Raw genomic sequence first — 56,569 nt, forward strand, 5'->3', positions numbered from 1 at the left:
CAGACTAAGGTTGATTGGCAGTTTAGAACAGATGATGCGCGAATAAAACTAAAACGGCTTTATCCGAAACTTTAACATATACAATGTACTAGGTGAGCTGGGTACAAACAGTGGAGGTGTAATTATGAAGAAACATAATTATCACCACCTAGTCCGAGAGTCGATTAAGACTGGTTCAGCCGTCGCGAAGCTGCTCTATTATGGGCTAAAGGTGGTTGAAATAGTAATGAAACTTTCGGACTTGGTTTCATTCTACTTGATAATACCGAGAAACATGCATGCCTCCCCTCTCTTACCCTCTATGGATAGAAAAATACGAACTGAAGCCAGACCTGTGGATTTTTAAACCCTCGAAAGAGTCTGTGAAGCTTGGGAAAGAGGTCAAAGCGGCAATAGAAAAGAAATGGTCGCCACCTTGTTATTATTTTCACTTGCTGCCTGGAGGTCATGTGGCAGCCCTGTATACTCACAAACCGAATCGTTTCTTCACACATCTTGATATTTCAAAATTCTTTAATTCGATTAATAGAAGCAGGGTGACGCGTAGTGTCTCGTCAACTATTAAGTGTCGGGTAGAGACGTGCCAGCTTTATCCGTGCATCCTTGGCGGTAAACTGCCAATTTACTTTAGCGTCTCTATTGTTTCGCGTTTCTTGCCATGCCCGCACTTCTTTCCTGACGACCTCGATATCGTCAATCCTTCTGTCCAGACATTGGCCAGTGAGCACGTTCAACTCTATTTCTGCCATATTCAGCCAGCTCCCGTGTTTCGGGGTATAAACAAATTCAAAGCGATCCCATAATGCTTTTGCCTTTTCCGGCGCGAACGTTTCATACAGGGAGCCGGGTTCGTGCGTATTCAAATTGTCCATCACCAGCGTTATTTTTTCAGCATTGTTGTATTGGCTGGCAATCTCTTCCAGGAAAAGCGCCCAGTCCGGTTTGGTTTTCCTTTCGGTGATTGTCACCATGCGCTTTCCCGCCAGCGGCTCGCAAGCAAGAAAAATATTGCATACACCCCGGCGGCAGTATTCATAATCGTGCCTTGCCGGCTGACCGGGTGATGCTGGAATTGGGCACCTTGTCTCCCCGATCAACTGCTTTGGAGATTCGTCCATACAGACAACAGGATGGAGAGGATCAAGTGGCCGCCTGTAAACATCCAGCACCTTTTCCATGTTTGCGACAAAACTGCCATTGTGTTCCGGTGGAATCACCCATCCTTTTTGCCGCCAAGGCTTGAGTTCGTTTTTTTTAAAATGCGCCGAACAGCCTCATGGGAGATATTCTCAATATAATTGAGCTCGACTGCTTTGTCCGCCAGCAACCGCAAAGACCACCTGGAAAAACCTTCTGGCGGACTACTGCAGCTCAGTGCAACCAAATGCGCCTCAAAATCCCCGTCTGCTTTTTTGATGTAAACACGATCTCCTTTCCTCTTCTCAAGGGCAAAATCAAACCCTTCTTCGACGAACCGTTTCTTGACCCTGTCAATTTTTCTCATGCTTATGTTCAGGACGCGGGCAATCTCTTCGTTGGTTGAACGGTTAGTTTGAAATTCGCCAACGAACAAGGTTAGATTGTGCAAGCGCAGCGAGCCACAATCTGAACCGGTGGTTGGACAAGCCCGGTGGACGTATATAGAAAAGAGCTTTTGGGTTCCGGAGGGATCGGATCAGGCGAAGGAAGACGGGAGTGGCCCCCGCAATGTTCTTTGAAAAGGATTTTGGTGCTGTATCATGCTGCTTTACGCTGATTTCCGGCGTTTTTCGGGCGCAGGAGTCCCGTCCCGGTGCAATCCGGCTTGTGTCCTCGGCAAGTTCACGGCTTTCGTTTACATACCCGATGCCTCCGGCTCGTCTATTGCCGTAACGGAGCGGCCATGGCCGGTGGCCGGGCGATCATTGTCGCGGCGATCACCATGGCGGCCCCGCAGGCCGGGCAGATGATAGCCGGCCGTTGCTTCAGGTTGCGGACAAGGGCGCGCCATGGCGCGACCCGCAGCACCAGCTGCAGGAAGCGGAGCAGCTTTTTGCTGCATGCATGGAGAAAACCATACGACCTTGCCCGTCGAAACCCTCGGGGCAGCACATGGAGCATAAGCAGGTAGAGGAAGTACTCGCCCTTGACGGTTCGGGTCCGGTCTTCTCCGCTTTTGGCATGGCGATACCGGAAGGTGACCATGCCGTCCCGGCAGTGCAGGATGTCTTTTTCCCGGATAACACCCCGGTACAGATAACGGCCAAGATAGATAAGGGCCTTCTCGCCGTTGCCCGCGTCCTTGCAGTCAACCACCCACTGATCGGGGCAATCATGGGGAACCGGCAGCTTGTTTTCGACCAGGGTCTGGAGCAGCTTCGCCCGAAAGACCTTGGCCATGGCCTTGTGGCTGAAGAGATATTTCCCGGATTTTTCCTTCCACAGCCCGGTTTGCGGGTTGATGCTTGCTCCGGGCATGACAACGTGGATGTGCGGATGATAGTCCAGGGTTCTGGAATGGGTGTGGAGGATGGCGGTGAATCCCGCTGATCCGCCGAGTTTTTTGTCGTTATTGGTGAAGGATTTCAGGAGGTCCTGTACTGCCCTGAACATCAGGGCGTAAACGGTTTTCTGGTGTTTCCACGCCAGATCCCGCATCTGCCCGGGCAGCGTGAAGGTGATCAGGTAGTATTGACACGGCAGTCGTTTGTCAAGCTGGCTTTCCAGCCACTGCCGGCTCTCATGGTTCTGGCAATGGGGGCAGTTTCTGTGGCCGCAGGAATGGGGAATATAGATCCGTTCGCCGCACCGGTGGTCCGAACAACGGGCCAGCATGTGCGGTCCATGCTCGTATCTGCATCGGGCCATGGACTCCAGAGCCTTGATGTGGCCTGACAGGAGATTTTTGTTGTAGGTGCGGAAGAAGCTGTCCCTGAACTTGTTGATGATCGTGGAGAGCAGCATTATTTACGCCCTCCCCATCTGATGTCCAGGGAGTTGACCAGGGAATTGACGGCCAGTCTCGCATTGTTGGCCGTGGTGGAGGTCAGGTGGGTGTATCTGGCGGTGGTCAGGATGCTGACATGGCCAAGGATCTGCTGCAGCTCAAGCAGATCAACCCCGGCCTCCAGCATGTGGGTGGCATAGCTGTGACGCAGGGAGTGGCATGAGATTTTTTTTTATGCCGAGTTGCCGGACAACGGTCTGCATGGTGGTTTGAATGCCGCCCCTGTCCAGGGGCAAATCAACCAGGTGGGCATTTTTCAGACCTCTTTTCCTGCTGGGGAAGAGGAACCGGGGATGCTTGTGCATGGCCCAGAACTCCCGCAGCACCCGCAAGGTCTTGTCTGGCAGCGGCACCAGCCGGTCCTTGTTACCCTTGGCATCACGAATATGGACCCGCATGTTGCCTGCGTCGATGTCGCCGACTGTGAGTCGAATGCCTTCGCCAAGGCGCAGGCCCATGCTGTAGCAGGTAAAAAAGAAGACCTTGTAGCTCAAGGTTTTGGTTGCGGCAAATAGTTGCTCCGTCTGCTCGACGGACAGGATGTCAGGGATTCTGGATGTCTTGGGAGGCTTGATCAGGGGGATATCTTCCCAGGGTTTGTTCAGTACCCCGGAATAGAAGAACTTCAGGCCGTAGAGGTCGAGCTTGACCGCGCTCCAGGAATGCGTGTCCAGGAGTTCCGTGAAATAGTCGAGCAACTGGCCGGAGTTGAGGTTGTCAATCCTGCAATCGAAATAGTTGCCGATACGCCGGATCGCCCTGGCGTAGGCGTCGATGGTCTTGGGCTGCAGACCGCCCAGTTTGAGGCATTTCAGGTGTTTCTGATACTGCTTGTTGAAGAGGGAATCTTGTGGCATGGTGGTGTTCATTGTAACCTCCTTGGTAATAGTTGATGCGGCGGCCTCGCCTTTGCTCCGCCACTCTCTACTTATTACCGTATGCCGTGAGATTACAACATGTTAATGATGGATAAACAAGCTCGCTCGTGACTCGTCTGCCGCGTAGCGGCTTCGTCCAACAAGCTGTTAAACACCCCCGGCAAAAGCAGCTTCCTCGCCATTCCTTGAATATATGCCCGGGCCACCAACCCTCCCATGGAATGGGCAATAACGTTTACATGGGCAGCACCGGTATCTGCCTTTATCTTCTTCACAGCATCAGCAAGAGTAGCCGCCGTCAGAGTTATATCAATCGAGGTGTCGTAGTTTAACGTATATACGTTAGGTCCGTTATCCAAGTCGTACAAACCACGGACTGCGCTACCAAAAGTGCTGTATGAATCCCCCACAAAGGCATTCTTATTTAAACCCAATAAACCGACCCCGAGATTTATGCCATGAACAAAAAGGACTGGGGCATAATGCGAACTCCTTTTATCGCCATGCCTAAACAAGGTGTTAGCTATGAGGCAGAAATGTGAGAAATGATTGGTTTGCCCAATGACAACATTATGTTCGGTATCAACCACAGCCCCTTCTAGCGCCAGCCAAAGGCCAGAGGCGGCATCAAAAGTATAGAGGCGGAGTGATGATTCATCGACAATGTTGTTCTGGGCAAGCTGTGCCTCGTCATATGACACCTTGATTGTTACCGGCTGGGAAAATTGTCCACTTGGCCGCAGGTCGAACGTTGGTCCGAAAGTCGGTGAAGAAGGGGGTGATGGTGGAGGGGAAGTGGTGTCAATGGTAACCGTGCTGGGTGCTGTCAGAGCCCCGGCTGGAAATTCGACTGTAATTCCCATCGCGGGATTGGCCGGGTCGATAGTTGTAACACTGCCACCTGACACACCAACGTCTTCCGCGGCATCAGGAAGTTCGGCCAACACTTTCGTCGTATAGGTAAACCTTGCAGCGACAGGATTACTAAATGATAACCTTTTTGCTGCTATCGTGGCGCCAGAGAGAAGTTGCCCCGTAGCTGTTGTGAATAAAAGGAAAGGCTTGCCGTCATCCGTCACGCCGTCGGCATTGGCGACGGTGACGGTGGTGGTGCTGATGGAGTCGATCACCACCTTGACCGGGGTGAGCAGCACCTCAGTGGAGATGTTGGTGACCGAGACATCGAGGTAGCTCTGCTTGGTCAGCCGGTCATACATCAGCAGGCCCTTGTTCAAGCGCACCATGGCGGTGACATCCGTTTCCGCCCAGGCGGCGGAAGACAATACCAGGAACCAGACAAAAACCATGGCGCGAGCCAGCCAGTGCGGGCTTTTTTCTCTCTTCATTTTCCTCTCTCCCTTTTTTTGATGAATGGCAAAAAGTCTTTTTTAACCACGGAGCGCACTGAGGACACAGAGAAAACATTTTGAATTACAAGCAGTTATCTCCGTGGTCTCCGTGGTTCATTTTTAGTTTTTACGAGACCATCTTTTTTTGATGAATGGCAAAAAGTCTTTTTAACCACGGAGCACACAGAGGACACGGAGAAAACATTTTGAATTACAAGCAGTTATCTCCGTGAGCTCCGTGGTCTCCGTGGTTCATTGATGGTTATTGGTCAACATGCCGACGACGGCGCGCCGCGCCGTACAACCCGGCAAGGCCCGTGCCCATGAGCAGCATGGTGGCCGGTTCCGGCACCGGCGTGTTGTTGCCGGCAGCGGAGACGATATCGATATTAAAGACCCGGGCCGTGCTGCCGGCGTCCCAATCACCGCCCCAGATCAGCCCCCAGTCGAGGGAAATAGTATCGCCCTGATAGGAAGTCAAGTCAAAGCTGACCTGGCCCGCGCCGCTGGCGTCGGCATACCACGCCACATCGTTGCCGTAATTGATGGTGAATTGCAGATAGTCGCCGTAGTCGTCATCACTCATCGTGAATTCATAATCAAAAGAGAGGGTGATGGCGTCCGCCGCGACGGCAAAGGCATCGTTGTAGAAATAAAGGGCGGCGTCCGCCATGCTCTCGGTGAAACTCACCACTCCGCCGCTTTCCATGACGCTGCCCGGCTCATTTTCCATGACGCTGAAACCGCTCAAATCCATGGGCACGGCCTGGGCCGCGCCGCTGAGCAACACAAATGACAATCCGCCGACAAAACTTGCGATACGCTTTTTCATTTTTTTCCCTCAATGCGCCTTATGCGCAAATCCGTGTGCCTGCCAAACTCCAGCGCCATGGCATGGAGAACCAAAGTACCTGTTATTCCGGGCAGGGGCAGTCTTTCCCCCATTGCCGAACACAAACTCCCAAAGCAATTTGCAAATTCCATGCCTGGCAAGAAGAGAGGAGAGGAGAGGAGAGGATTCAACATATTGAAATTACTATATTTTTTAAATGAAGCCTTCTGGGGCAACGGCGCGGCGCAACCGCGCCAAGCACCATTATTCCTGAAAAACGGAAAAAGCCAAGAAAGCACGTAAACCAAACCGCGCGCGCCTGGCAAGGATCTGAGGGAGAAAACGGAGTGGGAAAACGGGCGAAAAATCCGTTTTTCCGTTAAAGTGGAAATATCGGCAAGGCAACGAAGGCCTCGGACAGGGGCATTATTTTTTTTGCGGGTATCAAGATGGCCTCGCAAAAACTGAAAATCAACCACGGAGCACGCGGAGATAACTGACTGTAATTCAAAACGTTTTCTCTGTGCCCTCTGCGCTCTCCGTGGTAAAGATAGACTTTTTCCGATTTCATCAATCAACCGCCGCTGATCAGGTTACCGAGAAAAATTTCCAGCAAACTCCGCGCTTTTTCAAAAAGAAAAGCGACAAGAGCCTGCAAAGGGACAATGATCTTCCCCCATATCCCCTGCCGCGGTTCATCAGCGGCAGCTTCACCCCGCAGGGCCCGCTCCAGCCGATCCGCCCTGACTCCCGGCGCCGGATGGCTGGCCAGGAAGGAATGGGTATCCCCCAGGGTGGCAAGCTTACGCAGGGCCGACACCGCGGCTGCGGGCCGGTAACCGTTTTTTTCCAGAAAGGCCAGTCCGTAATCGTCCGCCTCCCTCTCCTCCTGCTGGGAGAACTGGGCGCCGGTGAGTTTCTCGGTAAACCAGCCGATCTCCGACCGGGCAAGAACGCCGGCCACGTTGTTCTGGGAGGCGATTCCCTTGCGCACGGCACTGCCGGCATAGGCCAGCTGCAATTTTTTGCGGATATGCTCTTTCACCACATGGCCCATTTCGTGGCCCACGACAAAACGCAGCTCATCATCGTCCATCATATCCATCAGACCGCTGTAAATGCGGATGGTGCCGTCCGCCATGGCAAAGGCATTGACCTCCGGGGCGAGATAAACCTTGTATTCGAATCGGAAATCCCCCTCCCGGCCATGGGCGCCGACCAGCCGCTGCAATCGCTCGCCATAACTGTTGCCGGCAGGGGCGATACTGTTTCCGGCATCGCTGACAAGGGCGGCTTCCCGTGCCAGGCTCCGCACCGCTTCATCCGACAGGGTAACGGCCTTTACCGCATCAAGACCGGCTTCCGCGGCAAGCCGGACATCCGTTTCCTCGCACCCTGTCAGCAGATGACAACAGACGAGAAAGGCCACCAAGATACCCGGTAATTTCAGAGAAAAATCGACTGACATGTTTATTTTCCAAGCTCCTCTCTTTGGTGAACTCGTAAAAAGTCTGTTTTCACCACTGAGCACACAGAGATCACAGACAAAATATTTTTAATTACAATTAGTTATCTCTGTGGCCCCTGTGCTCTCCGTGGTTAATTTTCAGTTTTTACGAAATCATCCTCTTTTAGTGTCTTGCATTTCCCGCCAAATCCTTCCGGGAATTGCCGCGCGCTTCACCCCGCCCAATCGCTGACGAGGTAACTCGTTTATTATAATCAGACAAAAAGCAAAAGCCGCATTTTTATTCCGCAACTCCCGCAACCCGGCAAAAAAACAGGACAATCCGGACTATTTTTATATTTTTTCTCATTGTTCTGTTTCTTTTCTTCCTCTCTGCTACTATCATATTATGAATTGTTATATTGCAAGAACGGCTTTCCAACCGCACGTTATTCGCCAAAACACGCCGAGGGGGTGACCATGATAAAAAAACTGTTAGCTCCGCTTCTTTCATTCCTGCTGCTTTTCGCCCTTGCTTCCTGCATAACCTCCCAGCAGCTCCGGGATCGACGCATCGCCGCCAATCCCGAAACATTCAATTCCTTCAGCCCGGAGATCCGGGAAAAGGTGCGGGTCGGCCAGATAGAGATGGGCTTTACCGAGGAAATGGTTCGATTGGCCTGGGGAAATCCGCACCAGGTTTATGCCCGCACCACGGAAAAAGGCAATGCCGTTGTTTGGACTTACAGCAGAACAAGAACCATGACGCAGACCGACCGGATGACCGTTCCGGTGCGGGTATACGATCGAGCAGGCAGGAGCAGCATCCAGTATCAGAATGTCTGGATCAACAGGGATACCCAGCAGGATTATACCGTGGCCCGGGTGGAATTTATCGGGGGAATGGTTTCCGCCATAGAGCGCCTGGATCTGTAATAATTTACAAAAATGACAACCAACAATAAGGTAGGATCATGCTGCTTGTCCTTTCTCCATCCAAAACCCAGGATTTCAACTGCAGAAGCTATAGCCGTTACACCATGCCGGTGCTGCTGCGGGAAAGTGAACTGCTCATCGACATCCTGAAACAACAAAGCGCGGAACAGATCGGCGAATTGATGGGCATCAGTGACAATCTGGCCCAGCTTAACCGGCAGCGTTTTCGTAAATTCCACCCCCCCTTTAATCTTCAGAATGCCGGACAGGCCCTGCTTGTCTTCAAAGGCGACGTCTATGGCGGCATTGCTTCGGACAACTATGAAGAGGAAGATTTCGATTTCGCCCAGCAGCATCTGCGGATTCTCTCCGGTTTGTACGGCGTGCTGAAACCCCTTGATCTCATTCAGCCCTATCGCCTGGAGATGGGAACAAAACTGGCCACGGAACGGGGCAAGGACCTCTACGCCTTCTGGGGCGGAAAAATCACCGACGTCATCAATGCCGATCTGCCGGGAGAAGAATCCGCCGTCCTGGTGAATCTCGCCTCCTCTGAATACTTCAAGGCAATTCAAACGAAAGCGATCAAAGGACAGGTGCTGACCGTCTCCTTCAAGGAAAAGAAAAATAACGAATATAAGACCATCGGCCTCTTTGCCAAGAGGGCGCGGGGACTCATGGCGGATTTTGTCATTCAAAACCGCCTGACCCGCATCGATGATCTGAAGACCTTTGACCGCGACGGCTATCGGTATCGGCAAAGCCTTTCCAGTGACACGGAATTCGTCTTCAGCCGGGAGTAGCGCATGCACATCCATAATTTACAAGAATGGCGGCACGGCCATGATTTTGCCGTTATTCATGAACATGGCGAAAAACGCACCATCCAGGTGCTGCTGCTCACCACCGTCACCATGGTGGCCGAGATCGTGGCGGGCGCCGCCTTCGGCTCCATGGCCCTGCTTGCCGACGGCTGGCACATGGGCACCCATGCCGCCGCCTTTTTGATCACCATCTTTGCATACCGCTACGCAAAAAAACACGCAAGCAGCCCTGATTTCGCCTTCGGCACCGGCAAGGTCAGTGTGCTCGGCGGCTTTGCCAGTGCCGTGGCCCTGGCGGTGGTGGCGCTCGTCATGCTGGCCGAATCGGTGCGCAGATTCTGGAACCCGGAAGCCATCTCGTTCAATGAGGCCATTGCCGTGGCCGTGCTCGGTCTCGTCGTCAACCTGGTAAGCGCCCTGTTGCTGCAAGATCGTCACAGCCACGACGATCATCACGACGAACACGACCGGCACCATCATCACGACCACAATTTGAAAGCCGCCTATCTGCATGTGCTGGCCGACGCGCTGACATCGGTGCTTGCCATCGCAGCGCTTATTGCCGGAAAATTTCTGGGGTGGGGCTGGATGGATCCGATGATGGGCGTGGTCGGCGCCACGGTCATCACCCGCTGGTCATACTGCCTGATCCGGGAAACAGGCCCCATCCTGCTGGACGGCAGCATCAGCGGCGCATACCGGGAGGCCATCCGAAGAAAAATAGAAGAGGACCGGGACAACCGCGTTTCGGACATGCATGTCTGGAAGGTGGGACCGGCCCATTACGCGGGGATCATTTCCATCGTCACCCATTCTCCCCGCAACCCGGACTATTACAAAAAACTGCTGGCCGGCTTCGACAAAATCTCCCATCTCACCATGGAAATAAACAAATGCTCCGGTGAATCGTGCATGATCCCGACGGAGGACGGATGATGCTGAAGAGATTTTTTCGCAAAACAGCTCCGGTTTATCAAATCATCTCCCCTTTTCAGGCCCTGGTCAAAAAACTTGCCACCAGCGGTTTCATCCTGTTCTACACCACGGCTGCCGCCATGCTCTGGGCCAATTTCCATCATGACAGCTATCAGCATCTATGGCACCTGCCGCTTGCCGTTTCCCTGGGCGACGTAAGTTTTTCCAAATCCATCCTGCACTGGATCGACGAAGCGCTGATGACCCTCTTCTTTTTTGTCGTCGGCCTTGAAATCAAACGGGAAATCCTGATCGGCGAGCTGTCCTCCATGCGCAGGGCACTGTTGCCGGTGGCCGGAGCGGTGGGCGGCATGCTGGCGCCGGCCCTGATCTATGCCATCATCACTTACAACACCGATGCGGCCCACGGCTGGGGCATCCCCATGGCCACCGACATCGCCTTTGCCCTGGCGGTACTTTCACTTCTCTCCAAACGGATCCCCTACGGGCTCAAGATCTTTCTCTCGGCCCTGGCCATTGCCGACGATATCGGCGCAGTGCTGGTCATTGCCCTGTTCTATACCGCAACCATCCACTGGGCCTATCTCGGCTTCGCCGCCTTGTTGCTCGTCTGCCTGTTTGTCGCCAACCTGCTGTGGATCCGACACACCCTGGTTTATGCCCTGCTGGGTCTCGGCATCTGGTGGGCCTTTCTGGGAGCGGGTATCCATGCCACCGCGGCCGGGGTCCTGGTCGCCCTTTTCATTCCGGCCCGGGGCAAATACGACACCAACACCTTTGTCAACGAGGTGCGCTCATTTCTCGTCCGTTTTGACTGCCGGAACGGTGACTGCGGCCACACCATCCTGTTGAACCAGAATCACCTCAACGCGGTGCAGGCCATCGAACTTGCCTGCCACCAGACGGAAACACCGCTGCAACGGCTGGAACACGGCCTGGGCGCCTGGATCTCCTACCTGGTCGTGCCGCTGTTCGCCCTGGCCAATGCCGGGGTCGCGGTCAGGACGGAAGGGCTCACCGACACCATACGGCATCCTGCCACCATGGGTGTCATCCTGGCGCTCGTCATCGGCAAACCGGTGGGCATCACCCTCTTTTCCCTGCTCGCCTCCAAAGCACTCAAGGCCCCCCTCAGCGGCGGCATGAACTGGCTGCACGTCATCGGCGCCGGCATGCTGGGAGGCATCGGCTTTACCATGAGCATCTTCATCTCCGGTCTGTCATTTCAGTCAACGGAACTGATCGATATGACCAAGATCGGCATTATCATCGGCTCGCTGCTTTCGGCGGCCCTCGGCGTCGGCGTCCTGCTCACCGCCGATTTTCTCCACCTCGGTCAGTCGAAAACCGGAACGGATGGGAAAAGCGACGTGTCGGTGTGAGGGATGAAACGGGAACCGGAAAAACGGATCATGAACTCCTGGTTGACATTGAGTTCGAGATAGGTGATTTTCCCCATCACCATCCGGCAGCGCTCGCGATTTTCCCGGTCACGCAGGACAAGCTCCGCCCCGGCCAGCGAACTGTTACCGATGGGCTCATAGGTTGAAAGGGGCAGATCCGGCAGCATGCCCAGGGTGATGGCCCGGCGCGGATCAATATGCCTGCCGAAGGCGCCGGCCACAAAAATGCGGTGCAGATCGGCAAAATCAAGACCAACCTGGTTGATCAGGGTGGTGAGGATCGAATACATCGCCGCCTTGGACCGCATCATGGCGTCAAGATCCACCTGGCCGATCACCACCGGCTCATGAGTGGCCGACTCATCGGCCCGGGCAACGACAAAGGCGAGTCCTTCTCCGGTGTCGATCATCCGCTCAGGGCAGCGCTCACCGCGAAACTTGCCGCGGATATCGATAATCCGCGCCAGATAAAAAGAGGCCACCAGATCAATAATACCTGAACCGCAGATACCGCGTGGCCTGCCGCCGTCAATGGTGCGGTAACGGAGTTCAAGCGTTTCCGGATCGATTGTCACATGTTCGATGGCACCGGGTCCGGCCCGCATGCCCATCCGGGCCACCCCCCCCTCAAGGGCAGGACCTGCCGCCCCGGCGCAGGCAATGAGCCATTCTCTGTTGCCGATCACCACCTCGGCATTGGTGCCGACATCAATCAGCATCGAGGTTTCCTCCTGACGATCCAAACCGCTTGCCAATATCCCGGAAATGAGATCGCCGCCGAAGTAGCTGCCGATACTGGGCATAATCCAAACCGAAGCAGCGGGATGAACGGCAAGGCCGATCTCCCCTGCCGGCACGGGATCGACGCTGTTGACCAGCGGAATATACGGTTCCCGGATGAGATGATAGGGATTGAGCCGCAGGAACAGATGCACCATGGTGGTGTTGCCGCTCACCGACAGCGCCCGGATTTCCCCGCATGCCACCCCGGCCCGTGCGGCGAGCTCGCCGGCCAAATCGTTGATGGTGCCGATAATTGATTCATGCAGCTTTTGCAGGCCGTTGTTGTGGCCCGCAAAATGGATGCGACTGAGGATATCGGCGCCGAATTCGATCTGGCTGTTTTCCCGGTTGCCGCTGGCCAGCACCTTGCCGTCGACCAGATTGAGCAGGCTCGCCTCAAGATGCGTGGTGCCCAGGTCAAGCGCCATGGCCGCCAGCACCGAAGGCTGTTGGGGCAAAAAATCAACCAGCATGGGACCGTCAGGCAGATCGCAGATCAGCGCCGCACCCTTAAAACCGCTCCCGCGAAATGCGGCGGCAACCTCACCCAGACGGGCAAAGGGCAGCCGGGGAGAAAGTCCGGCTGTCGCCCGCAAGGCTTTCATCAGCCGATCGATGTCGCCGGTATTGTCCTGCAGGCTGGGGAAAGGAGCTTCAATGCGTATGGAGTAAACAAATGGCTGCATGTCGGGTTTGCAAAAAAATTATGTTGGGATGGAACCAAATATGATAAATTGATTTGTTTTTAACATCGCAAGGAATCACACTCAATATAATTATGACAAAAATCCTGGCCATTATGACCGGCGGCGTCCTCGGAGTCGTTTCCCGTTCCCTGCACTTCATCTTTGCGCAGCGACACTGCTTGCCGATCTTCCCCTGTGACACACCGGCAAGCAACCTGACGGGCTGCCTGCTGATCGGCAACTTTGGCGGCATCGCCCGCGCTTTTCCGGGCCTTATGCCGGACCGCAAATAGGAAGGGAAAAGTGCCGCTGCTGCTTTACTCATATCTCCTCACCGAGGCCCTTGCCCCTTTTTTTGCAAGCCTCCTTATTCTGACGGCAATCCTTTTTCTCGGACGTCTGATTCCCCTTTTTGATTTCATCATCAATTTCGGTATCGGCCCGGCCGATTTTATCCGCTTTTGCGCCTTCATGGTGCCGAACATCTTTCTCTTTGCCATCCCCATGGCCAGCATGCTGGGGGTCATTCTCTGTTTCACCCGAATGGGCAACGACAATGAGCTGATCGCGCTCAAGTCAACCGGCATCGGCCTTTACCGCATGCTGCCGGCAATCGTCGTCTTTGCCCTCTGCACCTCGCTGCTGACCGGCTACTTTTCCACCACCCTGATACCGGCCGGTTCCCTGGCCATGAAAAAACTCTTTTTCCAGCTGGCCAAGGAAAAAATCGACAAGGGACTGCGGCAAAAGCATTTCAGCGAAGGACTGCCGGGCATCGTCATTTATATCGACAATGAAGACGAAAAAAACGGCACATGGCGGGGAGTCTACGTCTCGGATACCAGGGACAACGAAAATCCGGTAACCATCATCGCGGAATCAGGATTTCTCACGGCCGATATGGGCCGGATGCTGATCAGCCTGCAGTTGGAGCACGGCTCCATGCATGCCGCCAAAGAGTCAACCAGCGACACCGTTTCCTTTGAAAGCTATGCCCTGCATATTCCCTTGCAGGGTGCGGATACCATCGGCGAACAAGAATCCCAGAAACTCAGCAAGAGCGAAATGACGCAAGCGGACATCCGTAAATACGTCGCCGCCCATGACGACACATCAGCAAAAACCCGCTCCCTGCTGGTTGAATACCATATGCGGCTGGTGCTGGCCGGGGGGTGCTTCATCCTCACCCTTCTCGGGCTTCCCCTTGCCATACGCACCAAACCGGGTCAGCGCTCAATCGGCGTCCCTCTCGGCCTGTTCATCTTCATCAGCTATTATGTCGTGCTCTCCTTTGTCAAGGGCATCAGCGAAACCAGTTCGCTGCCGGTCATCTTCGCCATGTGGACCCCGAATATTCTTTTCGGCATCCTGACTATCTATATTCTCCGTTTTGCCGGTCGGGAAAGCACCATCAGCATCATCGACTTTCTGCTCCATACCATCGACCGGGTCCAAAGCAGCCTGCCCCTGCCACGAAAAAAGGACAATTCATGAAACTGCTTGACCGCTATATTTTCAAACAGTTTTTCATGAACCTGCTGCTGGTGCTCGCCTCCCTGGTGGCAATCTACCTGTTGGTTGATTTCTTCGAACGCATCGATAATTTCAGCGAGGCAGGGAAACCCTTCACCCTCGCCCTCACCTATTTTCTACTGAAAATCCCCTTGATTTACGACCAGATGGCGCCGGTCTGCATCCTGCTCGCAGGGGTCGTCACCCTGGGGCTGCTGGGCAAAAACCGCGAACTCATGTCGCTCAATGCCGGGGGCATTTCACTCTTCCGCATTGTGCTGCCCATCATGGCCGCCTCCCTTCTTTTCACGCTGTTTACCGTGGCAGCCGCCCAGTGGCTGCTGCCCAAAAGCAACACCCGCATGAATGAAATCTGGTACCAGGAGGTGACCCAGCAGGTGGCCAAGGGCATTGTCCGCAAAGGGCGTGTCTTTCACAAAGGCGAAAATGGTTTTTACACCCTGAAGCTGCCCGACCCGCAGAAACACCATTTCACCCAGTTCATCTATACCGGATGGGACGAGTCGCACCGCAATATCACCATCTTCCTCACCGCCAAAGGAGCGTCATGGAGCGAAGACGGCTGGACATTCAGAAACGGCCAGATCAAAAAGCCACGCCCCGACGGCGGCTACGACATACAAATTTTTTCCAAACTGAAACTTGACCTGCCCGACACCCCGGATCAATTTTTCATTCCCGTTTACAAAACAGCGGAACTCTCCCTCTCCGAACTGCACCGCAACGCCATGGAGAGCCTGGCGAAAGGCAAGCGCCAGGGCATTATCGACATCAACCGCCGCTTTTCCTTTATCTTCCTGGGGGTGCCGCTGCTGCTGCTGGCCATTCCACTGCTTCATTCCATGCAGCGCAAATGGAGCAGGGATCTGTCCATGACCATTCCGGTCAGTTGCGTCCTGGCCTTTTTTGCCTGGGGTCTCTGGAATGTCGGCCAGTCGTTGAGCCAGGCGGATTACCTGAATTCGTTCGTCGCCTCCTGGTCCATCCATGTCGTGCTTTCGGCAAGCGGGCTCTTGTTGCTCTGGCGAACCAACCGAAGATAGCGCTCCATGCCCGCACCTGAAGAAAAACTCACCGTCCACGACCCCTTGCCGCCGATCAGACCCGGCGCCAAGGTCGGCATTGTCGGCATCCCGCCTCTGACGGTTATCCGGCGGCTCAACGCCGGCGGCGCCCGGATTTACGACCTCGACGAACCGCTGGTCAAGGCGGACATGGAACTGACCACCCCCCATGTGCCCCGGGTTTATTGCGCCATCCTGCGCACCGTGGTGCTGAACGCCCTGCATCTGCCGCTGGATATGATATTTATTGACGTGGGACAGGGCAAATGCGACTGCGCCCTGCACGTCTCAAGCGTGCTGCGGGACATGCTGCCCATCCCGGTGATCCGTACCGGAAACGACGACATGACCCCTTTCGGACATCCCATCTGCACCACCCGCATGAATCTGCTGGAAAAATTGCAAAAAATCACGGCCGGCGTGCAAAGCAGCGCGCCTTATGATAAACAGCACTATCCCCCCTGCCCGCCGACCGCCGGCTTCTGGGGAGTGCCGCCCCGGGATTTCGGACTGCTTGCCCTTTTCCCGGACACAACCCATGTTTACGGCTGGACCCGCTGCATGGAAAACAAAACACCGGCCGACACCGAGCTTGAGACCGTCTTTAACCCGCTGGTCCCCACTGTTTTTTTTGCCCAGTCCTTCTGCGCCAAAACAGCCCTGGCCAAACTGCTGGCGACAAAACACCCGAAGGCCCTTTATCTTGATGTGGATGTCACCTGCAGCAGCAGCACCAGGGCCAAGGTGCAGGCCTTCCTTGAACTTTCCGGGGTCGCCCCATGATGCTTGCTGATTTCGGCACCTCGTACTGCAAATTCCTCGATCTCGACGCGGCGGATGCCGCGCCCACCCTCATCCCCACCAAGGATCTGCCCAGGGGATTGCGGGTGGACCTTGCCACCGGCCATAACGGCAAGCGCTTCAGCTCCCATTACGTCAACGAGCTGACCGCCCTGGCCCGGGGCGGCGAAGAGATGATCGCGGCAACGGACTATGTCCTGCTTGACTGCGGCAGCCGTGACATCAAGTACATCAGCTATTGCGGCGGCGAGCTCCATGACATGGGCTGGAACAGTGAATGCGGCGCTTCCATGGGATTTACCATCGAACTGCTGGAACGCTACTACAACCTCGACTACACAAGCCTTGCCGTGCCGGAAACCACCTTCTCCATCACCTGCGGCGTCCTGGGCATGAGCCACATCTTTGACGCGGTCACCTCCGGCATCTCGGAAGCCGAAGCAGTGGCCCGCTTTGTCAAGGGCATTGCGGTCAATGCCTACCGCTTCGCCGGTTCACCCGAGGTGCTCTATCTCTCCGGCGGTTTGTGCGACAACCCGCTCTTTGTCGGCAGTTTTCCCTGCCGGGTGGTGCCGCTGGGGCGCTTTGTCCTGATCAAGGGCCTGGAAAAAACCGCCAGGCAGCACTTGGCGGAATCCAGATGAGCGGCCAGGCAAACGGCGGCGAACGGCCCAACTGCTTTGCCTGCCGCCATTTCTTCATCACCTACCAGGCTTCCCACCCTTACGGCTGCAAGGCCATGGGCTTTAAATCAAAAAAAAATCCGGCCCTGGTGGTCTACGAAAGCTCCGGCCTCGAATGCCGGCTGTTTGAGAAAAAGTGACGTTTTTTCCGCATAAGTCAATGTCTCGCTCGGCATCATGGCCGCAAAATCACTGTTTCTCACCCCTTGCCGAACCCGGTGCGCAGCAACGAATCACGGCTGATCATGCCCCGGAATCGGCCTTGGGCATCGAGCACCGGCAAACGTTTGAAGCCCTTGTCCGTCATGAGCCTGACGGCCTCGTCCAGAACGGCATTTTCCCCGATGGTGACAATATTCGTCTGCATGACCTCGGCGGCGGTCCCGGCCCGCAACAGTTCACGGAACTCGCGGCATTTCCTGCCGCGTTCCGTGAAGGGTATTTTACTGACGAAATAATTCCAGATGCCTTCATAATGGGCGGATGAGAAGGCGACCAGCAGATCCCGGTCAAAGATCAGCCCCAGGAACCGGCCGTCACCGTCCACCACCGCCACCCGCTGGATGTCGTTGGCGTCGATCATCCGGATGACCTCCTCGATCGAGGTATCCGGCCGAGCCGTCTGCGTATCCCGGCGCATGACGTCGGAGACCAGACGCAGGTTGCCCACTTCGATGTGCTGCGCCCGGAAACTCTTCCAGTCCGGCGCCTCCTTCATGATGGTGCGGAATATATCGATGCGCGAAAGCATGCCGACCAACCTGCCGTCCGCATCGACCACCGGCAGACGTTTCAGCTGCTTTTCAAGCATACGCTCCACGGCCTCGATTGCCAGGCGATCTTCCCGCATGCAAAGCGCCGGTTGGCTCATGGCTTCTGCCGCTTTTTTATCGGCAAGCGCCGCCAGGACGGCAGCCAGGGTATCAGCGCGCGACACAGCGAGCAGACCGAGTCGCATGGGCATGCCTGCCTTATATATCAAATCACTTTGGGTAATGACGCCCACGGGCCGACTCTTTCCGTCAACCACCGGCACGCCGGTAAAAACCGAGGAAAGCAGCAGGCGGACCACATCGTTGAGCGGGGTGTCGATTGTGACTTTATTGGGCGAAACGGTCATGATGTCCCGCACCCTGATGTGCCTGGGGAAGATCGAGCTTCGTGTCTTGTGAGCGACAACCGCGAGGTCTTGCATTGCCACGATGCCGTCCGTGACCATTTTTTCGATTTCCGGCAGAACGCGTTCCACCTCGACGGCCGGTGCGACGATGGTGATGCGCACCGGCATGTTGTAGGAAAGAATGACAAGCCTGTCCGTGGCGATTTCTCCGTTTTCGTAGCACCCCTGCACTCCGCGCGTCACCAGACAACGCATCCCGGCCTTGAGATCATGGATGTAGCGCACGACGGCATCGGCAAGAGGGCTGCCCTGCCAACGAGCTTCCTCGCTGGTAAATATCTCGATTATCCTGTATTGCAGCATGCAGCGCCCTCCTTATTTCAATCGACCCAGCCAAAGGCCAAGCAAAACCAAGGCCCCGCCGATAATGTTATTGGAAAAAAAATTGACCAGCGCAACAAGGTGGGTTGCGGCACGCATACCATTGACGGTCTCCAGGGCAAAAGTCGAAAAAGTGGTCAGTGCCCCCAGATAGCCGGTCATAAAAAAAAGGCGTGCTTGCGGATTCATGAAATCAACGCCTCGTTCCGCCAAGGAAAAGGCCAAACCGACCAGGAAACACCCTGAAAGATTAACGATCAGCGTCCCCCAGGGGAAGCCGGTACCGAAGAGCTTCACGGCAAGAAGTCCCATTGCATACCTTGACAGGGCCCCAAGGCTGCCGCCGATCATGACCAGCAGTATTTTCGTCATGCCGCCACCCGTCCGCAGAAATTGTATCGTCTTTTCAAAACCGCAATGCCGCCTTTAATCGTTTCGGGTTGAGCCGCCAAACTGCGTTCGCAAAGAGCTTGCCGTCAACCGGGAGTGTCCCGGTGAAATCCGTCACCAGGTGCCGTAGTTGTACCGCGCCAAATCCTGGTATTTCAAGCGCAAATATAAAAAAACCTTTCTTCGGCTCGTTATTAATTTTCCTTGTTGCCGCCGCAAGCGGCATTGATGTCAGTTGAGGAGAGACAGCGCCGCCACGGCATGCCAGGTGGTGTCGAGAAACGCCGTGGCCCGGAGACCGCGACCAAAGCCGCCGAAGGCGGTCTGGCAACCGGCAAGAAACTGTCCGGCCCTTTCCGGGTCGGCAGGCACCGCCCCCAAGGCGTCAAGCGCTCGGAGACAGGAATGGCAGTTCTCGACAAAGGAAGTGGTGCCGGGGAAAAAGCCGAAACCGCCGTCACCGTTCTGGCTGGCCCGGAACCAGGAAATCATCTCCTCATCGGAGCGCGGCAAGGCACGTCCGAATATCCGGCTCAGATACAAATGCATCCAGGCCTCGTCAACGCTCCGCCAATGACGGTTCAAAACGGCGGCAAGGTGACGCTCTCCGGCTTTCATCGCCGGTTTACGTCCCAGCACCTCCGCCAAAATTCCGGCGCAATAATACCAGTCATCCAGAGAAACGGCAGTTTGTATCCTGTCGAGCACGGCCGCCTCGACGGCATCTGAGTCCAATGCAATCCCAGCGGTCCGACAGCACCAGAGCAGCTGGAAGGTCATCCTGGCTCCGACGGACAGGGTCCGCCGACAGCCCTCCAGATAAGACCGCAGATTCTCGTCTTCAGCGGGATCAAATCCTTTTCCCAGCTCGTCGTACTGCCGGGCAAGGCCAAGGATGTTCAAGGCGTGGTAGGTGTCCTCGATGGTAGCCGGCAGCCTGGGTGTGGCGCCGAAACCGCCGGAGGGCTTGCGCCTTGCTTCCACAAAGGGAACGGCAGCGGCCAGGATTGCCGAGAAACGATCAATCACTACCGAACCCATGTCAGTTGTCGCAGGAGAAACATATGAGCGGCTTTGACTTTTCATGCGGTCCCTCTCCGGTTCATTTTCCCCATAACCGGCATCTGCAGGCACCGGCGACGGTTTTCATGAAAACCGAAAACTGCATCGATCACGGCGCCCATTTCCACGATGTCGGACGGTTCCGGCGGCTGTACCGCCACCAGCTCAAGAAAAGCGTGGCGATCAATGCCAGGCCCGGCCAAATCACCATATCACGGCCTGTCCCCATATTCCGGGGCATACGACCTCCAAAACAAAAAAACTCCTGCCTTCCTTTCGGAGGGCAGGAGTCATCAGCTTGCAGGCAAGCGGTTAATGGCGAACTCCATCGCCTTAATATTTATTGCACGATAAACGACGAAACTGAAAATGTCAAACATTCTCCCAATGAAGTCGGACAGATGCTCAACGTACCAGTAATCAGCGGATTTCAGGCGGCAGAGAGCACTGAAACATCCTCCCCGGCGAGGCCTTACCCCGCATCCTGATCAGGGCCGAATTATCGCCACTTCCACTCGGTTTTCAGATCGAGTTTCTTCTGTTCCTCGAAGAATACGACCTCATGTCCCTCAAATTCGCCAAAGGGCAGATACCAGAGCTTGATGTCAACCACGATCTCATCATTGATCAGATCCCTGGTCTTCTTGCCGTCCTTTTCGTATGATTTGAAAGGATAGGGTATCTCGAAGGTTTCCTTGGTGGTTTTCATCGGCGGCAAACTGGTTTCACGCAGAAGACCGCTCTTTTCATAGGGCCCTCTGCCCATTTCCGAACCACGGCCCATGCGGCCGGGATACGGCATGTAGATTTTCTGATTGTTGTAAATCTCTTTTCCATCGGTTGTTTTGGCAGTCACATCCAGGACCAGCCTATTGGGAGTGGGTCAGCCGTCCGGGATGGTATGCCCGGCCTTGTTGGTGATCTCCACATTAATGATACCCATGGGGATAACGCCTTCAGCGGTGTTTTTGCGCCAGAACAACGAGCGTCCGTCCACTTCCACGTCAACGGCCATCTTGCGCATCTCCTCGCTGTTATAGGACTGCATGTCGTGGCCAAGCCCGGATTTCACCATGTGGCACTCCTGACAGCTCTCACTTCCACCCTCAGCCGTGTAAGCAAAGAGATAGCTGCCGTACAGGGTGGCGCACTGGGAAGGATGAGCCAGCTCGAAATTCGGTCCCTGTCCGTGGCACTGCCCGCAGAATATGGACTCGCCCAGCGCCGGGGCGACAGCCATTTTCGGGAAATTCGGATCATCATGGGCGCCTTCCTTGGAGCCGTAAACCGTATCCGGCTGGGCATATCCGTCGGACCATTTGTGGATGATGGCCATTCTGTTGTGGCAGACCCGGCAGTTGATGTTAAGGCTGGAGATGGTCCCTTCCAGCTTGTCGGCGTAATCGTCGTTGCCATCCTTTTTGGCCTGCTGCCAGCCCTTGATGGTGGCGATAATCTCCCGGGCCACATCATCGGTGGCATCCTCCAGCTGGGGAAGATGGCATTTGGTACACATCCGCAGATGTTCCACGGTAATGTCCTTGTCATCTTTCACTCCGGAATAAGGGAAATTCTTCACCCCGACTTCCATGGCGGTGATGATGGTCGGAGCCGTTCGCCCGGTACCGAGCATCGAACGGGAATGCAGGGAATTCTCCCATTGCCCGTGCGCCTCCTCGTGACATTCGACGCAACTGCTTGAATCATAGCGTTCGACCAGTTCTTTTATGGTCTTGGCCTTCGGCTGCTCGGCGGGTTTCGGACCGCCTTCGCAGTATGCAGTGGCCGTCCATAGTGCCGTCACGGCCAGTAACGGCAAGCCAATCCTCAAAATTTTCCTCATGTTTCCTCCTCGCGTTTTCTGTTAAGTACCGTTTGTGTTTCATCTCCCAACGATTACTGACAAAAATCCAGTTCAATTGCCGCCGAATCCCGACATTCCGTGCCACGAAGACACATGGACGACACTTCCGTTTCAAATTCGGTCGCCGAGGGATCTCCCGGCTGCACCGGGTGCCCCCGGTCTCCATTCAAAAACAGCGGTCTTCCGTTTATTGATTGCCGGCTCATATGTGCAAAAAACCGGAAAATAGTGGCTTGGCAAAACGCTTTTTTTGCAACTTCACACGACATATCAGACAGTTACATACACAAAACGGCCATCGAGCGGATTTGCACGAGACAAACTGAATTCGCTTTCCGCGCCGGCAGTTTCGCCAAAAAAAACAACAATAACAAAGAGATGCGATAAAATAAAAATTATAGCACAACTGTTCCTGAAATTGCGAAAAATATTGTGGGAACAGCTGGATTTTTTCCCAGAGCTGAATGGCTGCTCACGGTAAACGTAACACTCCGTAACACAAATATTGCAAGTATTCAATACATCCTTTTTTTTATTTTGTCGACAAAGCAGAGGAATAACGAGGAGATGCTTGACAACGGAAAATTTTCCGCTTTGGATATTGAAAATAAATAAGAATGACAGGGAATCAGTCTGTATCGGACGAAAGAAAAGAGTCCGGGGCAAATTCGAGTCGGAAATCTCCGAATAAGTTACGAGCACTGATCTCATGGCCCCAGGCCGCTGGGGCCATGGGGACGGATGGAGTCAAAAGACAAAGAACCTTACGGACTGATCGCAATATTCAACATTTTGCCGGTTTCCTGATCCCGGCAGCGCACCTCCGCCCGCACCTCGCCCGGCGGAATCGGCCCGGACAACTCCACCGCGATGCGCAAGGTGCCGGGTTGCACCTTTTTGATAAGCCACTTCGCCTTGCCGTTGTCGAATTTCATTGCCGGCGGAGACGATTTCACCATAGTGATACCCGCCGGGAAAAACTGATGGACGATGAGATTGCCGGCAGCAGCACTTTTGATATCCAGCTCAAGGACAATATTCACGCCCGCGGAAGAAACATATCTGCCGCCGACCAGTTCCCGGGCGCAGGTCGCACCGGGGAGTGCCAGGGTCACAACCCCAAGCAGCATTGCCAGCCAAAAAATGTTTCGTGTTCGATCCTGCATCATTCTTCTTGATTTCATCCGGGCAACTCCTTATCAGGGAAAAATCTCAAATTTCTTCCGCTCACTGTTCCATTCATAACCCGATCCCAACCAGATTTCCTCCACCTGATCAATATCAATGCCGAGCGTCATGATTTCGTTGAACACATCATAAACCGTCAGAATTTCCTCGTCACTGATGCGACCATCGGCATTTGCATCAGCCCAGTGAAAACCGGTCAGCTTGACCGTCGCATTGCCCTGCACGGGGCCGGGGCGTCCGGATCCTTTTGACACCGATACCGTGCCGGCAAATTGCACCGCGGGCTCCTGTGTCGGCGCAAGTTTCACCGTATAGGCAAACACCTGCCGGCCGTCAATTTTCAGCAGCCATTTGACCTCGCCGGTCTTGGGGTCATAGGCGGAATAGGGAGGAACCGAGGAAAGCAGCTTGCTGCCGGCAGGGAGTTTTTCCTTGACGATAAGGGAAACAGGGGAGGTCGAGCTGCCGCGGACATCGATTGTTACGGGAAAAGGCGCATCGACAACCCCCTGAACGGGCAGGCGGCGAACAGCGGTGAGGGATGGTTGCTCTTCGGCCGGATAAAATCGCCACAGCAAAAAAAGACAAACCACCAGGGCCACGGCAACCGCCAGCGGCACGACCGGAAAACGTTTCGTGACCGGAATGGTTTCGCCGGGGGGCGGCTCCTCCTGGACCGGAGAAATTTCCGCAACCGATTCCGTGCCGTTTTCCGTCGGTCCATCCGGGGAAAGCCCTTCTTCCCGCTCGAGAATTTCCTCAAGCTCAACCTCAAGCGTTTCAGCCAGCTTGAGACCGTTTTCCTTCTTGATGGTGGGATATCTTTTGTTTTCCCAGCGGGAAATGGTATCGGTGGTAACACCGACCGAGGTGGCCAGAAAAAGCTGGGTAAGCCCCTTTGTCTCCCGCAGGGTCCGCACCTTGGTGCCGTCGATTCGAACCATCGGCACCCCGCCGGTAAATTTATTCGTCTCCATTTCTTTGCTTCCTGTGATATTGCTTTTCATTTGAAAGCCCTATCATAAACAATTCCTCTCCGTCCGACACCGGATTTCTTTTTTTTTGACATTTCCAACCCCATCTCCGGTGACGGACCGGCTGGCTTCCTCCGAAACGCCACTTCACGCAACATATTGATTTTCCGCCAATGTCTACCAGACATCACCCCCTGTCCCCCCTGATTTGCCCCGATGTCCTCTATTTTTTTCAGCGAAGAAACCGTAATGTTTGACCAAAAGGAGGACGCATTCACTCGGCGTCCGGAAGCAAGGAAAATCACCGCAACACAGGAGGAACAGATGAACAATAAACAGCAGTCTCACCCGAAAAAAATTTCCGCCAAACTCTTCTGCCTGACCGGCGCAGCCGCCATCTTTCTCATGGCCCCCGTTTCCCTGCTGGCCGGGGAAACACCATCCCTGCAGGAAAAAGTCAACATCAACATCCAGCAGGCATGCCCGTCGATTGCCGGACTGGCCGCCGACAACAAAGAGGTCAAGGAGTTCACCCATGCGCTCCATGCGGAAAAATACCTGAAAGGCAAAAGCGGTTTTTCCGCCATCCCCTACACCGATGATTTCACCTGCGCGGCCTGTCATCAGGGCGCCAAGACCGCCGAGGAAATTAGCGGCGCGGACAAATGCGAACGCTTGACCGCTTCAATCGGCGCGGGCGGCGGTGCGGCGGAATACAAGAAGCAGATGCATGCCGTCTGCATGGATTGCCACAAGAATATGGCCAAGGCCGGTGAGAAAAGCGGCCCGAGCAAATGCAATGAATGTCATGGAAAATAACGGAACAGTTTCAGGATAAAAGGCCGTCACCCAAGACACAACAACCATTAAACACAAGGAGAAACATCATGAAAAAGACAACAAGTATCCTTCTCGCCATCGCATTCGTCGTGACCTCAGCCGGAGCGCTGCAAGCGGCAAGCGGCAAATGTACCGTCACCGCCGTTGAAGGCACCAAGGTGATTCTGGACTGCGGCAGCCAGGCCGCTGAATTCCCGGTGGGAACGGAAGTGAAGATCAAAGGCGCAAAGGGAAAGGCAATCGAAGGTTGCTAAGCGGCGTCTCCTTCATGCCGGCCATTCCCCTTTCTGGAATCCGGCATGAAGGCGCCGTGAAGGCAACACTCGCATGAAAACGGCTCACCCGCCATCCGCGGGGGCGTCATTCTTGACGGCGGGATCCGGAGAGAGGGGGCAATCGTCATCCCTCTCCGGATCAGGCGGGATGATTGTCATCAAAAAATTACAATCCCGGCAGCGAAATTTTTTGCTGCCGGGATCGACTTTTTCAGGGGGGAAGGAATAGCGCTTACCGCATTCCTCACAAAAAACAAGCATCTTTCCAAACTCCCGCCGATTATTCTTTTCCCATCATCTGCATAAGCTCTTCCCGAAGCCTGTCAACTTCGCGGCGGACAATATCCGTCACCGCCGCCTCCATGGCCGCGGACAACTCCGCCTGTTCCGCCGCCGCCACAACAACGGATGGCGGTGAGGCAACCTGTTGTTGCGTCTCATGCAAGGCGCTCACCACCAACTCATTCCAGGCGATATAGTCGGCCGTTGCCTCCAGATGGGCTGAGAGCAGTGTCTTCTGCGGCTTCATGGTAAACAGCGAATGGTTCAGCCGGTCATAATTTTTCTGCAACAGGCGGCAGGACTGATCCGCCAGGACATCCGGACTGCGTTGCAGATGGCGGCCGACCGCGGCAATGAATTCGAGAAAGAGATGCATGGAGGAATGACCAGGGAAAGCCCCCTGCAACCTCCCCACCTCATCCGCCAGATCCTGCAGACCGTTCGGACTTGCGCCGTAAGCGATCTGCTGAATGATGCGCCCCAGCTTATCAGCCCGAACCTCCTCGTCCCCGGCTTCCGGAACAACGGCTTCTCCGGTCGTGAGATCAATCGGTTCCTCTTTCTTTTCAGGCTCGATCTGCCCGATATCCACCTCAACGGTTTCTTCCGCCACCGCCTTTACCGCAGGAGCGGCAGAAACCTCTTCCACGGTTGCGCCGATTTCATCGTCGGCAAAAAAATCATCAAGCAGGCTGTCCGCCTCGGGAAAGACCTCGTCATCGACCCTGTCCAGCCGGATTTCCTTGGCATCCGCGCCCTGAACGGCCGAGGGCATGGGCGGCATGGGCGGAGGGGCTGCTTGACGGTCACCTTCAACCATCCCCTGAAACAGGGTGTTAAACGCTCCATCAACAGCCGTATCTTCCTTTTGATCCATCAGGGTGCGCATGGTGGTGCCGCCCCCGCCCTGGACGGTTGTCTCAGGTGCCGCTTCAGGCGGCGGAGTCGGCGCCGGCGGTTGTCCTTTACGCGGCCGGGAAATTCCTTCCTTCAAGGCATTGTATTTTGCCACCTCGCCGCGCACCAGGGCAACCTTGAGGGCAGCAGTCAAATCCGGATCGATCACCACCTTTTCCAGGGTGGCGAAAACCGAGTGCAGCAACTTGATGGCATCCTGATGGGCCCGTTCCCGCGCCTTCTTGATATACTGACCCAGGGTGCCGATCACCTGCAGGCAGACAAGCAGAGGTTTCTGTCCGACCCAGCGCTCCTGCAGCGGCTTTATCGCCTGGGCCAGATTATCCATGGCCTCATCGGTAATTTCCCATTCAATCGCCAGGATAGCCGCCTTCAGCTCTTTAATTGTCTCCGCATTGTCAGTCATTCTCGCCTCCTATTGCAGCTCCTTACGGAAGGAAATCAAGGTCATGGAAATAATTTTCTTCAAGGTGTCCACAACGTTTTCTCCGGTTACCGCGCTTGCCACAAACGAAGGCACCTTCAACTCCCGGTTGAGATCGCTCTCCATTTCTTCAACGGTCAGAAGCGGCACCTGGCCTTTCAGGTCGATCTTGTTATATTGCAACACCAGCGGAATCTTGAAGACATCCTTGTTATGGCTCAACAGATTTTCCTTCATCTGCTCCAGAGACTTGATATTGCTGTCCCGTCTCTCCTGCTGCAGATCAGCAACGAAAACAATACCGTCAACCCCTTTCAGAACCAGTTTGCGGGTGGCATTGTACTTGACCTGACCGGGAACCGTGTACAGCTGAATTTTGATATCAAAACCATGAATCTTGCCGATATCAACCGGCAGGAAATCAAAAAACAGGGTCCGATCCCCGTGGGTTTTGATGCTGACCATTTCGGTTTTGATGCGCTGTTTGTATTTCTTGTTGATATAGTCGAGGTTGGTGGTTTTTCCACCCCGGCCAGGTCCGTAATAAACGATCTTGATCTGGACTTCTTTTTTCTTTACGTTTATGAATCCCACAGGTTACCTCACGCTCTCATCTTTCCCAGATTAATTTTATCTTATCGATAACATCCGTCGTTTTCAGTCGCAAAAAACCAAGAGAAACGTCCTGGCCGAAAATGCAGATCAACAGAATTTCTTCATTGACCTTGCTGAAATGGATGCTTTCCTTTTCACCCCGGTGAAAATGAAGAGAAAACTGCTGTTCGCCGACCAGTTTGGCCATGGCGTCAACCGCGGCAAAATTGCCGGCAGCCAGGGCGGCAAACGAGGTCACATCATAGCTCGTTTGCCCGTCGTTTAATTCGGCGATGGTATTGCCTGCCGTGTCTATGAGAATGGCACAATGCACCCCGATAGCTATCAGGTCTTCCTTCAAAATCGCTTCAATCTTCTCCAACTGCTTCTCAGAAACATTGTACATTGATTTTTCCTTTCCGCTGATCGCTCGTTATTGACATACTCTTTTTTTATCATGCACAAAGACAGGGAAAAATGTCGAGCACAATTTGCGCTCTCAGACACGAGGTGTGGCCATCCGGGCACGAGCAGCTTTCCGCCGACCGGCGGATCAGCTCACAGGCTTATCTGCAATATTCATTCCCAAAACACAACGACATTCAACAACCGGACGCCTTCCGCCGAAGGCCATTCGCCCCGGGCGGCGCGCCGAACATACCGCAGTGCAATATCCGAAATGCAGCCCAAAAAAGGCAACTGCTTCGAATCCCGGCTAAAAACAATTAACATGCCGCCAAATAGTTTTCAAACAAACGTTTCCAATCGAGGTTTTAACGAAGAAAAACGTGAACGAGCGGGAACCTATAAAAGTTTCACGGGCTTCACCCGATTGTCAATATTTTCCGGAGAAATGTAGCTGATGGTATTCAGATTGCCGGCAACAGCGGCGATGACCTCCTCATCGCCATCAACAAAAAGAGGCAGGATGCTTCTGCCTGAAAAAAGCATCTTCTTCCAGTATGCCAACAGCTGGTTCGGCGACTTCTGCAACATGCTCCGGGTGAAAGATTCATGAACGCGGGAGTTATTGTTGACGACGATGGTGACGACCGTCCCATTTTCCCATTGCCGTTGCTTCCCGAGAAAAATACGTTTGACCGCGTCCGAGGTCAGGGCGCTGGTCGAACTGTCCTTGTCAACCACCAGCACAAAATCATTGCCGTGGGCCGGCGCAAAAAACGCCGCCACGGCAAGCAGCAGAAAAATGAGGGTCGACACCTTGACAACGGACACGATTGAAACCCCTTCAGAAAGTCCAGGAAAGCTTTGCGGCAAAATAATTCCAAAACCGTTCCGGCCCTTCGTCATTATACATATTGAGCATCATGGCCGTGCCGTCAATCCAATGGAACTCCGCCTTGGCCGTCAGCGAGGGGTGAAGGTCCCAGCGAAGGCCGAGAGCGAAATCCTTGCGCCAGGCGGCATGGGAAGGCGCCTGGGGAAATGCTGCCCCCTTCTTGTCATGCTTGAGACGATAGAATTCATCATAGAGGGCGGAAAATGTCCAGTCATCAAAAGGGCTGTAGCACACCATCACATACCATGCCTGCGAAGGGCCATCCAGGGTGACATTGTCATACATGGTGGATTTCCGGTCATTTTCTCCGTACTCGGCGGCCAGCAGCCAATTCCTCAGGGAATACTCGGCCGAAAAAACGAACTCGCCGTCAATCGTATTGACTCCCGCCGCTTCGGATGCATGATTGACGTATGTTTTCATGATCGAATGCAGCCAGCTTGCCCCAAGGCGCAAGCCGCTCCCGCTGCTGTTGAAAACCAGCGCCCCGCCGTACAGTTCGTCGCTTTCCCGTTTCGAGGAATGAGAGACAAGCGGGATATCCGGATTGCGATTCGCCACCGGCAGGCTGCTGTTTCTTTCAATCAACGACTGAACCGACTGCTCCGCACTCTCGGCCAGAACACTGCTGCCGGGAAAATCCGTTTTTCCGACAAAGAAATGGTAATCAAAATCGCCGATCGATCCTGTCTCGATATTGCCGTGCAGGCCGCCTCCCACATAGGCAAGATAAATATCGCGCCGTGTTTCGTCATAAATGCTCTGAGGCAGCAAGACCATCGGCTGGAGAAAATCGGAGTCCCGGCCTTCATTATAAAACCCCATGGGCATTTTGACCTTGCCGAGCAGAATGCCCAGCTCGTCCCAGGGACGGTAGTCAGCCACCGCCCAATCCAGAATCACCTTGTCTTCACTGTAGTTCCCCAGGTTGCGGTAGAAAACCTGCGACCCCAAACGCAGCTCTTCCATCGGGACCCAGTTGACATTCAGGGCGAGATCGGTGAATTCCAGGGTGCCGGAGCGGCTGCCGGCAAGAAAATTATTGGAAGAGCTGTCCAGATACCCCTGGGAGACAAATCCATGCACCTGGACCGACCGGCCGAGATCCACGGCATTCCCGGAAAAAGGCCGGCAAAAAACAAACAGGAGCAGAAAAAAAAGAACACGAAACACCATTGATCGGACATCATGCCCGCTCAAGGCGGCGAAACCGCCAAGGCGGGTCGCAACAAACACCGTGGGACCGCCCAAGTCCCTTTGCAAGTAAAACACGAAATAATCTCCCCTTTTCACCCAAAGAGTTAAAACGTCCTTTTGTCTTTCGTCAAGCGAAAGAAAACAAAAGAAGATTCAGCAAAGAGGAGTGCAACAACAAGACGTTACACGCCGCTCCATTCATCATTTTCCGTTTTTTTCATTTCACCCCATCCCTTCCCAAGCGGGCGCCGAAGAGGGCTTTTTTCGCAGAGCCGGGGGAGCATCAACCCGGCGGGCTGTAACATTACCAGGTAACAACCTGTTGTCACAAGCAGAAAGGCGGGCATGAATTTTCTTTATCGCCGCCGCAAAACCGCATCAAGCAACATACCGGAATCACGCCATTATCAAACCATTTTCTTTTCCAATCCGTGACATGGCACCCCTTTTGCTCAAGAGGAAATTATTTGCCGCGCGTTACGCGGAAAAACTCATGCTGTTCCAGCACAGCCCAGGAAGAGGAATTCACATGCCCGTCACCATCAGAAACATTATGGAGCGACCGGTTATGCTCCGGCTCAACAGCGGACTGACCTGTTATCTTGCCCCCGGCGCAACATCAGCTGAAATTATCGACACGGAGGTCGTGCATAACGAAAAACTTCTCAGAATGGCCATGCGGGGCATCATCACCCTCATCGATGGCACAAAACAGGTCAAAACCGCGCCAAGCAGACAAACAAAAAACAAAAGCCAGAAAACAAAAAAAGCAAATCCTTAATTGACAAGGAGGCAGAGCATGGCCGTTTTAACGTATCCCGGTGTGTATGTGGAAGAAATTTCCAGCGGCGTCAAACCGATCGAGGCAGCCGGAACATCCACGGCGGCATTTTTCGGTGTTGCCGAAAGAGGCCCGATCGGCGAGCTGAAAAAAATTTTCAACTTTACTGAATTTCAGACCATCTACGGCGGTTTTCTCAACGGCTATTTTCTCGCCCACGCCGTGTTTCAGTTCTTCAACAACGGCGGCACCCAATGCTATGTGGGCCGGGTCGCCTCCGGGGCGGACACCGCCTCGGTGACCCTGCTTGACCGGGGCGGCAGCGCCCAGAACAGCATGACGATCGCGGCCCGTTCGGCCGGCGCCTGGGGCAATCGGCTGATGGCCATTGTCGACAGCACCAGGGCCGACGATCCGGCCAACGACTTCAACCTCACCGTCTTTCAGGACAACCCGAAACCGGATGAGGCCCCATTGCTGGTGGAGGCATATGAAAATCTTTCCATGAACCCGGCCTCGCCCGAGTATGCGCCGACGGTGATCAACTCCAGCTCCAAACATATCAGGATCGCGGTCAACACCGGCAACAGCAACCAGATCGCCGGTTACAGCCAGAGCGCCCCCCTGACTCTGGGCGGCGACCTGCTGGGAGCAAACCAGCGCAAATTCAGAATCAACATCAACAACGACGGTTACCGCACGGTGGATCTGACCGCAGCCCTGGCAGGGGCCGATGTCAGCGACCTCGATGACATCCGGGCCGCAATCCAATCCACCATCCGGGCCATGACCCCGCTCCGGGAATCAACTCCGGCCAACGCCTATACCGTTACCGTTACCATTCAGAGCACCACCATGCTGCGCATCACCTCCGGCAACACCAGCGCCGGGTCCAAGGTGGAGATTGCCGCGGCTGCCGATCCCCTGGAAAACGCGGCCGGCGCCCTGCGGCTGGGCAAGAGAAACGGCGGCAGCGAGGTGTACGGTTCATCCGCCATGCGACCGCAGAATACCCCGGCCGAAGATTATTTCTACCTGGGTGACGACACGGTAAGCGGCGCGGTCAGTGCGGTGCAGCTCGGCGGCGACGGCACCCTGCCGCTCACCGACAATGATTACACCAGCGCCCTGTCCTGGCTTGACACCATCCGCGATGTCAGCCTGATCGCCGTGCCGGGCATCGGCTCGCCCGCGGTGGCGGATGCCGGCATGAACTACTGCGGCAACCGGCCGCTTTCCGACTGCTTCTATATCGCCGACATGGACCGTGACGATATCACCCTGGAAGACGCGATTCTGTACCGGGACAGCATCAACACCCCCAATTCCTATGGCGCCGTCTATTTCCCCTGGCTGAAGATGCTCGACCCCACCGGCCTGTCGTCCGAACCCATCAGCGTGCCGCCTTCGGGATTTGCGGCCGGACTTTATTCACGCATCGATGCCCGGCGCGGGGTATGGAAGACCCCGGCCGGAACCGAAGCGGTTGTCGGCGGCGCCGTGGGCCTGGTCACCGATCTCACCGATATCCAGCAGGGCACCTTGAACAAACAGAAAAAAAGCGTCTGTGTTATTCGCAAATTCCCCGGCTCCGGCATCGTCCTGTGGGGGGGCCGCACCCTGAGCTCCGACCCGGAATACAAATACATTGCCGTCCGCCGCATGGCCATCATGCTGCGGGTCAGCATATACGGCGGGATCCAGTGGACCGTTTTCGAACCAAACGACGAGGAACTCTGGTCGCAGATCCGGCTCAACATCGGTTCCTTCATGATGACCCTGTTCCGCCAGGGCGCCTTCCAGGGCTCCACCCCCTCCCAGGCCTTTTTCGTCAAATGCGACAGCGAGACAACCACCCAGGCGGACATTGATCTCGGCATCGTCAATGTCCTGGTCGGTTTTGCGCCGCTGAAACCGGCGGAGTTCGTGGTGGTCAAAATCAGCCAGAAGACGGGACAGAATTGATTGGCGATTTGGGCTTGCGGAATGCGGATTGAATGAAAACAGAAAAAACAGAGCACATGCTTTAGGGAGACAGATATGGCACAGTTTACCGTAAACACCCACCGGTTTGACCCCTACCGGAACTTCAAATTCAAAATCAAATGGGACGGCAAGTATGTAGCCGGCCTGAACAAGTGCAGCGCCCTGAAAAAAAGCACGGAGGTAACGGAATGGCGCGAGGGAGGCGACCCCAGCGCCAGCCGCAAGCTGCCGGGCAAGACCTCCTATGACGGCATCACCATGGAGGCGGGAGTCACCCATGACACCACCTTCGAGGAATGGGCCAACCTGGTCAACAATTTTCAAAGCGATGCCTCCATGTCGCTGAAAAACTTCCGCAAGGATATCGTCATCGACGTCTTCAATCTGCAGGGAAGCAAGGTTCTTTCCTACAAGGTATACCGCTGCTGGGTTTCTGAATATCAGGCCCTGCCGGAGCTGGACGCTTCGGGCAATGCGGTGATGATCCAGAGCATCAAGCTGGAAAACGAGGGCTGGGAGCGGGACACCGCCGTCACCGAACCGGCTGAGTCATAAGTGCCATGCCCAAGTACCACTGCACACTGCCGGGAGGATATGTCGATGATGCGGGAAGGGTGATGCGGGATGTCACCCTTCTGCCGCTCAGCGGTTTCAGCGAAAGACTGATCGCCGAAAAGCGTTGTCTTTCCTCGCCGGCCCTGACAACCGCCCTGCTTGCCGGTTGCATCGGCCGCATCGGCGACCGTGACGATGTTTCGCCGGGGATGGTGCGCTCCCTGCTGGTGGGGGACCGCCAGTATCTGCTGCTCAAACTGCGGGAGATCACCTTCGGCTCCGACATCCGGGGAATTATCCGTTGCTCATGGCCTGACTGCGGCGCAAAAATGGACATTGATTTCCCCATGGACCGCATCCCGGTGAAAAGCGTCCCGCAGACCGGCCGCTTGTACACCATGCGGCGTGCCGAAGCGTCAGGCCCCAGGGAAATCACCTTTCGACTGCCCGACGGCAACGACCAGGAAGCGCTATGCCGATTGGTTGAAGAGGATGAAACAGCGGCCGCCGACATGCTGCTGGCCCGCTGCATCCAGGACGTCACTCCGGCTGACATTGCCGTTCTTGCTCCGGCAACGAAAAGAGCCGTCGAAGAGGCAATGAAACAACTGGCCCCGTCAATCGAACTGAGCATGGAGGCGTTCTGCCCGGAATGTCGACGTCCCTTTGTCGCCTTCTTTGACCTGGAACGATTTATCCTGGATGAGCTGCGCACCAATCTTGATCTGCTGCTGCAGGAGGTGCACTACCTCGCCTTTCATTACCACTGGAGTGAACGGGAAATCCTCGGCATGAGCAGGGAAAACCGCAGACGCTATATCGACATCCTTTCCGCCCACATGGAGCAAATGCATGATGCCCGCTGACAAAAGCACCGGACAACGGACCATTGTCAGATCACTGCTCGGCCTGCCGCAGCGGGACTCCGGCCACCTGCATGGCTGCGCCGCCGCGCCGCCGTCCCCCTTCCGCTTTTCCTCGGAAGAAATCGGCGAGGAATTTCCGCCAAAGCAATCAGTCGAATTCCGGCCGGGCATACCTGCCGGCACGGCAATCGGCCGTGTACCATCCGCTCCTGACCCGGTGTTGCCCGCCGATACCGGAGGCCCGCCGCACCTGCACGCCCCTGCCGACAAAAACAACGCGGCTCGGCATATCATCCGGACGGAGGCGAAACCCGCAACCGGCCGCATTGCCCCGGGAGATGCTCCCCCTCTTGCCGCCGCCGAAACAAACGAAAGCATGCCGGCGGCAGATACAGGGCTCCAGAGCGACCCGGGCGGTAATGCGGCAGCAGATTCCCGACACCCCGGCGCGCAACCACGGAGCGGCCGGAACAGTTCCCTTTCCCAGCCTGCCCCGGCAACGGACATGACGTCCCCTCCTGCATCCCGACCGGGCGCTGACCATGCCCGGCCGCAGCCGTTCGCCGGGGCGACACGCTTGACTGAAAATCAAGGAAATTTTCGGCAAACGGACGCAGTGGCCGGCCCGGCACCCGCCGACCATTCCGCGAAAATCGGACGGCATGACGGCAACGCCTCTTTTGTCGCGATGAAACAAAGCAAAACTGTTCACGATGCGGAAGCGGAGAGGAAAACGGTGATCAATCCGGCAACAGAAATTTTGCCGGCACAGCCCTCCCCCCCCCCTTTCCCGCTGAAGGAAAAATTGACGGACAGCGAGGGTTTCCCCGTGCCCCCATCCCCGCATCAGCAAGAGCGGCCGGTGGATGACCAGGTCATGCAACTGCGCCGCAGCTTTCATGCAAGCCTGGGCAAACAGGCACTGGTCCGGGAGGAAAAACCGGCAAAACAGACAGCGGAGACTTCCCGCCGGGAAGACGAGGCAAACAGTCCGCCGGCCTTGCAACAGGTGGTGATCATCAAACAGACGACGAAGACCAACGGAAGCGGACCTCCCGCCGCCTTCTGGGAACGAAGCTATATGTCACACCTGACATTACGGACCATCAGATGAAAGGACGAACGTGAGCGCATCAACGGCAATCGGCATGGTGAGTGAATCACTGCGCAATCTGCTGCTCGGGGAAATGCAGCTGACCCCCGAGGTGGATGTGACGATTCTCTCGCCGCATGAAAGCGGGGGGGACCGGCGGGTCAACCTCTATCTGTACAAGGTACTGGAAAGCCCGGCCCTGCGCAACCAGGACTGGCAGGCCCGGACGGATGACCCGACCCGTCTTGTGCCGCCGCCGTTGTCGATCCACCTCTTTTATCTGCTGACGCCCTATGCGGTCAACGACCAGGTGACGGGCAATGCGGCGAGCCACCTGATCCTGGGGGAAGCAATGCGAATTCTCCATGAAAATCCGATCATCCCGGATGACTACCTGGCAACCGGACTTGACGGCGCGCGTGAACAGATCAAGGTGATACAGAACCCCATCGAACTGGAGGAACTGGCCACGGTCTGGACCACCTTTTCCCAGCCGTACCGCTTATCAGTGGCCTATGAAGTCGGCGTCGTTCAGCTCGACATGCAACCCGCCAAGGAACGCAGCCTGGCCAACAGGGTCCGTCAGGTGGGCGTGCCGGATGTACGGGCGCCCTTTCTCCCCCCCACGGTGGAATCGATTGAACCGATGTCGGCCCCGGCAGGCTCAACCCTGACCATTAGAGGAATTAACCTGACCGGCTGGCGGGCATACGTTTCCCTGATGCGGCGGGTCATCCTGTCCGGAGTTGAATTAAGCGGTGACTCCCTTGCCGTGACGATTCCGGGGGACCTTGCGCCCGGATTCTATGAAATGCGCATCGACATATCGCACCTGACCCGCAAAACCCTGTTTTTTGAGGTGACACCGTGATCCCGCAGCTGCTGCAAAGAGAAGACCGTGAACTTCGGCACTATGCCGACGGGTTCAGCCATCTGGCCGACGAGCTGAAAAAACTCGACCTGCTGCTGCGGATCGCGGTCCTTCGTTTGCAAGGCTCCATAACCGGGCCGGAAGCAGGGCTGCAACCCCGGGCGGCCATCTCGCGCGATGCGGTTGAACGCCTTTTGCAAGGCGACGCGAAACCTGTCGGCAACACCGGCGCAATTCGATTGATCCGCCGGGAAATTTCCCTTCTGCAAGACGCGATGGAGGAAAAAACAAGCGTTGCCCGGGAGCGGCACATCTTCTTGCCCCTGCCCGAGCTTGCCGCCATGTTTTGCCTTTCCCCCCTGGAATTGCAGATGGTCGTCATCTGCCTGGCGCCGGAACTGGACCGGAAATACGACACGGTCTACGCCTTTCTGCAGGACGATATCACCCGCAAAAAACCATCCATTGATCTTGTTCTCACCCTGCTGGGCGAAAACCGGGAGGAGAGATGGACCATGCGACGGCTGCTGGTCCCCGGTTCGCGGCTGCGGCGCAGCTCCATTCTCGAAAGCGTTGCCGACCCGCACAACCCGTCCGGATCAAGCGATCTTGCCGAATTCCTCCGGGTTGATCCGCGCATCGTCGCTTTTCTCCTGGGCGACAACAGCCTGGACGGCAGGCTGGTTGCCGTGTGCCGTTCACTTGCCGCCGATGTCGCCCTGGCCGACGTGGCAATGGCCCCTTCCGTCAAAACAAGGCTGCGCAACCTGACCCTGCCCTTTATCAGGCGGGAAAATGTCCCCTCGAAAACCATTTTCTACCTTTACGGCCCCGAGGGAAGCGGCAAGGTGCGGCTTGCCCTGGCCCTGTGCGGGGAAATACAATGTCCCCTGCTGCAGCTTGACGCCCTGCTGCTGCCCGATGACAGCGGGGAGCGGAATCGTTTGCTGCGCCTTGCCTTCAGGGAAGGGCTGCTGACCCGGTCAATCATCTATCTCGGCAATATCGATTTGCTTTTTGCCCATGACGACGGCCTCCGCCTTTTCAAGGAAATCGAACAGGCCGTCCTGTCCTATGGCTGGCTTGTCTTCATGGCAGGGGAAAAGCCATGGAGTCCCCGGCATGTCCGCCACGACATCGACTTTCATGCCTTCCGGGTACCGGCCCCGGATACCGATGTACGGGAACAGTGCTGGCAATCCGCCCTGCAGGCGCATGGTTGCCCTGCCGCCCGCCAATGGGGCAGCGATCTCGCCAAACGCTATCATCTCACCCCCGGCGCCATAGAGAAGGCCGCCCGACTCGGAGCAAGCCTTGCCCGGGCGGAGGGCAGGGAAAATCGCCCCTGCCTGGATGATTTTTCCAAAGGCAGCAGCAGCCAGTCACACCACCGTCTCGGCACGCTTGCCGTCAGGGCGGAGACGCTCTGCGACTGGTCGGATCTGGTTCTGCCCCGGGAAAAAATTGAACTGCTCCAGGAGCTGTGCAGCCAGGTCAAACACCGGCACATGGTCTTCGACACCTGGGGCTTTGCCCGGAGAATCAGCCGCGGTCGCGGCCTTTCCGCCCTTTTTTCCGGCCCTCCCGGCACCGGCAAAACCCTTGCCGCTGAAATCGTCGCAAACGTGCTGGGGCTCGACCTCTACAAAATTGATCTGGCCGGGGTGGTCAGCAAGTATATCGGCGAGACGGAAAAGAATCTGAGCCGCATCTTCCGGGAAGCGGAACAAAGCAATGCCATCCTCTTCTTTGACGAGGCGGACGCCATGTTCGGCAAGCGAACCGAGGTCAAGGATGCCCACGACCGCTACGCCAACATCGAAACCAGCTATCTGCTGCAGAAGATGGAGGAGTATGAGGGGATGGTCATTCTCTCCACCAATCTCCGCGCCAACATGGATGAGGCCTTTACCCGGCGCATCCGTTTTATTATCGAATTTCCCTTTCCGGACAAGGCCCTGCGGGCCCGGATCTGGCAGGGACACTTTCCGTCCGCAGCACCGCTTGCAACCGCCCTTGATTATGATTTCCTGGCCGGTGAGTTCCAGGTGGCGGGCGGCAACATCCGCAATATCGCCGTCAACAGCGCCTTTCTGGCTGCCCGGGAAAACAGCCCCATCACCATGGAGCACGTCCTGCACGCAGTCAAACGTGAATATGCCAAGATCGGCAAACTGTGGACGGAAGGCAACAGGCAGAAGAAATAAGATTCTGGGTACAAGAAGCAAGAAAGGCACTTTTACATCAGCCTTTCGCAAGGAGGCATATATGGCCGGCCAAATAAAAACACGAAAACAGCGGCGGGACAAAAAGTCCGTTGTCAAAGCGCACGGTTCGATTGACATGGCGCAACAGAGCCCGACCGTGCCTTCCCTGGAAAGAACCCTGGGCAACCAGGCGATGCTCGACCGAAGCGATAAAAATACCGCCACGGAAGAAAGCGTCGTCCCGCGCATTGAACTCAAGCGCTTTTCGCCGGACAAGGGCGGGGGCAGCCCCGGCCGACCGGACAAGAGCACCTCTGCGTCGTCCGGCGACCAAGACCAGAGCGCCTCGCTCACCTCCTTTGCCCCTGAGGCGCGCGGGGTGGGCATCCAGGTGGATATCGTCGGTGGCGTCTGCACCCCCACCTATCCGGACGGCTACCGCTGGACCCAGACCATCGACACCAACGTCCCTTTGGGAGGCACCACCTCGCCCTATGTGGATCCACGCCCCAATGACGACACCAAGCCGTTTTACTGGACCGATGCCGAAGCGGCGGCGCGGCCCACCACCTTTATCGACCACCCCTCCCGCAACACTCCGGGGAGCGGGGTGACAACCTGGGATGCGACCCTGGCCTTGAACGGGGTGAACAACAGGACGGTCACCATGATCGATTCCCTGTCCTACGGCTTTTCCATTAACAGCGCGGGCACGGTGACCCCCCATTATCCGATCTGCCCCGGGGGCGGGCTGCTGTCGAGCCACCAATCAACCCTGAGTTCGGAATTCCCGGGATGGACCTTTTCCTAGCAAATTATTTACCCTGAGGACGGGACAGTGGAGGAAAAAGACGATTTCAGCCTGCGCATCATCTGGCGCGGCAATGAAGACAAGCCGTTCTACCGGGCGCATTATGCCTCGCAATCTTTAAGCGACACGCTGAAAGACCAGCCTTTCTGGGGAAACGGGGTGATCAGCGTTGAGGAGTTCGGCAGGGTGATGCGCATCATTGAAACAAACGGATTGCAGATCGAACATGAAGTCGTTAACGGCAACAATTTCGGCTATTTTGTCGAGATCAGGATGGGGGCGCGGACGGATTACTGCTTTCTGGGATTTTCCCGGAAAACACTCGAGCTGCTGGAACGAATGCTCGCGGCATTCAACCCGGAGAACCGTGCCCCGCTGCGCTCGATCATCGACCGCATCGCCATTAATTTACCGTAAAAGGATTGACACTATATGTCCGGAGGATTCTCCAACAAACCGAAAATTCTGCGCGGGGCCTTTGTCGAGTATGGCCTCAGCCTGCCGCCGCTGCTTGTCCCCTTTCAGTTCAATCCGGTGCAGCTGACCCGCAACCGCTCGCTCACCTTTTCGGTACCCAACGCCCCGGAACAGACGGCGCCGGCGGGAGAAACGGAAGAGGCACGGCAACGCCGCATCGCCGCCAGCCGCACGACACTCCGCCAGTTCCATCAGCGGGAGGAATTCTCCGACCTGCTGGAACTGCAGCGACAGCAGCAAGTGAGGGTGCAGGAGGAGTCGGTCTCCTTTGAAATCCGGCTGGACGCAACGGACAAACTGAACGAGGGTGATGCGATCACCGAACAGTTCGGCATCATGCCGCAGATCGCCACCCTGGAACTGATGGTGTACCCCAAGGGGGAAAGCATGCTGGGCGAGGCGCTGGGCGCCCTGCTCGGTTCCTCCGGCGGCTTCAGTTTCACCCGGGGGGAAAACCCGCCGATGATCCTCTTCATCTGGGGGCGGAAAAGGGTGATGCCGGTGAACATCAACAGCATGAACATCACGGAAACCGAGTTCAGCACCGATCTCAATCCGGTACGGGCCACGGTGGCGGTCAATCTCACCGTTATCGAAGGCCCCAATCCGGTGTTCAAATACACCAAGGCAATGAAGGAGGCCATGTCGATTTTAAACCTTGCCAACCTGACCAGTATCACCGATGTGGTTATTCCGGGGTAATATATGTTTTTCAAGAACTCACGCTACCGGAAAGAACCATACACCGTGATTGTCAAGGCCGATGGCCGGCAGGCCAAATCCGTGCGGCTGCGGCGCACTCCGGCGACGCAAGGAACCTTCCTCCATACCATCCAGGAAGGGGAACGACTTGATCATCTGGGATTCCGCTATTACAGGGCGCCGCAGAAATGGTGGCATCTGGCCGATGCGGCGGCGGATTTTCTTTCTCCCCTGGACCTGCTGGGCACGGCTGCCCTGCATCGTGTCCGTATCGGCCTTGACCATGATGATGAGACCGGCCCGCCGCCCTGGAGCGCCCTGGCGGCCGCCCTTTCTTGCCTGCCGGGAGTTGAGGATTTTCTCTTCGAGGAAGAAGTGCTGCTCAGCGAGCAAAGTGTGGAGAGTGACGGCGAAACCATCCCGGTTGCCGAGGAAATTTTTCAACGCTCCGTCCTGGTGACATACAACAGTCTGAATCTTGGCGTTCACCAAATCACGGCAGCGACGGCGGGGAGCGGCTTTGACCCGGGCGCGGCGGAATCCATCGGCCGGACCGGCAAAAAAATCGTCATCCCGCCGGATGGAGCTGCCTGATACGCGCCTATGGAGAATGAAAATCTCGTCATCGAAATCGAAGGGACAGAGGCGGACGACCTCTATCCCAGGCTCCTCAGCCTGGAGGTTGAGCATGACATCGAGCTTGCCGCCATGTTCCGCCTGCGCTTTTCCCTGCTGCTCCACCAGCAGGACGGCTCCTGGACCCTGCTTGATGACGAGCGCCTGCGGATCTGGAAACAGGTGACGATGCGGCTGACGGGCTTTGCCGATGGCGACGAAGAACTGATCCGCGGCTATATCACTCATGTCATGCCCACCTTTGACAGCGATCCTGCCCGCTGCGCGCTGGAAATCTGGGGCATGGACAGCAGTGTCCTGATGGACCGGGAAGAAAAATTAAAGGACTGGCCGAACAAGAAGGACAGCGACATCGCCGCCGAGATTCTCAACAGTTATGGTTTCATGCCGGATGTGGAGGACACGGAGGTGATCCATGACGAGGCGCTGTCCACCATTATCCAGCGGGAAACGGACATGCAGTTTCTCAAGCGGCTGGCGCTGCGGAACGGCTTTGAGTGTTATGTGGCGGGCGAATCGGCCTGCTTTAAAAAACCGGGGCTGAACGAGCCGCCCCAGCCCCTGCTTTCCGTACACTTCGGCAGTGAAACCATGGTCAGCCGTTTTTCCCTGACGGTGAACGGACTGAACCAGGCCACTGTCGCCATGTACCAGCTTGACCGGATGAACAAGGAGGTGCTGGAGACGGAAATCAACGAGGGTGAACAGACCCTTTTGGGAGGCGAGGACGCGGCAAGCCTTGCCGGGCCGTCGACGAATCCCGGCCGGGTGGTGGTGAGCCGTTGCGGGGCGACCGGTACGCCGGAAATGCAGGCCCTGTGCCGAGAACTCTATCACCAGGGAACATGGCTCGTCAAAGGCGAAGGCGAGATTCAGGCCAACCAGTACGGCCACATCCTGCAGGCAAGGAAAACCGTTACCATCCGCGGCATCGGCGAGACGTACAGCGGGGTGTATTATGTCACCCATGTGACCCATCTCTTCACCGAGGACGGGTATCGGCAGCTGTTCATGGTGAAACGCAATGCGCTGATGCCGGAAGGCTCGGAGAATTTTTCCGCTTCATCGAGCCTTTTGGGCGGACTGACATAGGAGGAAACCCGTGACCCTTGAAAAAATCGTTTCCCGGCTGGTGCAGAAGGTGGAGCACCGCTTTTACGGCAAATACCGGGGCCTGGTGGTGGACAACGAGGACCCGGAAGGACTGGGCCGACTGAAGGTCAAGGTGCCGGGGGTCCTGGGCTCCGAGGTGGTCAGCGGCTGGGCCTTTCCCTGCCTGCCTTATGGCGGCGCAGCGAACCAGGGCATGCTGTTCGTCCCCGAGGTTGAGGCCGGGGTGTGGATCGAGTTTGAGGAGGGGGATCTCGAGTATCCCATCTGGGTCGGTACTTTCTGGAGCAAGCCGGGGGGCGAAAGTGAACTGCCGAAGCCGAACGGGGCGGACGGCGCCGAGCAGAGCGCGGTGCAGAATCCCCCGACCCGCAAGATCATCAAAACCGTCAAGGGCCACACCATCCAGTTCGAGGACAAGGACGGCGAGGAGATGGTCACCATTCTTGAAGCGCGGAACGGCAACCTCATTACCCTGGACGCTGACGGCATCGCCATCCGCGAAGGACAGCATGCCCACGAAATCATCATGGACAGCAACGGCATCACGATCACCGACGGCGCAGCCGGCCACGAGATCGCAATGGCGTCGGGAGGACTAAGCATCACCGAGGGAACAAGCGGCCACAGCGCCAACTTAAGCAGCAGCGGGGTGACCATTGAAACGGCAAGCGGCGCCAAGGTGGAGCTGACCCCGGCCGGTATCACCATTGACGCCGGAGCGGGCATGGTGCAGGTCAAGGGCAGCGCTGTCATGCTCGGCCCCGGCGTGCTGCCGGTCATCCGGATGGGCGACATGGGGGTCGGCAATCTGGGCGCGCCGGTACCGATCACCATCACCACCAACACCCAGGTACTGGCATAGGGACGGATATGGGACTCGGCCCGAACAAAAATACGGCGAAGCAGGAGTTTGTCGAGGCCATGCGCGCCCGGCTGGAGGCGCAGGAGGCGGGACTCGGCGCCAATGTGGATGAGCCGTCGGTCAATGACAATCTGGGGGCGCTGGGGGAAGCGGTTTACCGTATCCTGACCGTGCATGCGGAGACCCTGTCAAACGACGGCACGGACCACGCCTTCTGGCAATGGGTGGAGGATGTCGATACCTGGCTGGGGAGAATGGCCTCCTGGCAGCTGGGGGTGAACCAGGCCTTTAGCAATTGGGCCGCCGCCGGCGCGGCAGACCTGCAACTGAAAACAGCCATCACCGGTTTGCAGGGGCCCGGAACACCGCCCGCGCCGCCGGCCCAGTTGAAGGGGAAATTAAAATGAACGACGGCATCGCATTCCCGTTCCCCTTCAGCGTGGGACGGGAAGGAGGCATCAGCGCCGACGGCGGCGACGCGGCGATCCGCGGCAAGATCATCCAGGTGCTGTTCACCGCGCCGGGCGAACGGGTCAACCTGCCCGAATTCGGCTGCGGCCTGTTCAACCTGGTGTTTGAGGCCAACAACGACATCCTTGCCGCGGCCATGGAATTCACCATCGGTCAGGCCCTGGCCCGTTGGCTGGGCGATGAAATCATTGTCGAAGGAATCGACGTCAGCTCCAGGGAGGAAACGGTAACCGTGGAAATTTCGTACACCCGGAAACAGGATCTGTCCCGCGAGGCGGTGCGGGTGCATTTCAAATAGCAGCGACAACCACAGAGGGCGCTGAGAACACGGAGAAAAAACCCTGTGCACTCCGGCTCCTCAGTGGTGAAATATTTTTTCAAAAAAACAAGTAACTATTCAGGGAGACAGGCTAAAGGCTGCGGGCTGCGGAAAAGGCGTCACAAAACATGAACGCATGCAGCACGGACAGCCTGATAGTCTTCAGTCTATCGCCTGAAGTTACAAAGGCAAAAACATGGCGGAAATAAAACAGGTCGGCGAGCATACCGTTGTTGATTACATGGCCCGGGACTATGACAGCCTGCTGCAGTCCATGCGCGAGCTCATCCCCTCCCGGCTGCCGGAATGGAAAAACCATACATCGGAAGCCGATTTCGGCAATGTGCTGCTGCAGCTTTTCGCCCACATGGGCGACATCATCAGCTATTATCAGGACCGGGTGGTCAATGAGAGTTTTCTCGGCACGGCCCAGAGCAGAAGAAGCGTCATCGACCATCTGCGTCTGATCGGCTATCGGCTCGCCACCGCGGCACCCGCCTCGGCAAGTCTTGAGCTCATCATCCCTGCTGCCTGCAACCAGACCATCATCATCCGCCGTGGTGACGCCTTTGCCACCAAAAGCATGAAGGAAAAACCAAGCGTCCGCTTCGAATACGCCAGGGAAGAACCGCTTTCCATCGACTGCGGCATGCTGCCCGTGGATCCGGTGACGGGCAAGAAATACTTCCGCCGCAATTCATTTCTCGGCATAGAAGGGGTGCCGGTGGAGGAAGGGCGGTTGATCGAAAACGAGGTGCTGGGGGTGTCAAACGGCGGCCGCAACCAGCGCTTCACTCTGGCCCACAGCGGCCTCATCCTCAGGGCCGCCGGCGCCGGCCAGAAAATCAACCGTGACATCATCATCACCACCCGGCTGGGCGAGACCATCGACGAGTGGACCCTGCGGGAGACGCTGGCCTTCAGCCGCGAAAAGCAGCAGGAGTATATCGTCGAGATCGACGATCAGGACCGGGCCACGGTGGTTTTCGGCGACGGCGTTTTCGGCGCCATTCCCGGCAACGGCGCCACCGTCCGGGCCAGCTACCGAGTGGGCGGCGGGCTCAAGGGCAATATTGCGGCCGGCGCCATCCAGACCATTGTCAATGCGCCCCAGCTTGCCTTAAACGGCATCAAGGTAAACAATGCCGAGGCCGCCACCGGCGGGGCCGAACGGGAGAGCATCAAACATGCGGTGATGCACGCCCCGGCCGTCTTCCGTTCGCTCAAACGCGCGGTGACCGAGGATGACTACAAGGCACTGGCCCTTGACTTCAAGGGAGTCGGTAAGGTACGGGCCGTATCCGGCAACTGGAACAGGGTTACCCTCTTTGTCGCGCCGGAAGGCGGCGGCAAGGTCAGCGACGTGCTGGAAGCGGCCCTGCTCGCCTACTTTGAGGACAAACGACCGGTGACGACCATTATCGAGATCGAGGATGTTTACTACGTCGCCATCTACATCACCGCGAAAATCGGGGTGAAGAGCTACTATCCGATGGAGGAAGTGCGGGAAAAGGTGCAGAACGCCGCGGGCCGCCTGCTCTTCTTTGACAATGTCGATTTCGGCCAGACCATCTATCTCAGCAAATTCTACGAAGCCATCGAGGCGGTGGAAGGGGTCGACTATGTGACCATCAGCGAATTCAGAAGGGAAAGGCAGCCGGCCGGTTCGGTGGAACCATCGGGCAAGATCAGCCTGAAGGAGGATGAGATCCCCATCATCCCCTCCGGCTGGGTCGCTTACAGCAAGGGTATCAAGGTTCTTTTCGAGGGTGAATGACGGACATGCGCCTGCAAAACCTCACCGCATATGCCTGCCCTGAAGGCAACCGCATCCGGCTCAGCTGGGTCAATCCGGACCCTGCCGCCTTTCCGGGGGTCAGCGTGGTGCGCCGGGCGGACACCTATCCCGTCTCACTTCATGACGGGATGCTGGTGGCCCAGGGCACGGACCTTGATTCCGGCATGAATGACGCGGGCGAAACGCTTTACCGCGTAACAGATGACACGCTGCAAGGTGGGCATCACTATTATTACACCCTGTTCCCCTACAGCAGCGACCCGGCCGTTTTTGTGTTCGACAACCGCAACCGCTGCGCCGCCATGGCCACCTCGCCCTTTGGTTTCAGCGGCCTGATGTTTGACCAGCTGCCGCGCATCTACCACCGCTATGACACGCAAGGTGCCGGAGATAATCCGGCAGTGCCCGAGAGTCTGCGCGATGCCGGACGGCTCCGTCGTTTTCTCGAACTGCCGGGCCTCATCCTCGACCAGTTTTACAGCCATGCAGGCGCGGCCCTTGATCTGCACAACCCGTATCGCATGGACGGCAGTCTGCTGCCCCTGCTGGCCCAGTGGATCGGCTGGCAGATCGATTTCCGCCTGGAGATCGACGCCCAGCGCAACGAGGTGCGGGGCGCCCCCCACCTCTACAAGACCGTGGGCCTCATTCCAACGGTGGAGGCGACGGTGAAGCGCCTCACCAACTGGGAAAGCCGGACCAAGGAATTCGTTCACAACATCTTTCTCAGCAACAATCCGGAAAAATTGAACCTCTGGGCCATGGAGCTGGATGAAACGGAGCAGTGGCAGCAGCAAAACGAACCTTTTTCCCTGCACTTCGCCCATGAGGGCCGCCCAGCGGCGGCAACGGACAGCGACGGACTGCTGCATCTCTTTTACCACACCAGGCGAAAGGACGGCTGGCACATCCGGCAGAAGATCTTTTCCCCGGCAACGGGCTGGGCGGCCGCGGAGCCGCTGACCGATGGCGCGACCATTGACAGGCATCCGGCCGCTGCTCTTGCAGACACCATTCTCTGGCTTTTCTGGGGCAGCTTTGATGAACAGAACGGAGCCTGGTCCATCCGCTGCCGCAGGTTCAACGGGGCACAGTGGTCGGATCCGGAACTCTTCGGTGACGGCTCGGTTCAGCGCCGCGCACCAGCGGCAACGACCGATTCCAGCGGCGGGCTCTGGCTCTTCTGGCGGGAAAAACAGGGCGCAGGCTGGCGATTGCGGTCCAACCGCCATGACGGCAGCGGCTGGCAGCTCGATCCTCCGCCGTTTTTCCCCGACGACGGCGGCCTGCCGCCCCGGGTGGAAACGGAGCCCTTTAGCCTGTGCCTCTCCCAGGGCGGCACGGAACGCATCGTTCTCTTCTGGTCGCAGCTGGAAGCAGGGGCAACCCCCGGCGCGCGAAGAATGACCATTGCCTGGCGGGTCAAGGACTCCGTTGATCCGCATACCGTAAGCGACTGGGGGCCCATCCGGCTGCGTCCCAAAAGCTCTCCGGATATGAATGAAAGCGATCCGGTTTGCCGGGAAAATCCGGACGGCACGCTCTCGGTCTTTTTCAGCTCAGATGAAAACGGCAGCTGGTCCATCCGGCAGAGCAGGCTTGACCCGGCCACCGGCAGCTGGAGCGAGGCCGAGCAAGTCAGCCGCTCCGCCTACACCGAACGCTACCCCCTGGTGCTCATGGTGAACGGCCGGACAACACTGCTTTATCGCTCCAACCGCAACCTCTTTTACAACAGTGATGTTTTCAAGGCAACGGAGACCATTGATCTCCGCTATGCGGGCAGCGTCGCGGCCACGGCCGGCAACATCGCCAAAAACGCCCTGAGGGGCAAATTCGCCGATTTCCAGGCCTACACCCATGATGCCGGAACAAACGGCGTCATGACCGACCGTAACTGGTACTCGCGGCAGACCCTCGGCATCTATCTGACTCCGGACACCGAGGACCCCGGCCTCATCCTGCGCAACCAGAAACTGCTGCGCGGCGTGCTGCGCCGCTTTCTGCCGATCCAGACGCGCTACGTCTTCATCATTGAACCGGCGGTCTACCGGGAAACGGTCTACACCTATGATTTTCCGCCGGCGAGCCCCTCCCGCTTCATCGGCGAGCAATTCAGCGACATTCTGACCACGGTGAACCCGGAAATATACAGCGGCCCGGCGGACACGTACGGCGACACCATTCCCGAATGGCGCTGGCTTCGTGCCCGGAGTTCGGCATACCCGGAGGGAGGAAGCGTCGATTTCAGCGCCCCACCCGTCAGCACCCGTTTCAGGACGTGGCATGTCGGCGTCACGGAAGGAGAAGAATAATGGAACAACGCATTACCGGTCAGCTCAAGGGAATATACAGGGATATTTTACAGGACGGCAACGGCGCAATCATCCATGACAGCGGCTGGACCGCCAACACCATAGTCGAGCGCTGCCGGATCCTGCTGGCGGGATTTATCCGCAACGACCCATCCGACGGCATCCGCTACATGGCCTTCGGGCAAGGGCTCGCCGCTTGGGACGACGGCGGTCCGCCCCCACCGGACCCCATGGCCGTTGCTCTGGTGACCCCGTATACCCCGCCGATTGCCTTTGCAAATCTGTCCGTCGCCTATCTGGACGAGGGCCTCAGCGAGGTAGCGGCACCGACCAGCAGGTTGCAGATAACCGCCATTCTGGAGCCGGGTTATCCCGCCCCGCTGCCGACGCTCGCCACGTACCCGCTGCGGGAGTTTGGCCTGTTCGGGCGACTGGGCGGCACGGATTTCATGATCAACTCGATCCGGCATGCGGTGATCCACAAGGATGCCTCCGCCACCCTGATCCGGATGATCCGATTGTTTTTTTAACAGGAGGCGCACGGTTGAACACAGCAAAGCATGAAATCATAAACCTCGGTAAACACAGAGCGCACGGAGAAGAAAAGAAAAAACTCTGTGAGCTCCGTGTGCTCCGTGGTCAATTTTTTTGACATAAAAGGGGTGTAAATAATGGGCAACTACTCACGCGATACCTTTGACCGGTTGAAACACTACGTCGGTGTCCGGCTGCAGCAGGGCGTGCCTCTCATCGATGCGGACTGGAATGAACAGGAGGACATCCGCAAATTCGAACTGCGGGCCTTCCTCAAGTGGTTTGCCGGTAACGGCGTGCCGCGGGGTAACGACGGCTTTCTCATCTTGGCCGCGGCGGGAACAACCAACAACTTCGACATCAGGGGCGGCAACGGCACGGCCGAAGGCGCCGGCCGCTGCATTGTCGAGGGCCTCGACGTCATGCTGGAAAGCACCATGCGCTACAGCTCCCAGCCGCTCTACAACAATCCAACCCTGGCCGGACAATGGGGAGTCTCGCCGATTGCGCCGCTGACCACGCCGGCCGCCGAACGGCTTGACACGGTCTACCTCGATGTCTGGGAGCGCGAGGTTGACGGCAGCGAGGACACCGATCTGATCAATCCGGCCATCGGCGTTGAATCCTGCGTCCGACTCAAACGGGAATGGGCGGTGCGGGTGGCCCAGGGCAGCCTGTCGCCGCCCGCGCCGGGAGCCGGCCACGTCTTCTACTCCCTGGCCCGCCTGAAACGGCCCGGCGGCAATGCCGCCATCGCAAGCTCCATGATCGAGGACCTGCGCACCACAGATATCAACCTCGCCGATCTGGCGGCGGAAATCGCCGATGCCCGGGGCATGAAGGCCAATCTCGGCAACCGGCTGGACGAATCGCTGACCAAGGGTGGCCAGCTGCGGTTTAACGTGGTGGCCAATGACCAGGTGGCAAGCGGGGCGGCGATCAACGAATCGAAAATCCTTTTCAGCAACACCGGCCATGACCACGCCGGCGGCGCGGCCGGCAACCAGATCGGCGCAGCCGGCCTCGAAAACAGCGCGGTGACAAACGAAAAACTGGCAAACAACGCGGTGACCAATGCCAAAATCGCCAATACCTCGGTCAGTACCGGGAAACTCTATGACGAGGCGGTGACCACGGCAAAGATCGACGACGGCGCCGTCACCCGTGACAAACTCAATCTCACCATCGTCGGCAGCGGCTCGGTGGCGGATTTGGCGCCGGAAGGGATCACGGTCCAGCTGGTGCAGGCCAATGTCGGCTGGGGCGACGGCATCAAACGGATCTATATGCCGGTTTTGGCCATAACGGCAGTAACCGGTTCCGGCATCGCCAATGTCACCCATGAACTGGTATACCGTTCCACTGCGGGCCGGGACACCTATGACGTTTACATCCGCATCAGAAACGAGTCCGGCGGCAGTGAGCAGGTTGATGTTGTCTGGTATGTCTACACCTTTACCGAGGAGTAAATCATGAGCCACAAACTGATGATTTGGAAGGAATTCAAACGGGCCGGGATACTTGACTCAACCGACGCCAAGCTGCAGGCATTTCTTCAGTACATGAAGGGCTGTCGCCAGGGCTGCTGGGAGCAGATCATTCCGGAATTCAAGGAAAAATACTATGATTGTTTCGACACCATCGTCCCGGTACTGGCAGGTATGAATGACCCGCTCATCCAGCTGATTCTGGCGCGTCACGCCGATGCCGCCAAACCCAAGGAAAAAGCCCTGCTGGTGAAATTGGCAAAAGAGGTTGACGTGGAAAAAAATCCGGTGCTGCTGAAGCGCATCGCCGGCCTGAAAATTGGCGGCGTGGACAATGAGCTAAAAAAACGGACATTGCCGGAAAATCTGCGCAAATATGTAGAGGGTGAGTAAAATCGATCTGACCGGTCTGCGGACGGAGCGCCGCCGCTGCCTGCACCGCGCAGGCAAATGCGGGAAAAGGCGGACCGCCGCACCAGCGAAATGAGGGTTAGGGAAGGATGGGGGTTTCCGGCAAGCGAATGCCATTGCCCCCGGAGCTCCCGAAGGCGGAATGCGCCGGCGCTCCGTCCGCAGGCCGATCAGGGAACAAAAAAAGTGCCTAAAGTGCTTCAAGTGCCTAAAATGACTGAATTTGTGGCGCTCCTCATTAAAGGAAATCTTATTTTAGGCGCGTTAAACTGTAGCGCACTTTAGGCACTTTTGACAGACTCGTAAAAAGGGAGAAATTTACCACAGAGCGCACAGAGCACACAGAGATAATTCCATGTAATAAAAAATATTTCTCTGTGATCTCTGGGTGCTCTGTGGTGAAAAAAAAATGATTTTTTACGAAACCATCACTTTTACAACAACCGCTCTCCGAGTGGGGCGCCGCCGCTGCCTGCACCGCGCAGGCAAATGCGGGAAAAGGCGGACCGCCGCACCGACAAAGGTTAGAGAGGGATGGGGGTTTCCGGCAAGCGAATGCCATTGCCCCCGGATCTCCCGAAGGCGGAATGCGCCGGCGCCCCACCCGGAGGGCGGTTGTTGTTGAAAAAAGGAGCCAGGAGGCGGCATAAATTTCTTGAAACCAAAAGGATATAAAATTCTTTCTCCTGACTTCCGGCTGCCAGCCTTTTATGGAAAAAATGACCATCACCATCCACGGATACTATCACGACAGATTCATGCGCCCCGGCCGCCCCCCCATTGACCGGGGCTGGCGCTGCAACCGCATCATGAACGGCTGCGGCTCGCTGCTGGCCGCCCTGATGCGGGGAAACAGCGGTTTAGGCGGCATCATGTACCTGGCAATGGGCGAGGGGCTGAAAGCCTGGGACGGTTCGCCGCCCCGGCCCGATCCTGCCGCCACCGGACTGGTGCGGGAGATCCTGCGGCGGCAGATCACGGCTGAATCAATCGTTTTTCTTGACGGGGCGGACCAGCCAAGCAGCCTTCCCACGGCCAGGCTGCAGATCGATTTCAGCTTTTCCAGGGATGACTTTGCGGCAGAAGGCGTCCAGCCGGTCAGGGAATTCGGCCTGTTCGGCGGTAATTCCACCAACGATGCAGGCAGCGGTCTTTTAATCAACCATGTCATCCATCCCCGCATTGATATCAGCGCAGGCCTCACCCTGTGCCGCACCCTGCGGCTTGATTTCAGCCAGGGGCTTGTTCCCCGGGACAGCGCGGCGGGACATTTCGGCGGCCATCTGCCGATCCGGTGCATCGACGGGGTGGGTGACGTTTACGGCGACGCCCTGAACGCAGAGGGCATCATAACCCTTGCCGACCTCGCTGCTTCGGCTCTTCATATGGAAATTGAAAACATTCCCTCCGCCAAAATGATGGAATTTCGCGCCAAGGCCGGGCTTGTCCTGGCAATTGAGGCCGATCTCTCTCCCCTGGCCCAGATGGCGGATGCCTCGGTCAGCGACATCCTGAAGCTCGATGCCTTCAGCCATGAAACGACGGGAGCCGGAAGGAATGCGGCACCAGGCCGGTTGCTCCGACTGCAGGAAAAACTCACGGTGCTGCAGGTGGCCCTGGATGAATGGGAACTGCAAAAACTGACCGGCCGGGATCTGCTCGACTGGATTTGAAACAGGCGTCTTTTCAAAGAGGTCGCTATGTCCGAAAAAATACGTTTTTAATTAGCACCCGTGACGTCGATAAAAAAGGAAAATTTTTACCCGGGCCAGGCGAAACAACGTTTCTTCAAATAGTCCTTTTCGGGGAAAACCCAAAATGATCGTAAAAATTGCTGAATTTTTAATAATTCTGGAGGAAATGGGGCAGATTTCTTAAAATGGATTATGAAAGAAAGGAAGAGAAATTTATTTTTTATTATTTTTTCCAGGAGGAGTGGGTCGCTATGAAAAAGCTGAACGTCATGATCCGTTGTTTATTGCTTCTTGTGGTCTTCTTCGCCTTTGCGGCCTGTGCATCAACGTCCCAGAAGGCAAGCACGGGTGAATACGTTGACGATTCGGTCATCACGACAAAGGTAAAATCCCTGATTGCCAAGGATGATCTTGTCAATTTATTCAAAATCAGCGTCGAAACTTACAAAGGCACCGTTCAGTTGAGCGGCTTTGTCAATTCGCAGCAAGCCGCCAAAAGAGCGGGGCAAATCGCTCGCAGCGTCGAGGGGGTTCAATCCGTCAAAAATGATCTGATCGTGAAATAGACGAACCAGTCATTCATGCCCGCCGCAAAAAACGTGTCGGCTTAATTCCCTGGTTGGACGAAGCCGCTACGCGGCAGACGAGTCACGAGCGAGCTTGTTTATCCATCATTAACATGTTGTAATCTCACGGCATACGGTAATAAGTAGAGAGTGGCGGAGCAAAGGCGAGGCCGCCGCATCAACTATTACCAAGGAGGTTACAATGAACACCACCATGCCACAAGATTCCCTCTTCAACAAGCAGTATCAGAAACACCTGAAATGCCTCAAACTGGGCGGTCTGCAGCCCAAGACCATCGACGCCTACGCCAGGGCGATCCGGCGTATCGGCAACTATTTCGATTGCAGGATTGACAACCTCAACTCCGGCCAGTTGCTCGACTATTTCACGGAACTCCTGGACACGCATTCCTGGAGCGCGGTCAAGCTCGACCTCTACGGCCTGAAGTTCTTCTATTCCGGGGTACTGAACAAACCCTGGGAAGATATCCCCCTGATCAAGCCTCCCAAGACATCCAGAATCCCTGACATCCTGTCCGTCGAGCAGACGGGGCAACTATTTGCCGCAACCAAAACCTTGAGCTACAAGGTCTTCTTTTTTACCTGCTACAGCATGGGCCTGCGCCTTGGCGAAGGCATTCGACTCACAGTCGGCGACATCGACGCAGGCAACATGCGGGTCCATATTCGTGATGCCAAGGGTAACAAGGACCGGCTGGTGCCGCTGCCAGACAAGACCTTGCGGGTGCTGCGGGAGTTCTGGGCCATGCACAAGCATCCCCGGTTCCTCTTCCCCAGCAGGAAAAGAGGTCTGAAAAATGCCCACCTGGTTGATTTGCCCCTGGACAGGGGCGGCATTCAAACCACCATGCAGACCGTTGTCCGGCAACTCGGCATAAAAAAAAATCTCATGCCACTCCCTGCGTCACAGCTATGCCACCCACATGCTGGAGGCCGGGGTTGATCTGCTTGAGCTGCAGCAGATCCTTGGCCATGTCAGCATCCTGACCACCGCCAGATACACCCACCTGACCTCCACCACGGCCAACAATGCGAGACTGGCCGTCAATTCCCTGGTCAACTCCCTGGACATCAGATGGGGAGGGCGTAAATAATGCTGCTCTCCACGATCATCAACAAGTTCAGGGACAGCTTCTTCCGCACCTACAACAAAAATCTCCTGTCAGGCCACATCAAGGCTCTGGAGTCCATGGCCCGATGCAGATACGAGCATGGACCGCACATGCTGGCCCGTTGTTCGGACCACCGGTGCGGCGAACGGATCTATATTCCCCATTCCTGCGGCCACAGAAACTGCCCCCATTGCCAGAACCATGAGAGCCGGCAGTGGCTGGAAAGCCAGCTTGACAAACGACTGCCGTGTCAATACTACCTGATCACCTTCACGCTGCCCGGGCAGATGCGGGATCTGGCGTGGAAACACCAGAAAACCGTTTACGCCCTGATGTTCAGGGCAGTACAGGACCTCCTGAAATCCTTCACCAATAACGACAAAAAACTCGGCGGATCAGCGGGATTCACCGCCATCCTCCACACCCATTCCAGAACCCTGGACTATCATCCGCACATCCACGTTGTCATGCCCGGAGCAAGCATCAACCCGCAAACCGGGCTGTGGAAGGAAAAATCCGGGAAATATCTCTTCAGCCACAAGGCCATGGCCAAGGTCTTTCGGGCGAAGCTGCTCCAGACCCTGGTCGAAAACAAGCTGCCGGTTCCCCATGATTGCCCCGATCAGTGGGTGGTTGACTGCAAGGACGCGGGCAACGGCGAGAAGGCCCTTATCTATCTTGGCCGTTATCTGTACCGGGGTGTTATCCGGGAAAAAGACATCCTGCACTGCCGGGACGGCATGGTCACCTTCCGGTATCGCCATGCCAAAAGCGGAGAAGACCGGACCCGAACCGTCAAGGGCGAGTACTTCCTCTACCTGCTTATGCTCCATGTGCTGCCCCGAGGGTTTCGACGGGCAAGGTCGTATGGTTTTCTCCATGCATGCAGCAAAAAGCTGCTCCGCTTCCTGCAGCTGGTGCTGCGGGTCGCGCCATGGCGCGCCCTTGTCCGCAACCTGAAGCAACGGCCGGCTATCATCTGCCCGGCCTGCGGGGCCGCCATGGTGATCGCCGCGACAATGATCGCCCGGCCACCGGCCATGGCCGCTCCGTTACGGCAATAGACGAGCCGGAGGCATCGGGTATGTAAACGAAAGCCGTGAACTTGCCGAGGACACAAGCCGGATTGCACCGGGACGGGACTCCTGCGCCCGAAAAACGCCGGAAATCAGCGTAAAGCAGCATGATACAGCACCAAAATCCTTTTCAAAGAACATTGCGGGGGCCACTCCCGTCTTCCTTCGCCTGATCCGATCCCTCCGGAACCCAAAAGCTCTTTTCTATATACGTCCACCGGGCTCGTCCAACCACCGGTTCAGATTGTGGCGCGCTACGCTTGCACAATCTAACCTTGTTCGTTATAAAGAAAAAAGTTGAATACCATGTGCATCGCATGAGGAAGTCCAGGGGGCACCTTCCTTATTTCACATGGAACCGTCGGAAAGCAAAGAAACTGTCCCTGAGCTCCCCTTAACCTTCATGGAGCGGCAAAAATGAAAAGATTATCGGCTTTTTTTTCCTGTTATGCGGCAATTTCTCTTTTCGCGTCCATTGCTCACGCCGATTGCCTGCAAAGCAATGCCACCGGCAAATGGCGCATCTACTCCAACTACGGAGGAGATTGGTCGCGGGGTACCGCCGTAATAAATTCAAGCGGAGCGGTTCAGGCAGGCGTAAAATTCTATGATGCATACGGTGATTCCATCACAACCAAAGGCGGCAAACTGACTGTTCAAAGCACATGCAAAATCACCGGATACATCCTGTTTGACGGGGGCTATAAAGTAACCATTACGGAAGCATGGATGGGCAAGGACAAGATATACGTCAATGGAGTCCTGAAAGACAGTTACGGAGATCTCGGCACCTTCAGCGGGACCAAATATTAAATCGTCGGTCAGCACGAAAAGGGGACGGCTTTTTCGTGCGCGCGGATTTCAATAATTCCGATAAAGGAAGCAATCAAATGGCGACATTCGACGCAGCAACGCGAAGGCTCTGGGCAAAAGCCCAATATCGGGCCGCGGACATGGGGTTTACCCCTGATTGTCGGAATCTTGTCGAGAATCTGGTCAATAATACCGCGCGCCAACTGGAGGCCGATGGTTTTTTGGCGGATAAGGACCGGCTGGCGGTCGCTGAGGCGAATATGGAACGGTTCGTTTCCGAGATGATCATTGAAGCGAAAACACTGGGCTACAACGAGCTCCATGAAAACACTTTCGCCGCCGCAATGAACAGATTGTGCCCACTGTGGCCAATTTGCTAGGAGCGCACTCCATGGAAGAGCAAAGGAAACTGGCCTTTGATTTCGCCCGTGATACCACGAAACAATTAATTACCCTGTCCACCGCCATAATCGCCTTGACCGTGACGTTTGCCAAAGACTTCCTCGGCACCCCGGACGATTGCGGACGTACCCTTGTTGTCATCTCCTGGCTGGGTTTTCTGATTTCCGTAATATTCGGCGTCTGGACGCTGCTTGCGCTCACCGGCACCCTTGAGCCGGAAGGGGGAAAGGCCGACATCTCAATCCGCGGAAAAAATGTGACTATTCCATCTCTTCTGCAAATCATCAGCTTTCTTATCGGGCTTGGCTTCACGGTATGGTTCGGCGTCAGAGCGGCATAGCAAACAGAAGTCAGACGCCGGAATCAAAGGCACTACAATCCATCATGCCAAAGTCCGCCTCCCGGCTCCTGAATTCCAATGACGGGGCCACGGAGGCAAATATGTCATCAAAACACCTGCATGCGACAGAGAGTATCTGCGCCCTCCTCTCTCTGCCAACGCTAAGGTACTCGGCAACCGTTCGTGCCCACCCGCCAGACACTGGCGGTGTAACTGCTTTTGACCGCCCTGACCCGGTAATAATAGGTTTTGCCCATGACGCGGTCGCTGACCACAGTGCGTAACAACGGACCGGAATAG

Annotated in this window: 65 protein-coding genes and 2 pseudogenes (1 of these 67 cut by a window edge); 43 read left to right on the forward strand and 24 right to left on the reverse strand. The window is 56.4% G+C overall.

Annotated elements, in window-relative coordinates; genetic code table 11:
* Positions 1–124 precede the first annotated feature (124 nt).
* Complete coding sequence (locus BM485_14430) at positions 125–346, forward strand: hypothetical protein (protein OKY74220.1); 222 nt, start codon at positions 125–127, stop codon at positions 344–346.
* A 208-nt stretch (positions 347–554) separates the two neighbouring features.
* On the opposite strand, the gene BM485_14435 is transcribed toward BM485_14430, so the two are convergent.
* From BM485_14435 to BM485_14470, 8 genes and pseudogenes are all read right to left on the reverse strand, one after another.
* Entirely contained in the window at positions 555–1,178 is a 624-nt protein-coding gene (locus BM485_14435; GenBank protein ID OKY74221.1) for an IS630 family transposase, read from the reverse strand.
* A gap of 35 nt (positions 1,179–1,213) precedes the next feature.
* A pseudogene (locus BM485_14440) lies at positions 1,214–1,549 on the reverse strand (IS630 family transposase).
* Positions 1,550–1,860: 311 nt separating this feature from the next.
* A complete protein-coding gene (locus tag BM485_14445; protein ID OKY74222.1) occupies positions 1,861–2,943 on the reverse strand; it encodes an IS91 family transposase in 1,083 nt (360 codons plus the stop codon).
* Complete coding sequence (locus tag BM485_14450) at positions 2,943–3,113, reverse strand: hypothetical protein (GenBank protein ID OKY74223.1); 171 nt, start codon at positions 3,111–3,113, stop codon at positions 2,943–2,945. The genes BM485_14445 and BM485_14450 overlap by 1 nt, the downstream gene beginning before the upstream one ends.
* The gene (locus BM485_14455; protein OKY74224.1) at positions 3,094–3,855 is read right to left on the reverse strand and encodes a recombinase; all 762 of its coding nucleotides are present in this window, start codon (positions 3,853–3,855) and stop codon (positions 3,094–3,096) included. The genes BM485_14450 and BM485_14455 overlap by 20 nt, the downstream gene beginning before the upstream one ends.
* A gap of 80 nt (positions 3,856–3,935) precedes the next feature.
* Positions 3,936–5,210: a hypothetical protein gene (locus BM485_14460; GenBank protein ID OKY74225.1), complete on the reverse strand. Its 1,275-nt coding sequence runs from the start codon at positions 5,208–5,210 to the stop codon at positions 3,936–3,938.
* A 265-nt stretch (positions 5,211–5,475) separates the two neighbouring features.
* A complete protein-coding gene (locus BM485_14465; GenBank protein OKY74226.1) occupies positions 5,476–6,045 on the reverse strand; it encodes a hypothetical protein in 570 nt (189 codons plus the stop codon).
* A 574-nt stretch (positions 6,046–6,619) separates the two neighbouring features.
* Entirely contained in the window at positions 6,620–7,513 is an 894-nt protein-coding gene (locus BM485_14470; protein OKY74227.1) for a hypothetical protein, read from the reverse strand.
* 459 nt (positions 7,514–7,972) lie between these two features.
* Between BM485_14470 and BM485_14475 the strand changes: the two genes are divergently transcribed.
* Genes BM485_14475 through BM485_14490 form a run of 4 tightly spaced genes read left to right on the forward strand, consistent with a single transcriptional unit; the run spans position 7,973 to position 11,570 of the window.
* Complete coding sequence (locus BM485_14475; protein OKY74228.1) at positions 7,973–8,428, forward strand: hypothetical protein; 456 nt, start codon at positions 7,973–7,975, stop codon at positions 8,426–8,428.
* Positions 8,429–8,466: 38 nt separating this feature from the next.
* Entirely contained in the window at positions 8,467–9,231 is a 765-nt protein-coding gene (locus tag BM485_14480) for a hypothetical protein (protein OKY74229.1), read from the forward strand.
* A 3-nt stretch (positions 9,232–9,234) separates the two neighbouring features.
* Positions 9,235–10,188, forward strand: a complete 954-nt coding sequence (locus BM485_14485) for a cation transporter (protein ID OKY74230.1) — start codon at positions 9,235–9,237, stop codon at positions 10,186–10,188.
* Positions 10,185–11,570 (forward strand): Na+/H+ antiporter NhaA, encoded by a 1,386-nt coding sequence (locus BM485_14490; GenBank protein ID OKY74231.1) that lies wholly within the window; start codon positions 10,185–10,187, stop codon positions 11,568–11,570. Before BM485_14485 ends, BM485_14490 begins: the two co-directional genes overlap by 4 nt.
* On the opposite strand, the gene BM485_14495 is transcribed toward BM485_14490, so the two are convergent.
* A complete protein-coding gene (locus BM485_14495; GenBank protein ID OKY74232.1) occupies positions 11,525–13,060 on the reverse strand; it encodes a [Fe-S]-binding protein in 1,536 nt (511 codons plus the stop codon). The two genes, BM485_14490 and BM485_14495, sit on opposite strands and share 46 nt — an antisense overlap.
* Before the next feature lie 92 nt (positions 13,061–13,152).
* Here BM485_14495 and BM485_14500 point away from each other — a divergent pair, with 92 nt between their 5' ends.
* The 6 genes from BM485_14500 to BM485_14525 are packed head-to-tail and all read left to right on the forward strand — an operon-like array spanning position 13,153 to position 17,281.
* Positions 13,153–13,353: a hypothetical protein gene (locus BM485_14500; protein OKY74233.1), complete on the forward strand. Its 201-nt coding sequence runs from the start codon at positions 13,153–13,155 to the stop codon at positions 13,351–13,353.
* Positions 13,304–14,554: an LPS export ABC transporter permease LptF gene (locus tag BM485_14505; protein OKY74234.1), complete on the forward strand. Its 1,251-nt coding sequence runs from the start codon at positions 13,304–13,306 to the stop codon at positions 14,552–14,554. The genes BM485_14500 and BM485_14505 overlap by 50 nt, the downstream gene beginning before the upstream one ends.
* Entirely contained in the window at positions 14,551–15,636 is a 1,086-nt protein-coding gene (locus BM485_14510; GenBank protein ID OKY74235.1) for a hypothetical protein, read from the forward strand. Before BM485_14505 ends, BM485_14510 begins: the two co-directional genes overlap by 4 nt.
* A gap of 45 nt (positions 15,637–15,681) precedes the next feature.
* Positions 15,682–16,440, forward strand: coding sequence for a hypothetical protein (locus tag BM485_14515; GenBank protein OKY74283.1), 759 nt, complete (start codon positions 15,682–15,684; stop codon positions 16,438–16,440).
* The gene (locus BM485_14520) at positions 16,437–17,102 is read left to right on the forward strand and encodes an ATPase (GenBank protein ID OKY74236.1); all 666 of its coding nucleotides are present in this window, start codon (positions 16,437–16,439) and stop codon (positions 17,100–17,102) included. The genes BM485_14515 and BM485_14520 overlap by 4 nt, the downstream gene beginning before the upstream one ends.
* A complete protein-coding gene (locus BM485_14525; protein OKY74237.1) occupies positions 17,099–17,281 on the forward strand; it encodes a uracil-DNA glycosylase in 183 nt (60 codons plus the stop codon). Before BM485_14520 ends, BM485_14525 begins: the two co-directional genes overlap by 4 nt.
* Positions 17,282–17,340: 59 nt before the next feature.
* Here the strand turns inward: BM485_14525 and BM485_14530 are convergent, their stop codons facing one another.
* The 4 genes and pseudogenes from BM485_14530 to BM485_14545 form a co-directional block, all read right to left on the reverse strand.
* On the reverse strand, positions 17,341–18,624 hold the full coding sequence (locus BM485_14530) for a histidine kinase (GenBank protein ID OKY74238.1): 1,284 nt from the start codon (positions 18,622–18,624) through the stop codon (positions 17,341–17,343).
* Between the two features lie 12 nt (positions 18,625–18,636).
* Positions 18,637–19,014 carry a camphor resistance protein CrcB gene (locus BM485_14535; protein ID OKY74239.1) on the reverse strand — a complete coding sequence of 126 codons (378 nt, stop codon included), beginning with the start codon at positions 19,012–19,014 and terminating at the stop codon, positions 18,637–18,639.
* Positions 19,015–19,108: 94 nt separating this feature from the next.
* Positions 19,109–19,201 (reverse strand): annotated as a pseudogene (locus tag BM485_14540) (ATPase P).
* Between the two features lie 62 nt (positions 19,202–19,263).
* Positions 19,264–20,061 carry a hypothetical protein gene (locus BM485_14545; protein ID OKY74240.1) on the reverse strand — a complete coding sequence of 266 codons (798 nt, stop codon included), beginning with the start codon at positions 20,059–20,061 and terminating at the stop codon, positions 19,264–19,266.
* 35 nt (positions 20,062–20,096) lie between these two features.
* Between BM485_14545 and BM485_14550 the strand changes: the two genes are divergently transcribed.
* Positions 20,097–20,582 carry a hypothetical protein gene (locus tag BM485_14550; protein ID OKY74241.1) on the forward strand — a complete coding sequence of 162 codons (486 nt, stop codon included), beginning with the start codon at positions 20,097–20,099 and terminating at the stop codon, positions 20,580–20,582.
* Between the two features lie 11 nt (positions 20,583–20,593).
* Here the strand turns inward: BM485_14550 and BM485_14555 are convergent, their stop codons facing one another.
* A complete protein-coding gene (locus BM485_14555) occupies positions 20,594–20,896 on the reverse strand; it encodes a hypothetical protein (GenBank protein ID OKY74284.1) in 303 nt (100 codons plus the stop codon).
* Between the two features lie 81 nt (positions 20,897–20,977).
* Positions 20,978–21,937 (reverse strand): cytochrome C, encoded by a 960-nt coding sequence (locus tag BM485_14560; GenBank protein OKY74242.1) that lies wholly within the window; start codon positions 21,935–21,937, stop codon positions 20,978–20,980.
* A gap of 114 nt (positions 21,938–22,051) precedes the next feature.
* Here BM485_14560 and BM485_14565 point away from each other — a divergent pair, with 114 nt between their 5' ends.
* A complete protein-coding gene (locus tag BM485_14565; GenBank protein ID OKY74243.1) occupies positions 22,052–22,345 on the forward strand; it encodes a hypothetical protein in 294 nt (97 codons plus the stop codon).
* Positions 22,346–22,722: 377 nt separating this feature from the next.
* Here BM485_14565 and BM485_14570 read toward each other — a convergent pair whose 3' ends face one another.
* The gene (locus tag BM485_14570; protein ID OKY74244.1) at positions 22,723–23,142 is read right to left on the reverse strand and encodes a hypothetical protein; all 420 of its coding nucleotides are present in this window, start codon (positions 23,140–23,142) and stop codon (positions 22,723–22,725) included.
* A gap of 15 nt (positions 23,143–23,157) precedes the next feature.
* Positions 23,158–24,123, reverse strand: a complete 966-nt coding sequence (locus tag BM485_14575) for a hypothetical protein (GenBank protein ID OKY74285.1) — start codon at positions 24,121–24,123, stop codon at positions 23,158–23,160.
* A gap of 246 nt (positions 24,124–24,369) precedes the next feature.
* On the opposite strand from BM485_14575, the gene BM485_14580 reads away from it, so the two are divergent.
* Both BM485_14580 and BM485_14585 read left to right on the forward strand, forming a co-directional pair.
* Positions 24,370–24,939 (forward strand): hypothetical protein, encoded by a 570-nt coding sequence (locus BM485_14580; GenBank protein OKY74245.1) that lies wholly within the window; start codon positions 24,370–24,372, stop codon positions 24,937–24,939.
* 68 nt (positions 24,940–25,007) lie between these two features.
* Complete coding sequence (locus tag BM485_14585; protein ID OKY74246.1) at positions 25,008–25,214, forward strand: hypothetical protein; 207 nt, start codon at positions 25,008–25,010, stop codon at positions 25,212–25,214.
* An 84-nt stretch (positions 25,215–25,298) separates the two neighbouring features.
* On the opposite strand, the gene BM485_14590 is transcribed toward BM485_14585, so the two are convergent.
* The 6 genes from BM485_14590 to BM485_14615 all read right to left on the reverse strand — a co-directional run bounded on the left by BM485_14590 (position 25,299) and on the right by BM485_14615 (position 30,025).
* On the reverse strand, positions 25,299–25,496 hold the full coding sequence (locus BM485_14590) for a hypothetical protein (GenBank protein ID OKY74247.1): 198 nt from the start codon (positions 25,494–25,496) through the stop codon (positions 25,299–25,301).
* 19 nt (positions 25,497–25,515) lie between these two features.
* Positions 25,516–26,841, reverse strand: coding sequence for a hypothetical protein (locus tag BM485_14595; GenBank protein OKY74248.1), 1,326 nt, complete (start codon positions 26,839–26,841; stop codon positions 25,516–25,518).
* 9 nt (positions 26,842–26,850) lie between these two features.
* Positions 26,851–27,453 (reverse strand): gliding motility protein, encoded by a 603-nt coding sequence (locus tag BM485_14600; GenBank protein ID OKY74249.1) that lies wholly within the window; start codon positions 27,451–27,453, stop codon positions 26,851–26,853.
* Positions 27,454–27,469: 16 nt separating this feature from the next.
* The gene (locus BM485_14605) at positions 27,470–27,859 is read right to left on the reverse strand and encodes a gliding motility protein (protein OKY74250.1); all 390 of its coding nucleotides are present in this window, start codon (positions 27,857–27,859) and stop codon (positions 27,470–27,472) included.
* A 398-nt stretch (positions 27,860–28,257) separates the two neighbouring features.
* Complete coding sequence (locus tag BM485_14610) at positions 28,258–28,689, reverse strand: hypothetical protein (protein ID OKY74251.1); 432 nt, start codon at positions 28,687–28,689, stop codon at positions 28,258–28,260.
* Between the two features lie 13 nt (positions 28,690–28,702).
* Positions 28,703–30,025: a hypothetical protein gene (locus tag BM485_14615; protein OKY74252.1), complete on the reverse strand. Its 1,323-nt coding sequence runs from the start codon at positions 30,023–30,025 to the stop codon at positions 28,703–28,705.
* A 454-nt stretch (positions 30,026–30,479) separates the two neighbouring features.
* Between BM485_14615 and BM485_14620 the strand changes: the two genes are divergently transcribed.
* The 28 genes from BM485_14620 (at position 30,480) to BM485_14755 (ending at position 56,269) form a co-directional block, all read left to right on the forward strand.
* A complete protein-coding gene (locus BM485_14620) occupies positions 30,480–30,731 on the forward strand; it encodes a hypothetical protein (GenBank protein ID OKY74253.1) in 252 nt (83 codons plus the stop codon).
* An 18-nt stretch (positions 30,732–30,749) separates the two neighbouring features.
* Positions 30,750–32,696, forward strand: coding sequence for a hypothetical protein (locus tag BM485_14625; protein ID OKY74254.1), 1,947 nt, complete (start codon positions 30,750–30,752; stop codon positions 32,694–32,696).
* 75 nt (positions 32,697–32,771) lie between these two features.
* Positions 32,772–33,272, forward strand: coding sequence for a phage tail protein (locus BM485_14630; GenBank protein ID OKY74255.1), 501 nt, complete (start codon positions 32,772–32,774; stop codon positions 33,270–33,272).
* 62 nt (positions 33,273–33,334) lie between these two features.
* Complete coding sequence (locus BM485_14635; protein ID OKY74256.1) at positions 33,335–34,138, forward strand: hypothetical protein; 804 nt, start codon at positions 33,335–33,337, stop codon at positions 34,136–34,138.
* Positions 34,125–35,252, forward strand: coding sequence for a hypothetical protein (locus BM485_14640; GenBank protein OKY74257.1), 1,128 nt, complete (start codon positions 34,125–34,127; stop codon positions 35,250–35,252). The genes BM485_14635 and BM485_14640 overlap by 14 nt, the downstream gene beginning before the upstream one ends.
* A 34-nt stretch (positions 35,253–35,286) precedes the next feature.
* Entirely contained in the window at positions 35,287–36,102 is an 816-nt protein-coding gene (locus BM485_14645) for a hypothetical protein (protein OKY74258.1), read from the forward strand.
* A complete protein-coding gene (locus BM485_14650) occupies positions 36,099–38,309 on the forward strand; it encodes a hypothetical protein (protein ID OKY74259.1) in 2,211 nt (736 codons plus the stop codon). The genes BM485_14645 and BM485_14650 overlap by 4 nt, the downstream gene beginning before the upstream one ends.
* A 61-nt stretch (positions 38,310–38,370) precedes the next feature.
* Positions 38,371–39,120, forward strand: coding sequence for a hypothetical protein (locus BM485_14655; protein ID OKY74260.1), 750 nt, complete (start codon positions 38,371–38,373; stop codon positions 39,118–39,120).
* A gap of 27 nt (positions 39,121–39,147) precedes the next feature.
* The gene (locus BM485_14660) at positions 39,148–39,537 is read left to right on the forward strand and encodes a hypothetical protein (GenBank protein ID OKY74261.1); all 390 of its coding nucleotides are present in this window, start codon (positions 39,148–39,150) and stop codon (positions 39,535–39,537) included.
* Between the two features lie 15 nt (positions 39,538–39,552).
* Complete coding sequence (locus tag BM485_14665) at positions 39,553–40,299, forward strand: hypothetical protein (GenBank protein ID OKY74262.1); 747 nt, start codon at positions 39,553–39,555, stop codon at positions 40,297–40,299.
* 3 nt (positions 40,300–40,302) lie between these two features.
* Entirely contained in the window at positions 40,303–40,893 is a 591-nt protein-coding gene (locus tag BM485_14670) for a hypothetical protein (protein ID OKY74263.1), read from the forward strand.
* Positions 40,894–40,902: 9 nt separating this feature from the next.
* On the forward strand, positions 40,903–42,027 hold the full coding sequence (locus BM485_14675) for a hypothetical protein (GenBank protein OKY74264.1): 1,125 nt from the start codon (positions 40,903–40,905) through the stop codon (positions 42,025–42,027).
* A gap of 10 nt (positions 42,028–42,037) precedes the next feature.
* The gene (locus BM485_14680; GenBank protein OKY74265.1) at positions 42,038–42,910 is read left to right on the forward strand and encodes a hypothetical protein; all 873 of its coding nucleotides are present in this window, start codon (positions 42,038–42,040) and stop codon (positions 42,908–42,910) included.
* A gap of 8 nt (positions 42,911–42,918) precedes the next feature.
* Entirely contained in the window at positions 42,919–43,317 is a 399-nt protein-coding gene (locus BM485_14685; protein OKY74266.1) for a hypothetical protein, read from the forward strand.
* A gap of 8 nt (positions 43,318–43,325) precedes the next feature.
* Positions 43,326–43,679, forward strand: coding sequence for a hypothetical protein (locus tag BM485_14690; GenBank protein OKY74286.1), 354 nt, complete (start codon positions 43,326–43,328; stop codon positions 43,677–43,679).
* Positions 43,680–43,896: 217 nt separating this feature from the next.
* Positions 43,897–45,477 carry a hypothetical protein gene (locus BM485_14695; protein OKY74267.1) on the forward strand — a complete coding sequence of 527 codons (1,581 nt, stop codon included), beginning with the start codon at positions 43,897–43,899 and terminating at the stop codon, positions 45,475–45,477.
* Entirely contained in the window at positions 45,474–47,813 is a 2,340-nt protein-coding gene (locus tag BM485_14700; GenBank protein ID OKY74268.1) for a hypothetical protein, read from the forward strand. The genes BM485_14695 and BM485_14700 overlap by 4 nt, the downstream gene beginning before the upstream one ends.
* The gene (locus BM485_14705; GenBank protein OKY74269.1) at positions 47,813–48,343 is read left to right on the forward strand and encodes a hypothetical protein; all 531 of its coding nucleotides are present in this window, start codon (positions 47,813–47,815) and stop codon (positions 48,341–48,343) included. The genes BM485_14700 and BM485_14705 overlap by 1 nt, the downstream gene beginning before the upstream one ends.
* A 141-nt stretch (positions 48,344–48,484) precedes the next feature.
* Positions 48,485–49,816 (forward strand): hypothetical protein, encoded by a 1,332-nt coding sequence (locus BM485_14710; GenBank protein ID OKY74270.1) that lies wholly within the window; start codon positions 48,485–48,487, stop codon positions 49,814–49,816.
* Positions 49,817–49,819: 3 nt separating this feature from the next.
* Positions 49,820–50,227, forward strand: coding sequence for a hypothetical protein (locus tag BM485_14715; protein ID OKY74271.1), 408 nt, complete (start codon positions 49,820–49,822; stop codon positions 50,225–50,227).
* Between the two features lie 728 nt (positions 50,228–50,955).
* Positions 50,956–51,918 (forward strand): hypothetical protein, encoded by a 963-nt coding sequence (locus BM485_14720; protein ID OKY74272.1) that lies wholly within the window; start codon positions 50,956–50,958, stop codon positions 51,916–51,918.
* Positions 51,919–52,190: 272 nt separating this feature from the next.
* Positions 52,191–52,505 carry a transporter gene (locus BM485_14725; GenBank protein OKY74287.1) on the forward strand — a complete coding sequence of 105 codons (315 nt, stop codon included), beginning with the start codon at positions 52,191–52,193 and terminating at the stop codon, positions 52,503–52,505.
* Positions 52,506–52,707: 202 nt separating this feature from the next.
* Entirely contained in the window at positions 52,708–53,469 is a 762-nt protein-coding gene (locus BM485_14730; GenBank protein ID OKY74273.1) for a recombinase, read from the forward strand.
* Positions 53,450–53,620, forward strand: coding sequence for a hypothetical protein (locus BM485_14735; GenBank protein OKY74274.1), 171 nt, complete (start codon positions 53,450–53,452; stop codon positions 53,618–53,620). Before BM485_14730 ends, BM485_14735 begins: the two co-directional genes overlap by 20 nt.
* On the forward strand, positions 53,620–54,702 hold the full coding sequence (locus tag BM485_14740; GenBank protein ID OKY74275.1) for an IS91 family transposase: 1,083 nt from the start codon (positions 53,620–53,622) through the stop codon (positions 54,700–54,702). The genes BM485_14735 and BM485_14740 overlap by 1 nt, the downstream gene beginning before the upstream one ends.
* Positions 54,703–55,131: 429 nt before the next feature.
* Positions 55,132–55,527, forward strand: a complete 396-nt coding sequence (locus BM485_14745) for a hypothetical protein (protein OKY74276.1) — start codon at positions 55,132–55,134, stop codon at positions 55,525–55,527.
* A gap of 77 nt (positions 55,528–55,604) precedes the next feature.
* On the forward strand, positions 55,605–55,907 hold the full coding sequence (locus tag BM485_14750; GenBank protein OKY74277.1) for a hypothetical protein: 303 nt from the start codon (positions 55,605–55,607) through the stop codon (positions 55,905–55,907).
* An 11-nt stretch (positions 55,908–55,918) separates the two neighbouring features.
* Positions 55,919–56,269, forward strand: a complete 351-nt coding sequence (locus BM485_14755; protein OKY74278.1) for a hypothetical protein — start codon at positions 55,919–55,921, stop codon at positions 56,267–56,269.
* Positions 56,270–56,430: 161 nt separating this feature from the next.
* Here the strand turns inward: BM485_14755 and BM485_14760 are convergent, their stop codons facing one another.
* Positions 56,431–56,569, reverse strand: the final stretch of a protein-coding gene (locus tag BM485_14760; protein ID OKY74279.1) for a hypothetical protein. 1,067 nt of this gene lie beyond the right edge of the window; only the last 139 of its 1,206 coding nucleotides appear in the window; the start codon falls outside the window, past its right edge — the gene reads right to left on this strand; it ends in the stop codon at positions 56,431–56,433.

The organism is Desulfobulbaceae bacterium DB1 (assembly GCA_001914235.1).
Classification (GTDB): domain Bacteria; phylum Desulfobacterota; class Desulfobulbia; order Desulfobulbales; family SURF-16; genus DB1.

Coding starts and splice junctions, on each gene's coding strand:
- BM485_14475 (OKY74228.1), top strand. CDS start 7,973: ATGATAAAAAAACTGTTAGCTCCGCTTCTTTCATTCCTGCTGCTTTTC.
- BM485_14570 (OKY74244.1), bottom strand. CDS start 23,142: ATGAAATCAAGAAGAATGATGCAGGATCGAACACGAAACATTTTTTGG.
- BM485_14560 (OKY74242.1), bottom strand. CDS start 21,937: ATGAGGAAAATTTTGAGGATTGGCTTGCCGTTACTGGCCGTGACGGCA.
- BM485_14450 (OKY74223.1), bottom strand. CDS start 3,113: ATGCTGGAGGCCGGGGTTGATCTGCTTGAGCTGCAGCAGATCCTTGGC.
- BM485_14445 (OKY74222.1), bottom strand. CDS start 2,943: ATGCTGCTCTCCACGATCATCAACAAGTTCAGGGACAGCTTCTTCCGC.
- BM485_14630 (OKY74255.1), top strand. CDS start 32,772: ATGGCACAGTTTACCGTAAACACCCACCGGTTTGACCCCTACCGGAAC.
- BM485_14675 (OKY74264.1), top strand. CDS start 40,903: ATGGAGAATGAAAATCTCGTCATCGAAATCGAAGGGACAGAGGCGGAC.
- BM485_14435 (OKY74221.1), bottom strand. CDS start 1,178: ATGGAAAAGGTGCTGGATGTTTACAGGCGGCCACTTGATCCTCTCCAT.
- BM485_14480 (OKY74229.1), top strand. CDS start 8,467: ATGCTGCTTGTCCTTTCTCCATCCAAAACCCAGGATTTCAACTGCAGA.
- BM485_14735 (OKY74274.1), top strand. CDS start 53,450: ATGCTGGAGGCCGGGGTTGATCTGCTTGAGCTGCAGCAGATCCTTGGC.
- BM485_14750 (OKY74277.1), top strand. CDS start 55,605: ATGGCGACATTCGACGCAGCAACGCGAAGGCTCTGGGCAAAAGCCCAA.
- BM485_14465 (OKY74226.1), bottom strand. CDS start 6,045: ATGAAAAAGCGTATCGCAAGTTTTGTCGGCGGATTGTCATTTGTGTTG.
- BM485_14595 (OKY74248.1), bottom strand. CDS start 26,841: ATGACTGACAATGCGGAGACAATTAAAGAGCTGAAGGCGGCTATCCTG.
- BM485_14640 (OKY74257.1), top strand. CDS start 34,125: ATGATGCCCGCTGACAAAAGCACCGGACAACGGACCATTGTCAGATCA.
- BM485_14710 (OKY74270.1), top strand. CDS start 48,485: ATGGGCAACTACTCACGCGATACCTTTGACCGGTTGAAACACTACGTC.
- BM485_14605 (OKY74250.1), bottom strand. CDS start 27,859: ATGTACAATGTTTCTGAGAAGCAGTTGGAGAAGATTGAAGCGATTTTG.
- BM485_14635 (OKY74256.1), top strand. CDS start 33,335: ATGCGGGATGTCACCCTTCTGCCGCTCAGCGGTTTCAGCGAAAGACTG.
- BM485_14575 (OKY74285.1), bottom strand. CDS start 24,123: ATGGAGACGAATAAATTTACCGGCGGGGTGCCGATGGTTCGAATCGAC.
- BM485_14590 (OKY74247.1), bottom strand. CDS start 25,496: ATGCTTGTTTTTTGTGAGGAATGCGGTAAGCGCTATTCCTTCCCCCCT.
- BM485_14700 (OKY74268.1), top strand. CDS start 45,474: ATGACGGACATGCGCCTGCAAAACCTCACCGCATATGCCTGCCCTGAA.
- BM485_14725 (OKY74287.1), top strand. CDS start 52,191: ATGAAAAAGCTGAACGTCATGATCCGTTGTTTATTGCTTCTTGTGGTC.
- BM485_14695 (OKY74267.1), top strand. CDS start 43,897: ATGGCGGAAATAAAACAGGTCGGCGAGCATACCGTTGTTGATTACATG.
- BM485_14645 (OKY74258.1), top strand. CDS start 35,287: ATGGTGAGTGAATCACTGCGCAATCTGCTGCTCGGGGAAATGCAGCTG.
- BM485_14755 (OKY74278.1), top strand. CDS start 55,919: ATGGAAGAGCAAAGGAAACTGGCCTTTGATTTCGCCCGTGATACCACG.
- BM485_14620 (OKY74253.1), top strand. CDS start 30,480: ATGCCCGTCACCATCAGAAACATTATGGAGCGACCGGTTATGCTCCGG.
- BM485_14530 (OKY74238.1), bottom strand. CDS start 18,624: ATGCTGCAATACAGGATAATCGAGATATTTACCAGCGAGGAAGCTCGT.
- BM485_14585 (OKY74246.1), top strand. CDS start 25,008: ATGAAAAAGACAACAAGTATCCTTCTCGCCATCGCATTCGTCGTGACC.
- BM485_14490 (OKY74231.1), top strand. CDS start 10,185: ATGATGCTGAAGAGATTTTTTCGCAAAACAGCTCCGGTTTATCAAATC.
- BM485_14485 (OKY74230.1), top strand. CDS start 9,235: ATGCACATCCATAATTTACAAGAATGGCGGCACGGCCATGATTTTGCC.
- BM485_14430 (OKY74220.1), top strand. CDS start 125: ATGAAGAAACATAATTATCACCACCTAGTCCGAGAGTCGATTAAGACT.
- BM485_14555 (OKY74284.1), bottom strand. CDS start 20,896: ATGCCGTATCCCGGCCGCATGGGCCGTGGTTCGGAAATGGGCAGAGGG.
- BM485_14715 (OKY74271.1), top strand. CDS start 49,820: ATGAGCCACAAACTGATGATTTGGAAGGAATTCAAACGGGCCGGGATA.
- BM485_14510 (OKY74235.1), top strand. CDS start 14,551: ATGAAACTGCTTGACCGCTATATTTTCAAACAGTTTTTCATGAACCTG.
- BM485_14665 (OKY74262.1), top strand. CDS start 39,553: ATGTCCGGAGGATTCTCCAACAAACCGAAAATTCTGCGCGGGGCCTTT.
- BM485_14565 (OKY74243.1), top strand. CDS start 22,052: ATGGACGACACTTCCGTTTCAAATTCGGTCGCCGAGGGATCTCCCGGC.
- BM485_14655 (OKY74260.1), top strand. CDS start 38,371: ATGGCCGGCCAAATAAAAACACGAAAACAGCGGCGGGACAAAAAGTCC.
- BM485_14550 (OKY74241.1), top strand. CDS start 20,097: ATGAGCGGCTTTGACTTTTCATGCGGTCCCTCTCCGGTTCATTTTCCC.
- BM485_14455 (OKY74224.1), bottom strand. CDS start 3,855: ATGAACACCACCATGCCACAAGATTCCCTCTTCAACAAGCAGTATCAG.
- BM485_14745 (OKY74276.1), top strand. CDS start 55,132: ATGAAAAGATTATCGGCTTTTTTTTCCTGTTATGCGGCAATTTCTCTT.
- BM485_14705 (OKY74269.1), top strand. CDS start 47,813: ATGGAACAACGCATTACCGGTCAGCTCAAGGGAATATACAGGGATATT.
- BM485_14495 (OKY74232.1), bottom strand. CDS start 13,060: ATGCAGCCATTTGTTTACTCCATACGCATTGAAGCTCCTTTCCCCAGC.
- BM485_14500 (OKY74233.1), top strand. CDS start 13,153: ATGACAAAAATCCTGGCCATTATGACCGGCGGCGTCCTCGGAGTCGTT.
- BM485_14470 (OKY74227.1), bottom strand. CDS start 7,513: ATGTCAGTCGATTTTTCTCTGAAATTACCGGGTATCTTGGTGGCCTTT.
- BM485_14670 (OKY74263.1), top strand. CDS start 40,303: ATGTTTTTCAAGAACTCACGCTACCGGAAAGAACCATACACCGTGATT.
- BM485_14580 (OKY74245.1), top strand. CDS start 24,370: ATGTTTGACCAAAAGGAGGACGCATTCACTCGGCGTCCGGAAGCAAGG.
- BM485_14460 (OKY74225.1), bottom strand. CDS start 5,210: ATGAAGAGAGAAAAAAGCCCGCACTGGCTGGCTCGCGCCATGGTTTTT.
- BM485_14685 (OKY74266.1), top strand. CDS start 42,919: ATGGGACTCGGCCCGAACAAAAATACGGCGAAGCAGGAGTTTGTCGAG.
- BM485_14730 (OKY74273.1), top strand. CDS start 52,708: ATGAACACCACCATGCCACAAGATTCCCTCTTCAACAAGCAGTATCAG.
- BM485_14525 (OKY74237.1), top strand. CDS start 17,099: ATGAGCGGCCAGGCAAACGGCGGCGAACGGCCCAACTGCTTTGCCTGC.
- BM485_14520 (OKY74236.1), top strand. CDS start 16,437: ATGATGCTTGCTGATTTCGGCACCTCGTACTGCAAATTCCTCGATCTC.
- BM485_14720 (OKY74272.1), top strand. CDS start 50,956: ATGGAAAAAATGACCATCACCATCCACGGATACTATCACGACAGATTC.
- BM485_14740 (OKY74275.1), top strand. CDS start 53,620: ATGCTGCTCTCCACGATCATCAACAAGTTCAGGGACAGCTTCTTCCGC.
- BM485_14625 (OKY74254.1), top strand. CDS start 30,750: ATGGCCGTTTTAACGTATCCCGGTGTGTATGTGGAAGAAATTTCCAGC.
- BM485_14535 (OKY74239.1), bottom strand. CDS start 19,014: ATGACGAAAATACTGCTGGTCATGATCGGCGGCAGCCTTGGGGCCCTG.